Genomic DNA, 55844 nt, shown 5'->3' on the forward strand with positions numbered 1-55844 from the left:
AGGCGCCGCGTGACGATCGCGCCCATGATGCTCGCCAGCGTGAGCACGCCGATCGCACCCACCTGCATGCCAAGGAACACCATGAAGTGTCCGAAGCCGGACCAGTGCGTCGCCATGTCGACCACGGAGAGGCCCGTGACGCAGATCGTCGAGACTGCCGTGAAGAGCGCCTCATGGAACGGAGTGACCGTTCCGTCTGCGGACGAGATCGGCAGCATGTAGATCGTCGTCCACAGCAGGATGATGCTCGTGAAGATGATCACCGCGAACCGTGACGGCGTGTGGTGGGCGAAGTCGTCGATCTTCCGGCCGACCGCGGAGACGATGCGCCGCAGCAGCCCATCCGTGTCCACGGGAGCGGGGATGCTCGAGGCCCGCGGTGTGCGCATCACATCCCCACTTCACAGCACAGTCGACCGACGCCTCACGTGCGCGAGGCGTCGGTCATGCTACTCCTCGCGCGTGGAATCGCGAATACGTGGCACGGGAGGATTCGCTCTGCACCTTGTTTCTGCAGTGCTCTGGGCCATAAGGTATTCAACTGACACTCACTTCACTTCCGTAACGCGCGGATCATCCGTCACCTTGGAGCTGCAACACATGGCAAACGACCTGTCTGATGTGCGGTTCCTGACCGTTGCCGAGGTGGCAGAGCTCATGCGGGTCTCGAAGATGACGGTGTACCGACTTGTGCACTCCGGTGAACTTCCCGCGGTGCGGTTCGGCCGCTCGTTCCGGGTGCCGGAGTCGGCAGTCTCCGAGGCCATCAAGCAGTCCGGCCGCGGAGACGAGTTCGGTCAGCACACCGCCTGAGTCTTCCTGGACCCTGAGTTTTTGTCGGACACAGGGTTACCGGCAGGTGGCGTGTAAGCTGGCGCCAGCGATGCCGCAGCCCACCGCTGCGCGCACCTCGTACTTGTAGATAAAGGATGTTCCTATGGGTTCAGTAGTCAAGAAGCGCCGCAAGCGCATGGCGAAGAAGAAGCACCGCAAGCTGCTTCGCAAGACTCGCCACCAGCGTCGCAACAAGAAGTAGTCGCGACGACGCAGAGCGCCGGGCCCTCGGGTCAGGCGTTTTCTGCGTTAAGGCGCGGGTTCGCTCTGGCCGGGAGCGCGCTTGTGGTCGCTCCCCGCGCGTCTTGATGACCACAACACCGCTCTCGTCCGCGTGGTCTCTGCGAGACTCGAGGGCATGACGGATGCGCGCGTTCCGACGATCACCTTCCTGGGCAAGCCGGGCTGCCACCTCTGCGAGGACGCGGAGCCGGTGGTGCGGGAGGTCGCCGCCCGCCACAGCGCTGAGCTGTCGGTGCTGAGCATCCTCGACGACGCAGCGTTGCAGCAGCGCTACGGCGAGCTCGTTCCGGTCGTGCTCATCGATGGCGAGCAGCACTCGCAGTGGTTCGTCGAGGCCGAGCGGTTGGATGCGGCGGTGGCTGCCGCCGCTGCTCGGCGGTGAGCATGGGCTGGAGCTGTCCGCGCCTGAACAGCGGCTTCAGCCTGTGAGGGCGGGCTCGGTGCTGACTCGGCAGACGACGTCGCCGAGGCGGAGGCGGGCTCCGCTCGGCACGCGGTAGACGACGCCCGGCGAGAATGCCGAGTGGCCGGCGCCGCTGAGGTGCACTCCGTGCGTCGAGTGGTAGTCGGTGACGAGGATGCGGCCGGCCCGGTCGAGGTCCACGAGCGCGTGGGTGCGCGACACGGTGTTGTCTCGACTGTCGACGCGGACGGGGATGCGTCCGTCGACGGGCGACGGGTTGCGGCCGACGGCGGCGCTGCCGGCCAGCACTGCGCGGGAGCTGTCGTCGAACTCGATGACGAGGGCCCTGGGCGCGGCAGACGAACGTGCCGCCGTTCGGCGCGATGACCGCCGCGGCCGGTGTTCGGTTCCAGGCCGGGGCATTGGCGTCGGCTCGGTGGTCGGCTCGGTCTGCGTCTCGGTCTGCGTCTCCGGTCTGGTATTCGTCTCGGTTCCGATGGCTTGCGCGAGCTCCGGTGCTCGTGCCGTCCCGGGATCCGGCCTCCTGCTCGGTGCTGTGCTCGCCGCCTGCGAGGATGCCCGACGCAGCGCCCGGCGCCCGGCGCGTGGCTCGCTGATGACCGGCTGGTCGGGCTCAGTGTCGGCGCGCCTCCGAAGGGCGATGCCGTGGCGGAGCAGCGGCTCTGGCGTGCCGCAGCTCGGGCAGCGAGTCTCGGCTGCCGTCGCGATTGCGGCGCAGGCAACGCACGTGCCCACGATGACCGTGAGCTCGGGTTCGCTTCCCACATCGTTCTCCGGCAGTCCGTCGGTCCGGATCGCCCGCATGACCCCCGATGGGTGCACGGCGAACTCCTGCATCCGGTTCTCCTCGTGCAGCTCGAGTCGGATCGCGCGGGCGATGGTCTGCGCGAGGCGAGTGCACCGGGCGACGACGGATGCATGCGCGGCGTCGCGATCGTCGGCGGAGATCTCAGCTGGGGTCGAGTTCCAGGACAGCATGCCGCCGCCACGCGCGTCGATGCGCGCGGTGACACGCGGCCAGGTGGGCACGGCTTCGCCCGGCTCCGGTTCGCGACGTGTGCGTCTTCCCGCCATCAGAAGCTCACCCCGCGCGCGTCGAGGAAGGGAAGCGGATCGACGCGTTCCCCGTCGACGAGCACTTCGAAGTGGAGGTGGCAGCCGGTGGACTGGCCGCTTGTGCCCGTGACGCCGATCTGCTGACCGGCGTTGACGACCGCCCCCACTGCGACGAGGTAGCCGTCAGCTTCCATGTGGAGGTACTTCGTGACGAGCCCACCGCCGTGGTCGACTCTGATGGTGCCGTTCCCGGAGCTGTCCGGTTCGGCTTCGACGACGGTCCCTGACTGCGCGGCCCAGATCTGCCCGCCGCAGCCGCCCGCCGCGAGATCGATGCCGTTGTGCATGCGCCATTCGAATTCGGTTGGGTGGAACCGGTTCCCGAACGTGTCGGTGAGCGCGCCGGCACCGGGTGCGGCCCAGCCCGAGGGGCTCAGGATCGCGGCGCTGCCGCTGCCGCTGCCACCGGCGCCGCCGGCAGCCGCGCTTGCCGCCCCACAGCCGCCGTCCGCGTCCGCACTGGCTCCGGCGGCCGGGAGAGTTCCCGTGCCAAACCCCGTGCTGCTTCCGCTGATGGTCTCGCTCACGGCGACGGCCGCCTGCCAGTACTTCGCATAGTGCTGCGGGTCGGCGTTTCCCTGGACGCGATGTGCGGCCTCCGACGGTGCGAGCGCGTCGCGCTCGGCGACTGCGAGCAGCGCGGTGAAGAAGCTGCTGGCGCTTGCGTGCGGATCCATTCGGTCGGCGTAGCTCCCCCACGCGCCGTTGTCGCGTTGCTGAAAGAGCCCCCGTGAGTCGGGACCGGCCGCGTCGCCGTGGTCGAGCACCTGCAGGGTCGACTCGCCGATGGCGGTCATGACCCCGATGACCTGGTCGCGGACCCCGAGACCGGCCTCGCGGCCCGCGGTCAGGATGTGTGCGGCATTCGAGAGCTGCGTGCCAGCGAACTCGGCCGGCTCGCCATCGATCGTGGTGCTGACGGTGAGGCCCGACGCCGAGGCCGGGTCGGCATCGATGGCACCGGCGGCGCCCCCAGGCCCGCCTGTGCTGGTTCCCGTAGCGGTGCCGAGCGGAACGATGGGCACCGAGAACCCGGAGGTGGCGCAGGCCGCCACGCTCGCGAGCGATGTGCTCGCGATGGTCGTGAGCACCAAGGTCCCGAGCAGCAGTGCCGGCGCGAGCAGGATCGCGATCGCGCCGACCGACCACGCACCGGCTCGCGAGCTCACGAGGCTCCGTCCGGTGGTGTGATCTGGCTGACGAGCCAGGGCCCGGATCCGTCGCGCACGAGCAGGAGCCGGTACGAACCGCCGCCTGTCGGGACAACGACGCGGGCGAGGTAGCCGCTGGCGTCGCGTTCCACCGCGATCTGCCCGTCGGCTGTCACCGCAGGGATGGACGCCGGGTCGACAGAGCTCAGCGCCGCGACCGCCGCCGCGGTGAGGTGGGGTTGGAGCGCCTCGAGCCAGTCCCGCTGGGAGTCGTCGCGACGCAGGTAGGCCCTCATGGCGGCGGACGCGACGCCGATCGCCGCGGCATCCGACCCGTCATCGTGTGTCGGCGAGGGCTCCGGGGCCTCCGCCTCGATGTGCTCGTCCTGCGACCCGTCGGCGGGCTCAGGCGGTCGATCCGCCGGCGCGAGTCGGCTCGGCGATGTCGTCGGCGGCCCGTCGGCTGGCGAGCATCCGCTCACTCCCAGGGCCAGCGCTGCCAGCGCGGCAATTGCGATCTTCTGGCGCATCGAGCACCCCTTCCCAGCCACAGCTCGGCCGCGGCGAGCACCAATCTAGGTCGCTCGGAGCGGCCCGGCCTCGGCCTGTGGATAACTCTCGGTGGCCACCTGGGCCGTGCGTAGAGTCCATTCCTGTACCGAGCCGGCACCAACACCGACGAGCCATCTGAGGGCGTCGACGGTTCGGCTCCGACACCGGGGCGAGACACGGCGCCGAGCCTCGAGCGCGTGTGGTCCGACCCCGGTGCTGCCTGACCCCGCCTGCGTGGGGCCGCTCTTCGGCGCGCGTTCTCGCGCCTTCATCTCGACAGGAGACCTCTGATCATGACGACCGTCGCACTCGCGATCTTGCTCGACACCACCACGCACCTGGTGACGCTGCCCGACCCCGACCCCGTGCAGCCTCCGGGGACGGAGGGCCTCACGACGCTGCTCGGCTGGGTGAAGTGGATCGGGCTCGCGGTGTGCGTGCTCGGCCTCATCGCCGCCGGCACGATGATGGCGATCCAGTCACGCAGAGGCGAGGGCGGCGAGCACGCGGGCAAGATCGGCATGGCGCTCGGCGGGGTCATCATCATCTCGGCGGCGACGAGCCTCGTCGGCTTCTTCGTCTGACGTGCGGCGGGTGAGCATCATGCCGAACAGCAGACCGAGACCGCGCCGATCGGCCCGCCTCAGCTCCGGAACGCCCTTGGGGCGCCCCGGGTTCGTCGTGGCCGCGCTCGGCGTCGCGCTCCTGGTGGTGGCCGGTGTCGTCGTCTCGGTCCTGGCGGCGTTCGGGGGTGAGGCTCCCGGTGGGGGTGAGGGCGCGCCGGCCGAGCTGGCGAGGTCCACTCCAACGCTCGACGCACGCGCCGATCCCCGGCCTGCCGGTGCCGGCGACACGCTGTCACCCAGCCGCTGCGGGCTGTCCGAACCCGGTGCGCCTGACCCTGCCGAGTCGGAGGAGTGGCGGCTCGCGATCGCGCCCGAGACCAGCTGGCGGGATGTCGACGTGAACCTCGCCCCGAGCGCACCGGCCGCGGGTCCGGGGGAGACCCACGAGCCAGGGTTCGCCTCCTGCTTCCAGCGTTCGCCGGAGGGGGCGCTGTTCGCCGCCGCGAACTTCCTCGTCCAGTCGAACACGGCGGGTCTCCGGGTCCCGCTCCTCGACTATGCCCTGGCATCTGGCCCCCATCGAGATGCGCTCCTCGCAGCGTCGAAGTCGGGGGCAGAGTCGGGCTCCTCGGGTGAGCTCATCCGACTCCAGATCGTGGGCTACCGGATGCTCGCCTTCGACGGCCAGACCGCGCGCGTCGACGTCGCCCAGCGCGTCACGGTCGATGGCGCGAGCAGCTTCATCGCCGCCGTCGTCGACCTCGAGTGGGTCGACGGCGACTGGCGGATCCCGACCGACGAGCCGCACCCCGTGCGCATGCAGGCGCTCGGCGACGTCGGCGGCTACGTACGGTGGGGTGCCTGATGGCTGACTGCGGACTCGGCGACTTCGAGTGCTATTCGAAGGAGATCGCCTCGACGGTGTGGAGCCGAACGCGTGAGGCGCTTCAGAACGACGTCAACGAATGGGTGGCCGAGCAGATCTCGACGCTCGGCACCATGTGGGTCGACGTGCCGACACCAGACCTCGGGACGACGGGAGCCGCGGCAGGTTCGGCTGCCGCCGCGCCGACCGGCGACGTCGAAGCGCACCTCGGCACGGTGCTCGGGTACGTCAGCTGGATCTCGGGCACGGTCGCCGTCCTCGGGCTCGTGCTCCTGGCCGTCATGGTGGGGCTCCGCATCCGCTCGGGCGATGGGGTCCCGTTCCACGGCAGACTGTTCGCGGTGCTCGCGGGCGGGGTCCTCATCGCGGGCGCCTCCTCGCTGGTGTCCGCGCTCGTCCCCACCGCCCCGGCGGCGTCGACCAACACCGCGACGTTCCTGCAATCTTCGACGTGGTGGATCGCGGGCGTCTGCGCCATCGCCTCCGTCATGATCGGCGGCGCGCGCATGGCGTGGGAGCAGCGGGCCAGGCCGGGGCAGGAGCTTCTGAAGAGCCTGCTCACGCTGGTGGTCGTCGCGAGTGCGGGCCTCACGATCGTGTGGCTGCTCGTCCGCGCGGGGGACTCCTTCTCGACCTGGATCATCGACGAGTCGCTCGAGTGCGACCTCGACGGGGCCCCGAACTGCTTCAAGGACAACGTGGGCGTCATGCTCGGGGGCTCCGTCGCGGGCCTCGCCGGCGGTGCTGCCGGCAGCTCCGGCGGAGCGGTCGTGAGCGGCATCAGCAACGGCCTCTTCATCGGCGTGATCGTCGGTCTCGTCTCGGTGGTGCAGGTGCTGCTCATGATCGTGCGAGGCGGGATGCTCGTCATCCTCTCGGGCATCCTGCCGCTCGCCGCGTCTGCGACGAACACGGAGCTCGGCAAGGGGTGGTTCCAACGCTGCGTCGCCTGGCTGACCGCGTTCATCCTCTACAAACCGGCCGCGGCGATCGTCTACGCCGCCGGTTTCCGCATGAGCGGGGCCGCCCCGTCCTCGGAGGGCAGCGCCGTCCTGACCACCTATACGGGACTCGTCATCCTCGCCCTCGCCATTGTCGCGCTCCCCGCACTCATGCGCTTCGTGACGCCCATGGTCGGGGCGCTCGCCTCGAGCGGCGGGGGCGCATCCATCGCCAACGCGGTCGCGGACCGCGTTCCGGAGGGCGCGCGCCCCCGACCGAGCACCGCGCCACAGGGCAGCAGCGCCTCGCGCGGGGTCACTGGGGCGCCACGAGGCGGGGCACCGACACCAGGGGCAAGGGCGACGCCGCCCAGATCCCCGTCAACGCCGGGCTCCCCAGCGCCGTCGCTCGGGCCGGCGAAAACCTCCGCCTCCCCGGGGGCAGCGTCCGGAGCAGGCGCGGCGGCGGGAGCAGGCAAGGTCGCGGGTGGTCCATACGCTGCGGCGGCGCTCACGGCCGTCCAGCCCGTGAAGAAGGCTATCCATTACGGCACGGATGCTGCGATCACGGTCGCGGAGCGGACAACAGGAGAGGAGCCGAGCGGTGGTCGATAGCTCGATGGCGCGACAGGTGCGCACGTACGGGAACTGGCGGAAGCCGACCTCTGCAGGTCTCCTCGGGCTCGGCTCCGTCGGCACGGCGCTGCTGCTGGGCGGGCTGGTGCTCGTGGTCGTCGCCGTCATGATCTCCGGCATCATCGCGGCGCTGATCGTGGCGACGGCGATCGGGGTCTCGCTGCTGCTGCTCGTCGTGCGAGACGCGCACGGCAAGAACGCGCTCTCCCGGATCGGGGCCCGTTCAGGGTGGGCGCTGTCCCGGGCGAAGGGGGAGGCGAGCTACCGTTCTGGCCCGATCGGCCGCGTGCCGTGGGCGACCTACCAGTTGCCCGGCATCGCGGCGCCGACGAGGCTGAGCGAGCACAGCGACTCGCACGGACGCCCCTTCGCCCTGCTCCTCACGCCAGCCGTCGGCAGCTACACGGTGGTGTTCGGCACTGAACCGGATGGCGCGGCCCTTGTCGACCAGGAGCAGATCGATTCGTGGGTTGCCGAATGGGGCCACTGGCTCTCGAGTCTTGGTGACGAGCAGGGGATCGAGGCGGCCTCGGTGACCATCGAGACGGCTCCAGACTCCGGCACGCGCCTGCGCCGCGAGGTCGCCATGAACATCGACCCGAACGCGCCAGCCTTCGCTCGCGCCGTGCTCGAGGAGACCGTCGCCGACTACCCGGAAGGCTCATCCACCGTGACGGCCTTCGTTGCGCTCACCTTCCAAAGCTCGCTCCGAGCCGGCGCGCGGCGGCGAGCCCCCGACGAGATGGCGCGAGAGCTCGCGGCCCGCCTCCCCGGCCTCACCGCGGGACTGCAGGCGACCGGCGCCGGCGCCGCGCAACCGCTCACGGCGCAGGAGGTCTGCGAGATCGTTCGGGTTGCCTACGATCCCGCCGTCGCCGTGCTCATCGACGAAGCGCACGCCGCCGGTGAGACCCCGGAACTCAGCTGGAGCGACATCGGTCCGGCGGCAGCCAGAGCCAGCTGGGGCGGCTACCGCCACGATTCCGCCTACTCGACGACATGGGCGATGACCGTCGCGCCACGAGGCAGTGTGCAGTCGAGCGTGCTCGCCCGCCTGCTCGCGCCGCACCGGGACATCGCCCGCAAACGGGTGACGCTGCTCTACCGGCCCATCGACGCGGCCCGCGCTGCCGCCCTCGTCGAGGCCGACCTCAGCGCCGCCCAGTTCAGGCAGACGTCGAGCTCGAAGCCGGCCGCGCGCGACACGCTCGCCGTGCGAGCGGCCGCGGCGACCGCCAGCGAGGAGGCATCCGGTGCGGGCCTCGTGAACTTCGGGGCACTCGTCACGGCGACGGTGCTCGACGCGGAACACGAGCTCGACGCGCGGGCGGCCGTCGACAACCTCGCCGCGACCGCACGCCTCCGCCTGCGGCCCGTCTACGGATCCCAGGACTCGGCCTTCGCCGCGGCGCTGCCGCTCGGCCTCGTCCTCAGCAAGCACCTCAGAGTGCCAAGCGAACTGCGAGAGAAACTGTGAACCGACCACGCCAGAGAACCACGAAGCAGCCCGCGCAAGCGCGCCCGCGACCCCAGGAGCGACCGGGCGCGCGAGGCTGGAGCGGCACCGGCAGGGGCGCATCCACGTACGTCCAGGCCCACGACGAGTGGCGCGGCACGACCGTCCAGGTGTGCGGGCTCTGGCCGTTCGCGGTCGGGACCGGCACTCCGATGATCGGGGTACCCCTCGGCCGGCACACGCAGACCGGGGCGACGCTGTGCTGCGACCCCATCTCGTGGTTCCAGCGAGCCAAGCTCATCAGCAACCCGTCCGCGTTCATCCTCGGCAAGCCCGGACTCGGCAAGTCCTCGCTGGTGCGACGGATGGCGACGGGGCTCGCCGGCTACGGCGTGATGCCGCTCGTGCTCGGCGACCTGAAGCCCGACCACGTCGACATGATCACGGCCCTCGGGGGCCAGGTCATCTCGCTGGGACGCGGCCGCGGCTACCTCAACGTGCTCGACCCCGGCGAGGCGACGGCAGCTGCGAAGCGACTCAGAGCCCACGGCTTCGAGGCCGAGGCCAGCCAGGTGCTCGCCGACGCCCACGGTCGCCGGCACACGATGGTCGCCGCCCTCCTCACGATCATGCGCCTCCAGCCGCCCAGTGACCGCGAGGAGACGATCATCGACCGCGCCCTCAAATGGCTCGACGAGCACCACGACGGGGTGCCCGTGCTCGGCGACCTCCTCGAGGTCGTGCAGGCAGGGCCACCGGAGGTGCGTGCGGTTGCGCTCGACCGAGGCGACGACAGCCGGTACAAGGCGATCACGGAAGACCTGGAGGCGTCGCTCATCGGGCTCGTCGGGGGCGGCAGGCTCGGCGAGACCTTCTCGCGGCAGACCACCAACCCCATGCGGCGTGACGCGCCCGTCGTCTACGACGTCTCCTCAATCGACGACTCCGACGTCGACCTGCAGGCGGCCGCGCTCCTCGCCTGCTGGTCCGCGGGGTTCGGCACCGTCAACGTCGCCAATGTGCTCGCGGATGCGGGACTCGAACCCCGACGGCACTACTTCGTCATCCTCGACGAACTGTGGCGAGCGCTTCGGGCAGGCAAGGGCATGGTCGACCGCGTCGACGCCCTCACCCGCCTCAACCGGCAGCGAGGGGTCGGCATGGCCATGATCTCGCACACCATGAGCGACCTCCTCGCCCTGCCCACCGAGTCGGAGCGGATGAAGGCGAGAGGCTTCGTGGAACGCGCCGGCATGGTCATCTGCGGCGGGCTGCCCGGGGCCGAGATGCCGCGCCTCACCTCAGCGGTGCCGCTGTCGCTCGCCGAGCAGGAGCTGCTCATCGGCTGGCAGGACCCACCCGCCTGGGACCCGACCAGCGGCCGGGAGGCCGAACCTCCGGGGCGAGGCAAGTTCCTCGTCAAGGTCGGCGGCCGGCCCGGGATTCCGGTCGACGTGCAGCTCACCGCCGCGGAAGCGAGCATCAACGACACCAACAAGCTCTGGCATGAGGCGAGCAGGGTGACCGGTGACGCTCCGGAAACGGGCCGCGGGCGCGAACCGGACCGGGGGAAGTCATGAGCGCGCCGAGGAAGCGTGGGCCGGGCGGACTTGCCGCCGAGGCCGCCCTGCTCTGGGTCGCGCTCGGCACGGTCGTCGTCGCCGTCGGCGGCACGAACCTCTGCGTGCGCGTCGCGAACACGGTCGATGGCACGGGGGCAGAACTGCCGGCCAACCTGTTCGCCCTGTTCTTCGACGTGCTGCGAGGCCGCGTCCAGTGGACGGAGACCGCGACGTGGCTCGCCGTCGTGATGGGCCTCGGGGTCCTGCTCGCGTGCTCCGCAGTGATGCTGATCATCCGCGGCCGCCGAGCCGGCGCTCACCGACTCGATCACGCCGCGGTCCTGCTCGGCCGGGGGAGGGAGATCGCAGCCATCAGCGCTCGCGGGGCCACGGCCAGCAGCCGGCGTCTCGGCGTCGACGGGCCGATCGGCGTGCGACTCGGCACGAGCCTCCCGGGTGCTGCACCGGTGTACGCAGGGTGGGAGGACATGCAGGTCAACATCAGTGGCCCGCGCACCGGGAAGTCGACGGCCTTCGCCATCCCAGCCATCGTCGAGGCGCCCGGTGCGGTCATCGTCACCTCGAACAAGCGCGACGTCGTCGACGCGACCCGCGGGGTGCGAGCTGCAACGGGCCGCGTCTGGGTCTTCGACCCGCAGTCCGTGGCCGGTGAAGCCGCCCAGTGGTGGTGGGACCCGCTGAGCTACGTCACCGACGAGGTGCAGGCAGGCAAGCTCGCAGACCACTTCGCCAGCGGGTCGAGGGAGCCCGGTTCCAGGGCCGACGCGTTCTTCGACCCCGCCGCGAAAGACCTCCTCACGGCGCTCCTGCTCGCCGGGGCGCTCGCGGGCAAACGCATCACCGAGGTGTATCGGTGGGTGACTCGACCAGGCGACGACGAAGCCGTCGGCATCCTGCAGGACAACGGGTTTCGGCTCATCGCCGACCAGCTCGAAGGGGTCATCAGCGCACCCGACAGGCAGCGCGGCGGTATCTACGGCACCGCCCAGCAGATGGCCTCGTGCCTGACCAGCAGGGCCCTCGCCTCCTGGATCACGCCGGGGGCCGAACCCGACGGCCGACCGCGGTTCAACCCCCACCAGTTCGTGCGTGGCACCGACACCCTCTACTCGCTCTCCCGCGAGGGGCAGGGGAGCACAGGTCCCCTCGTCACCGCCCTCACCGTCGCCGTGGCGGAGGCGGCAGAAGAACTCGCGGCGGCATCACCGTCCGGTCGACTCGCCCGGCCCCTCCTTGGCGTGCTCGACGAAGCCGCGAACGTCTGCCGGTGGCGCACCCTCCCCGACCTCTACAGCCACTACGGCTCGCGCGGCATCGTGCTCATCACCATCCTCCAGTCCTGGTCGCAGGGCGTTGAAGTCTGGGGCGAGGGAGGCATGCGAAAGCTCTGGTCCGCCGCGAACGTCAAGGTCTACGGCGGTGGGGTCAGCGAGGCGGCCTTCCTCGAGGAGCTCTCCAAACTCGTCGGAGACCACGACAGGGAACTCTCCTCGCTGAGCTACGGCCGAGGCCACCGCACCGTCTCGAGGCAGCTCCACCGTGAACGCATCCTCGACGTCTCCGAGCTCGCCGCGCTCCCACGCGGGCGTGCCCTCGTCCTTGCGTCCGGCGCGCGCCCGACCCTCATCAAGACCCGGTCGTGGATGCAGGGCCCGCACGCGTCCCGCATCCGCGCCTCGATCACGCGCCACAGCCCCGGCGAGGGCCCTGCCCCCAGCTTGGACGCACCTGCGCGCGCGGGGGAGCAGCGATGAGCGACGCGGAGACGCACCCAGGCGGCGGGGGCACGCCCTCCCGCCAGTTCGCGTGTCTCGACGACTTCGTGCGCCAGTTCGTGAGCCGATCGTGCGCCCGGCGGGTGGATGGGCGCACACGAGTCTGGTCGGCCCGCTGGTGGGACTCACCCGAAGCGGTGCTCCGCCTCCGCGGGCTCTGGCAGGCGTGGGAGGAGCTGAAGGACTCGCCAGGCGGGGCCTGCCTCTGGTTCCGGGACCACGCCGACTACCACCTCGGCGTGCTCTTCAGCCCCGACGGCCCCTTCGAGTCGAGCCCCGACGTGCGCGACAGCACCAACCGCCGCGGCGACGACCTGCCCTGCGCACCACCCCCGCCCGGACACGAGGCGACGCTGCGCGGCTGACCCATGACGCAGCAGAGCCGCCCGCGAGAGATCGCGGACGGCTCTGACGTCGCTGCCGGCCGGCGGCAGCGCGATGAAACCTACGGCTGCAGGCGGTTCGGACCACGGAACAGGTACGTGACCTCGCGCAGCGTCGTCTGGTGCAGCATCAGCATCAGAATGCGCGCGAAGCCCATGCCGAACCCGCCGTGGGACGGTGCTCCGTAGCGGAAGAAGTCGAGGTAGAAGCCGAGCTCGTCGACCTCCATGCCCTTCTGCTTCGCCTGCTCCTCGAGCACGTCCACACGGTGCTCGCGCTGGGCGCCCGTCGAGATCTCGACGCCGTTCCAGATGAGGTCGTAGCTCTTCGTGAGCGACTCGTCGCCCTCGTGGCGCATGTGGTAGAACGGGCGGATCGACGCGGGGTAGTCCGTGAGGAACACGAACTCGTGGCCGAACGTCTCCTGCACGTGCGCCGCGATCTGACGCTCGCCCTCGGGGTCGAGGTCGAGGTCGTTGCGCTCCAGCTTGTGGCCACGCGCCTCGACGATCTCGCGAGCCTCGAGCAGCGGGATGCGCGGGAACGGAAGCGACGGAACGACGATGTCGACGTCGAAGAGCGCCTTGATCTCCTCGCCGTGCGCATCCTTGACCGCCTGCAGGCCAGCGACCATGAGCTGCTCCTGCATCTGCATGACGTCCTCGTGCGACTCGACCCAGCTCACCTCGGCGTCGATGCCGGTGAACTCGGTCGCATGGCGCGACGTGAACGAAGGGTCAGCGCGGAACACGGGCCCGATCTCGAAGATCTTGCCGAGGCCCGAGCTCATCGCCATCTGCTTGAAGAACTGCGGGCTCTGAGCGAGGTACGCGCTCGTCTCGAAGTAGTCGACCTTGAAGAGCTCCGCTTTCGACTCGGACGCCGACGCCATGAGCTTCGGCGTGAAGAGCTCGACGAAGCCGTTCTCCACCCAGTACGTGCGGAACGCGTGCGCGAACGTCGTCTGGATGCGGAAGATGAGGGCGTTGCGGGGGATGCGCAGGTCGAGGAAGCGCCAGTCGAGACGCTTGTCGATCGACGTGTCCTCGGCGATGGGCGTCTCGGGGAGCGCTGCGGTCTCCACGACGATCTCGTCGACCTTGACCTCGAGCCCGCCGAGCTTCACACGCTCGTCGGCCTTCTTCTGGCCGCGCACAGAGATGAAGCTGCCCTGCGCGAGTGCGGAGATCGTGTCGGAGATCGCCTCACGGCCCTCGGCGCGCGGGTTCACGAGCTGCACGGCGCCGCTCTCGTCACGGAGGACGACGAACTGCACCTTCTTCTGGTCTCGAACCGTATCGACCCACCCCTGCACAAGCACGGGGCCGTCTTCGAGCGTGGAAAGGGAGGAGATGAGGGCGCGATCAGTCACCTGGCAAGGGTACCCGAGGCCAACGCGCGTGCGAGCGGGAGGAGAACAAGGCACGGCTTGGGTCGAGGATGCGCATCCTGTGCCTGAGTGTCGGTGGCGGTTCGTAGACTGGCACGCATGGCGGCACAGCGAATCCACCTCGTCCGCCACGGCGAGGTCGAAAATCCAAACGGGCTCCTCTACGGGCGGCTCCCCGGCTTCGGGCTCTCCGAGCTCGGCGCCCGCATGGCACGCGTGACCGCGGAAGACCTGCACTCCCGTGCCGTCCCGGCAACCCGACTCGTCGTCTCTCCGCTGCAGAGGACCCGGGAGTCAGCGGCACCGATCGCCGAGCTGTTCGGGCTCGAGCCGGTCATCGACGAGCGCGTCATCGAGCCGACAAACGCGTTCGAGGGCAGGCGCATGACTGGCAAGTACGGCGCGCTGCGTCGCCCAGGATCGTGGCCGAAGCTCGTCAACCCGCTGCGCCCCAGCTGGGGTGAGGCGTACAAGTCCATCGTCGCCCGCATGCGCGAGGCGGTGCTCGACGGCGCAGAGCTCGCCGACGGCGGCGATGTTATCGTGGTCTCCCACCAGCTGCCGATCTGGATGGTGCACCGAGCGCTCTCGAAGGAGCCGCTCCCGCACAACCCGAAGCACCGGCGGTGCTCGCTCTCGAGCATCACGACGCTGGAATACCACCCCGCAACCGGCTTCGTGGAAGCCGACTACCGCGAACCGGCGGCGCAGGAACTCAGCGCCGCCACCGATGAGGGAGCCGTGTGACCATCCGCTCAGAGAGCGTGAAGACGTCGCGCTCTGCCCGACCCCTCCGCGTCGCGTTCGCGTCACTCGGCGTTGCGACGATGCTCCTGCTGGCCGCGTGCGCCCCGAGCGAGGACCTCGCCGATCAGGCACGCGATGCTGGAGCCGGCACCGTGGCGAGCGACGGCAGCTACGAGATCTTCCCTGAGGGCGAGCGCAAGGCTCCCATCGAGTTCGGCGGCGTCACCGAGTTCGGCGACGAGCTCTCGAGCGACGACCTCGTCGGCTCGGTCACCGTCGTGAACTTCTGGTACGCCTCCTGCCCGCCGTGCCGCCTCGAGGCGCCCGACCTCCAGGCGCTCTGGGAAGAGCGTCAAGACGACGGCGTGGAGTTCGTCGGCGTCAACATCTACGACCAGGCCGCCACCGCGAAGACCTTCGCCGAGACGCAAGGCATCACCTACCCGTCGATCCTCGACGTCGACGACGCGAGCGTTCGCCTCGCCTTCGCCGACAACGTGCCGCCTCAGGCCATTCCGTCGACGCTCGTGCTCGACGCCGAGGGCCGCGTGGCATCGGTGATCCGCGGCCCCATCGACCCGTCGATCCTCGGCTCGATGATCACCGACACCCTCGCCGAGAGCAACAAGTGACCACTGCCCTCTTCGCTGCATCCGCACTGACCGCCGTCGCACCCGGCAACGCGGTCGGCGAGACCATCGTGAGCGGGCAGCTGCTCCTCGCGATCCCCCTCGCCCTCCTCGCGGGCCTCATCTCCTTCGCGTCGCCCTGCGTGCTCCCGGTCGTCCCCGGGTACCTCGGGCTCGTCGGGGCTGTCGCTCAGGATGCGCCAGCCAAGAGCACCTCGCGCACCCCGATCGGAGCAGTGGCTACAGGGGGCACCGGAGGACGCGCGGCAGCTGCTGTAGCAGCCGTGGGTGGTGGCTCGAGCACAGGCTCCTCCGCAGCGTGGACCGCGCCCGCGAAGCCCTCCCTCTTCACCCGTCTCACCACCGGCCGAAGCCGGGTTGCATTCGGGGCCGCACTGTTCGTTCTCGGGTTCACGGTCGTGTACGTGCTCTCCGGCGCAGCGTCAGGGCTCCTGGGATTCTGGCTTCTCCAGTACCAGGGCATCATCATGCGAGTGCTCGGGGTCGTCGTCATCCTGATGGGGATCGTGTTCATCGGCCAGGTGTCGTTCCTGCAACGCACTGCTCGAATGCGGTTCGCACCGTCGGGACTCCTCGGGGCGCCGCTCCTCGGCGTCGTCTTCGGCGTCGGCTGGGTTCCCTGCCTCGGGCCGACTCTGATTGCGATCAACTCGCTCAGCTACCAGTTCGCCTCGCCCGGCCGCGGTGCCCTGCTCGCATTCTTCTACTGCGTCGGCCTCGGATTGCCGTTCATCCTCGTCGCGCTCGGCATCGGACGCGTGACGACGGGCATCAACTGGGTTCGCAAGCACATCCGCACCATCAACCTCATCGGCGGCGGCATCCTCATCCTCATCGGAACGCTGATGCTCGTAGGCGTCTGGCAACACTTCATGTCCGCGTTCGCGGCCACGATCGGCGGTTATGTCCCGGCCCTCTGATCACTTCGACGCGGGCAAGGACGGCTTCGAAGCCCGCGATCGCGATCCCAAGAAGACAGCACGCACCCGAGCGTCCACGACGGGCGCGCCAGGCGGCGTCAAGAAGCCCGGCCGTGCGGCCGCGCTCGTCGCCTGGCTGCGCACCGCCTGGCGTCAGCTCACGAGCATGCGCACGGCGCTGCTCCTGCTCCTGCTCCTCGCGATCGCGGCCGTGCCTGGCTCCCTCGTGCCGCAGCGCTCGAGCGACCCCAACGGCGTCATCGTCTACCAGGACACGTACCCCGACATCGCGCCGTTCCTCGACGACATCGGCATGTTCGACGTCTACAGCTCGCCGTGGTTCACCGCCATCTACCTGCTGCTCTTCGTCTCGCTCATCGGCTGCATCATCCCGCGCATCAAGCACCACTGGGACGCGCTGCGCTCGAAGCCCCCGAAGACGCCTGCGCGCCTCTCCCGCCTCGACGCCTACTCGACGCAGGTGCTCGACGCCTCCCTCGACCCGAAGCGCGGTGCCGTCATCGACGAAGCCGCCAAGGTGCTGCGCGAGAAGAGGTACCGCACGGTCATCTTCGACGACGGCCGACGCGGGGTCTCGGTCTCCGCAGAGCGCGGATACATGCGCGAGACCGGAAACCTGGTCTTCCACTCCGCCATGGTCGGCATCATCGTCGCAGTCGGCATCGGCGGCGGCTACACCTGGTCGGGACAGCGGGTGCTCGTCGAAGGCCAGACCTTCGTGAACGGGCTCGTCAGCTACTCGTCGTTCAACCCGGGCCGCTTCTTCACCCCGGACGCGCTCGCGCCGTTCTCCATGCGCCTCGACTCCTTCGACATCACGTACGAGGAAGAGAACCAGAACGCCATCGGGCAGGCCACCGACTACGCGGCGAACGTCACCGTCAACACGCCGGGCGGCGAAGCCAGAAGCGAGACCGTCCGCGTCAACGACCCTCTTCGCTTCGCGGGCACCGACAGCTACCTCCTCGGCAACGGGTACGCCCCGGAGATCACCGTGCGAGACCCAGACGGCAACGCCGTGTTCTCCGACTTCGTGCCGTTCCTCCCGCAGGACTCCTTCCTCACCTCAATGGGCGTCGTGAAGGTTCCGGATGGACTCGACGAGCAGATCGGCATGCTCGGCTTCTTCTACCCGTCGGCGGTGGAGCTCGAGTCGGGTGCCCTCACCTCCAACCACCCGGACCTTCGCGACCCGATGCTGACCCTCAACGTCTACTCGGGCGACCTCGGCCTCGACGAAGGGGTGCCGAGGTCCGTCTACACGCTCGACACCGACACGCTCACACCGATCGCCGCACGCGATCTCGACTTCAAGCCCATCGAGCTGCGCCCCGGCGAGACCGCCGAGCTCCCGAACGGTCTCGGCACCATCGAACTCGGCGAGGTTCCCCGCTACGCCTCGTTCGACGTCCACGACGACCCGACGCAGATCCCGGTCCTCATCTTCGCCGTGCTCATCATCGGCGGCCTCTTCACGTCACTGCTCGTGCCACGGCGACGCCTGTGGGTGAAAGCCACCACGCGAGCCGACGGCACCGTGCTCGTCGAGTACGCGGGCCTCGCCCGCGGAGACGATCCGCAGCTGGCGGCGGCCGTCAACGATCTCCTCGACCTGCACACCAGAAAAATCGTAGGCTTAGCCGAACCCGCGTCGCCGGCCCGCGACTCCGGGGGCTCTCAACGAACCGAGCCCACCCGAAGCTCAGAACCCGGCGCCGGCAACCAAGGCGCGGCGCTCGCCTCTTCTCCCACTCAGGAAGCTCCATGATCGAAACGCTGTCCAGCTGGTCGAACCTGCTCCTCTACATCGCCATGGCGGTGTACTCGATCGCGTTCATCGCGTTCTCCATGGATCTGGCGGGACGCAGCGCGCGGGCCGCCGAACGCACCGAGCGGCAGTCCGCCGTCGGCGCCACCGCCGCACGTCGCAACGCGCTTGTAGGCGCGGCCGCCGGTCCGGCGGGGGCAAGCACGTACGACGCGGCCGCGCGCGAGCGAGAGATGGCCGAACCGGCCAGCTACACGACGGACGATCCCGCGAGCTCCGTCTCGCTCGCCTCCACTCGCACCGAATCGGGTGACGCCTGGCGCGACACGCGGGCGACGCCGTCGCTGCGCATCGCCATGTGGCTCACCGTCGCAGCCTTCCTCGTGCACCTCGCGGCCACGGTCCTTCGCGGCATCGCCGCCGACCGTGTGCCCTGGTCGAACATGTTCGAGTACTCGATGACCTCGACGCTGCTCATCGTGCTCGTCTTCCTGCTCGCCCGCTTCTGGGCGGACGTGCGCTTCCTCGGCACCTTCATCACGGGCTTCACCGTCATCACCCTCGGCATCGCCACGCTCGGCTTCTACGTCGACGTCGTGCCGCTCGCGCCGGCGCTCCAGTCGGTGTGGCTCGTCATCCACGTCTTCGTCGCCTCCCTCGCGACCGGATGCCTCGCCATAGGCGCGGGCCTGAGCGTCGCGCAGCTCCTGCAGACGCGTCGCGTCGCCCGCGTGCGCGCCGGCCTCCCGTCGCGCCTCAAGCTCCTCTCCGCGCTGCCGGACGCGGTGCGCCTCGAGAACCTCGCGTACCGCATCAACATCGTCGGCTTCATCCTCTGGACCTTCACCCTCATGGCTGGTGCGATCTGGGCAGAACGCGCTTGGGGCCGCTACTGGGGCTGGGACACCAAGGAGGTGTGGACCTTCATCATCTGGGTGGTCTACGCCGGGTACATCCACGCCCGCGCGACGCGCGGCTGGCGCGGGTCACCCTCCGCGTGGCTCGCCATCGCCGGGTTCGCGACGGTCATGTTCAACTTCGGTGTGGTCAACGTCTTCTTCAAGGGCCTGCACGCCTACTCGGGCCTGTAGGCCGACAAGCCGTGCTCGGGTTCGGCGGCGGTCGTCGACTGTTGCCGGGCTGCTCCGGTCGCCGTCGGCCGCCCGTCGGCGCCCCTTCGGCGACGCGTGCCCGGTCAGGCGCCTTGGCCGGTCAACCGAATGCTGCCAGCAGGGCGTGGCAGCGGCGGATGCGGTCATGCCACCACTCCTGCCGAGCTGCGGGCGAGGCTAGGCGCTCGAGGGCTCCCTCGTCGACCGTGACTGGAGTGAGCGGGATGCGCCCAGCGCGAGGCCGGAGCGGCTCAGCAACGACGTCGTCCGCGAGGAGCGACGCGGTGCCCAGGCCGGCATCATGACGAGGCGCGGGGAGGGCCGCGACCAGCTGCGCGCCCATGGCGATGCCGACGGACGAGTCGAGGGCGCTCGAGACCGTGGCCGGGAGCCCAGCGGCCCGCACGATGTCGGTCGCGCGCCGGATGCCTCCGAGTGGCTGCATCTTCACGACGACGACGTCTGCCGCACCGAGGCGGGCGACCTCGAGCGGATCCTCCGCCTTGCGGATCGACTCGTCCGCGGCGATCGCCACTTCGATGCCCTCGGTGGAGAGGCGACCCCGAAGCTGCACGAGCTCCGCGGTGGTGCAGCAAGGCTGCTCTGCGTATTCGAGGTCGGAGCGCGAGAGGGCGCGGAGCGCGTCGACGGCCTGGTCAACTGTCCAGCCGCCATTCGCGTCGATCCGGAGGCGCGCGTCCGCGCCTAGCCGCTCCCTGACGCCCTCGACTCTGGCGACGTCGTCGGCCAGCGACTGTCCGCGCTCTGCGACCTTGATCTTGACGGTCCGACAGCCGTCGAAGCGCGCGAGGACGCTGTCGAGCGCTGATGGGGCGACGGCAGGGACGGTCGCGTTGACCCAGATGTCTCCATCCGAGCGTCTGCGGAGGGTGGAGTCGAAGCCGAACTCGATCGCTGCTCGCAGCCAGCTGGCTGCCTCGGTGTCCCCGTATTCGAGGAACGGCGAGAACTCGCTCCAGGCGTGGGTGCCGCGGATGATCGCCGCTTCCCGCGCATCCACGCCCCGGAAGCGCGTCACCAGGGGGAGCGTCACGATGTGCGTGCGGGCGAGGAGGTCGTCTATCTCGGGCAGCTGCATTCGCCCATTGTCTCGCTCGGGGGCTGGGGTCCTGTCCGGTGCGCGCTTGTTCGACCACGTCTGGGATGGGTTCCGCACCTCGGGGTGGGTTGCATCCCATCCCGAGGTGCGCATCCCATCCCGAGACCCCGGCTGGTTGGCTGGGTGCGATCCGTCCGGATCGCGCTAGGCTGAGGCATCGATCCGTCACACCGGACGCGAAACCCTTATGTCTACGAATCTCTCCAGCCCCGCACCTCGCTTCAGCCCGCCGCCGGCTGACGAGGACTTCGACGACGGCCTCCTGGGCCCGGTACCGGAGGCGCGGCAGCCCGCGCGCTCTGCGTCTGTCGTCCGCAAGCCGGGATACGACAAGCCCCAGCATCGGCACGGCACGGTCGTGCAGCGCACCTGGTACGAGATCGCGTTCAACCCGCGACGTTGGTCGGCAGGGCACTGGGCGTTGCTCGGCGTGCTCATCACGGTGCTGGCGGACGTGTTCGTGTTCTTCTACGCGTCGAACCTGTTCGGCATCGACCGCAAGTTCGAGATCGAGATGTGGCTGCTCACGGCGGGAATCGCCGGATTCCTGACGATCGCTCTTGCGCTCTGGGGCATCATCTTCAACAGCGCGAGGGGAGCTGCGATCTTCGCGCTCATCCTCGGCCTGCCGTTCGGTGCGCCGCCGGCGTGGCTGGTCGGCAACACGCTGGTCCAGCTCATCGCGAACGGCGGCACGCTGCCTGTTGCGCCGCCTCTCTGGTAGTTCCTGGCGGAACGGGGCGTTCCCCGTGGGTACCTCGGCTGGTCGCGGCCGCGAGTCGGCTAGCGTTGGGGCATGACTGCCTTCGTCTCCGAACTCTTCGACGCCGAGCGCTGGCGCACCGTCCCGGGCTTCGAGGAGCTCACCGACCTCACGTATCACCTGGATGTGACGGGCCGCATCGCCCGTGTTGCCTTCAACCGTCCTGAGGTCCGCAACGCGTTCCGGCCGCAGACGGTCGACGAGCTGGCGCGGGCGCTCGATGACGCGCGCATGAACCCGCGCGTCGGGGTGGTGCTGCTGACCGGCAACGGGCCGAGCCCGAAGGACGGTGGCTGGGCGTTCTGCTCGGGCGGCGACCAGCGCATCCGCGGTCGCGACGGGTACAGGTACGCCGACGGCGAGACGCGTGACACTATCGACGCGGCCCGCAACGGGCGCCTGCATATCCTCGAGGTGCAGCGTCTCATCCGCTTCATGCCGAAGGTCGTCATCGCGGTCGTCCCCGGCTGGGCGGCGGGCGGCGGCCACTCGCTGCACGTGGTCTGTGATCTGTCGATCGCGTCGCGCGAGCATGCGAAGTTCAAGCAGACGGATGCGGACGTCGGGTCGTTCGATGCCGGATACGGCTCCGCGTACTTCGCGAAGCAGGTCGGGCAGAAGTTCGCGCGCGAGGTGTTCTTCCTCGCGGAGGAGTACTCGGCGGATCGAGCCATGGAGATGGGCACTGTGAACCGGGTTGTGCCGCACGCGGATCTCGAGGTCGACGCGGTGCGCATGGCGGAGACGATCCTGACGAAGTCGCCGACGGCCATTCGCATGCTGAAGTTCGCGTTCAACGCCGTCGACGACGGCCTCGTGGGCCAGCAGGTGTTCGCCGGCGAGGCGACCCGTCTCGCCTATGGAACCGATGAGGCCGTCGAGGGGCGTGATTCGTTCCTCGAGAAGCGTGAACCTGACTGGTCGCCGTTCCCGTGGCAGTTCTAGCGTCCGCCGGCCGGCGCGGTTCGGTGGCTGGGTCCTCGCGGTGACGGCCGGATCATCCGGCGCCGCAGGCCTGCGGCGGCTCGTTCGCGTGGATGCGAGCGACCCGGCCGTAGTCACGGCGGCGCTCGAGCGGGCCCTGGATGGCGGGGGTCCGGCCGTTCTCCCGACGGCCGGCCCGGGGGCGACCGCGGATGCCTCGGCGGCCGCGTCCACCTCGGATTCTGGCGGTTCCGTCGGCGGCGTCCTCCAGCGCGTGCCGGGCGACGTGGTGCTCGTCATCGAGACGAGCGGCTCGACGGCCGAGCCGAAGCGGGTCATGCTCACGGAAGGCGCACTGCGCGCGTCCGCGGCGGCCACGTACGCCAGGTTCGATGAGCTCTTCGGGGCCCCCGGCCAGCCAGCCGAGGTCGCTCGGCAGTGGCTGCTGACCCTGCCCGCCTCCTACGTGGCGGGAGCTCAGGTGCTCATGCGGTCGATTCTCGCTGGAACCGAGCCTGTTGTGCTCGGCGGCGAGCACTTCACCGCTGAGGGCTTCGCGCGCGCGGCGGGTGCGCTGACCGCCGAGCGGCGCTACGTGTCGCTCGTCCCGGCGCAGCTCTCGCGACTGCTCGACGCCGCGGAGACCGAGGCGGGGGCTGGTCCGGTCGCTCTCGCCGTCGCGCGCTTCGATGCGATCCTGGTCGGTGGGCAGGCGCTGCCGCCCTCGCTTCGGTCGCGGGCAGGGGAGCTCGGCTGGAACCTCGTGACGAGCTACGGCTCGAGCGAGACGAGCGGCGGCAGCCTCTACAACGGGGAGCCGCTCGACGGGGTCAGGGTGCGGATCCGCGACGGCGAGGTGCAGCTGGCGGGCCCCGTGCTGTGCGCTGGCTACCTCGGGGATCCGCGCAGGACCGCGGAAGCGTTCGTCGAGGACGACGGCGAGCGCTGGTACCGCACGAGCGACGGAGGGCGGCTCGAGATCGACGAGGCGACGGGCCGCGAACGGCTCGTGGTGACAGGCCGCCTCGACAACGTCATCGTCTCCGGTGGGGAGAAGGTGCTCCTCGGCCGGGTCGAGGGCATCGTGCGCCGGCTGCCCGGCCTCGAGGGGGCCGTCGTCGTCGCTGCGCCGTCTGAGCAGTGGGGGCAGGTGCCAGCGCTGGTGGTCGAGGCGTCGGCCTGGGCGCCTGAGACGCCCCTGCCCGGTGTCGGGGTGGCGTTGCTGGATGCACGTGCGCTCGCGGACGACGAGCGTTGGCGCTCCGTCCGCGGGGCGACGGCGGCCGCCGGCCGTGCGGCCCGTCCGGCGCTTCTCGTGATCGCGCGGAGCATCCCGCTCCTGCCCAGTGGGAAGCCGGACCGTCGATCGCTGGAGGACCTGGTCGCGCGGCTCTCCCACGGAGGTGCCGACGAGGCCTGAGCCTGGAGATCGACCAGCCCGGGTTGCGGCGAACGATCGCGTCGCGCTCGGCGGAGTCAGGCCTCCGGGGCGTGCTTCGACGTGCGGTTGGCGGCGGCCGAGCGTCGGCGGACGAAGATCGTCGTGCCGATGCCGGCTCCGAGCAGGACCAGCACGCAGACGATGACCAGTGGCGCGGTCGGCGCGGCCGGTGCCGGGGCCGTCGGCTGGGCGGTGGCGGTATGGCTCGCCGTGGCAGTCGGCGCGGTCGACTCGGGCGTGCCCGGCTCGAAGCTTGCCTGCAACGCGGCCCCGACGGTCTCCGCGAGGTAGGCGACACCGGCCTCGTTGGGATGGAGGGCGCCGACCTTGAGGGATGCGCCGGGTGTGGTCGGCGTCCCCTCGCCGGGTTCCAGCGTGATGCCGTTCATGTACGAGTCCGTGGTCGTGCAGGCGGAGTGGGCGGCCGTCGCCTCGAGGGTGGAGATGAAGGTGGCGCCGCTGGCCTCGGCCGCCGTCTGTATGGCCGCGTCGAGGTGCGCTTCCGTCTCGTGCAGGTATGCGGTGTCGACGTCGGTGAACGGGAAGGAGTTCTCGGGGTAGCCCGCCGAGGTGAAGGCTGGGGAGAAGCATCCACCGACCGGCGTGTTCGTGGGGTCCGGGGTGATGGCGGGGTACCCGACGACGATGATCTCGGCGTTGGGTGCCTTCTCGGTGATGAGGGCGAACGTCGACGCCAGCGCAGGGGCGACCAGCGAGTCGATGCGGTCCTTCAGGGTGTCGACTTCGACGCCTCCTCCGCTGACGACGTACTTCGAACGGCAGTTGGGTGTGGTCTGATCGGCGACGAGGGGCCCGAGGGAGCTCGCTGCGATGCACGAGGCGGCGATGTCCGAGAACTGCAGGTCGTTGCCGCCGATTGACAGGGTGACGATCTCGGTCGTGGCGGATAGGCTCGCCGACTGCACTGGAGCGCTCGCGCCAGCCCCGGTGACCTGCTCGACATCGCGGATGTCGGCGGTGACGGCGCCGCTGCACGTGCGGTCGTCGAGGGTCAGGCCGAGCGAGTCGGCGATGCGGTGCGGGTAGTTCGCGAGTGCCTGGAAGCAGCCGGCGGCGGGCTCCTCGCTGAACGGCTCGAGCCCGAAGCCGGCGGAGTACGAGTCGCCCAAGGCGATGTACTCACGCCCCTGCGTGCCTCCGTTCACCGTCGGATCGCCGAGGGGCGCCGCGAGGGCCCCGGGAGCCACGAGGAGGGCGATGCCTGCGGCCGCGAGACCGACGGCCGCCGCGCGAACGCGTGATCGGGAAGTCATGGATCTCCTGTGGAGCGGGCGTCGTGCGGGGGATGGGAGGTGTTGGTCTTATAGTGCCACCGTGATGCTGGCCGAGAACGGGATGGCGAGCTCGCTTCTCGGGGTCGCCGACCGTCGTCGCAGGGATGCGGGCCGCGCGCCGCCCTCTAGAATCGCTCCGTGGCGCAGAAACAGAAGCAGAGACAGCGGAAGCAGCAAGCGAACCCGACGCAGCGGCCCCGGCCGAAGGCCGGAGAGGTGCGCAAGCTGGATGCGCGCGCCTGGATCTCCGGTGCCCGGCTGCGCACGCTCCCGCTCGCCATCGCTCCGGTGCTGCTGGGCACGGCCGGCGCCATCGTCGATGGGCCGCTGGGCGAATACCACTGGGTGCGCGCGCTCGCCTGCCTCGCAGTCGCCCTCTGCCTGCAGATCGGCGTGAACTACGCGAACGACTACTCCGACGGCATCCGCGGCACGGATGCCTACCGCGTCGGCCCAGCACGTCTGACCGGTTCGGGCCTCGTCGACCCGAAGCGCGTGCGACTCGTCGCCTTCATCTTCTTCGGCCTCGGCGCCCTCGCCGGTCTCTTCCTGGTCTGGCGATCCGAGCAGTGGTGGCTGCTGGCGGTCGGCGCGGTCGCGATCCTCGCGGCCTGGTTCTACACGGGGGGCAAGCGTCCGTACGGTTACGCGGGGCTCGGCGAGGTGTTCGTCTTCGTGTTCTTCGGCCTCGTCGCGACCGCCGGCACGACGTTCGTGCAGATCGGCAGCGTCTCCACGAACGTGTGGATCATGGCAACCGCGATCGGCCTCTTCTCCTGCGCTGTGCTCATGGTCAACAACATCCGCGACATCGAGCAGGATCGCCTCGCCGGCAAGCGCACGCTCGCCGTGCTCGTCGGCCCGGTCGTCTCGCGCTGGCTCTTCGGCGTCTTCACGCTGGCGCCGTTCGTGCTTGCCATCCTCTTCGCCATCGCGTACCGCAACGCGATCTTCACGTTCTTCGCCCTGCTGCTCGCCGCTCCCGCGGTCCTCATCGCATCGACGGCCCGCAAGCCGAGAGAGCTCATCCTCGCGCTCATGCTCACGAGCTTCGCGACGCTCGCCTACGCGCTGCTGCTCGGCTTCGGCATCGTGTTCAGCGGATACGTGCGCTAGCTGTTCTGCGGGCGCTGCGGCGAAGAGTCGGGCGTCTGCTCTCCACCGGAGTCAACCTCGGCTGCCTCGGTCTCGGAGGCCTCGTCAGTCTCGGCGGTGGCCTTGCCAGGCTCGGCCGCGGCGGTTTCAGCGGTGGAGTCCAAGGCCTCGTCCTCGTCCTTGTCGTCGGCGGTGCGCGCGTCCTTGCGCTCGGTGAGGCGCTGGAGGTCGTCGCCCATCTGCTGGCGTGTGCCGCGCAGGAAGATGACGGAGATGCACGCGCTGATGACGGCGCCGACGAGGGCGCCGGCCAGCCAGTTCCACTGCCAGGCGGGCAGAGCCAGCATGACCACGGCGAATGGCACCGCGAACGCGAGCAGTCTGATGACGGAGTAGACAAGCCAGGCGCGCTTCGAGTTCATCCGGCAATTCTACGAGCGGCCGGGTGAGCCCAGGTTCGCCCAGAGCACAGGCGCCACCAGGTCGGGTGGAGGCAAGTCGCGTATCCTCGGGGAACCATGTCTCGCCTCCTCATTACTGCCGCAGTCATCGTCGTCGCGGTGACCATCTTCGCCGTGGTCGATTGCGCGATGACGGACGCAAAGCGCACTCGTGCACTCCCGAAACCCGTCTGGGTTGTCGTGGTCTTGCTGGTTCCCGTGGTCGGCCCGCTCCTGTGGCTGTTCTTCGGCAAGGTCCGTGGCAACGCGGCCGCCGTCAAGCCCGTGCAGACGACGCCGGATGACGACGAGACGTTCCTCAAGTCCATCGGCATCGAGTCCGACAGCGAGGAGCGCATCCGCAAGCTGGAGGAAGAGCTGAAGGCGCTCGACGACGTGGAGTTCCCGGCCGCCGCGCCGAAGGGCCCCGTCACCGAAGGCGGCGCTGCGACGGCGCTGGAGGATGCTGCAGACGAGCCCGTGAAGGGCGAGCGGACCTCGAAGGCTGACAAGACCGAGAAGCCCGCCAAGCCAGAGCTCGGCGGCAAGAAGCCGCGCAAGGGCGAAGCAGGCGACGACGGGCGTGACGGCGAGCCCATCGAGCACAAGGACGACTGGACTCAGGGCGACGGGTCGTCCCGTGCCTGATCGGCACGCCGACCCCGAACCTCCCCACTCGCAGCGCCCCGCAGGGGGCGATGCGTCGGCTGTCTCAACGCCGGTGCCCGCCTCGCTGCCCCGCACCGGAAACCCGGCTACCGACTTCAGCCTCGACTTCCTCGCCCAGCTGGTCCAGCGCGGTGTCACTGATCTCGTCGTCTGTCCAGGGTCTCGCTCGCAGGCGCTGTCGCTCGTCGCGGCCGAACTGGAACGTGTCGGCGCGGTTCGGCTGCACGTCCGCATCGATGAGCGCTCCGCTGGCTTCTTCGCGCTCGGCCTCGCGGCCGAGACCGGGCGAGCGGTCCCCGTCATCACGACGTCAGGGACAGCGGTCGCCAACCTGCTCCCGGCCATGCTCGAGGCGTTCCATGCCACCGTGCCGCTGGTCGCCGTCACCGCGGACCGCCCCGAGGAGCTCCTCGGAATCGGTGCCAACCAGGCGACGACGCAGCCGGGCATCTTCGGCCCCAACGTTCCGCACGAGGCCGTGCAGGCGCCGGTCGGGGCCCCGGATGAGGCGCCGCTCGCAGAGCGCCTTGCGATCCGTGCAGCTGACACGCGCGGGCCGCTGCACCTGAACCTCGCGTTCCGCGACCCGCTGAGCGTTGCCGTTCCGGAACTGGACGAGTGGGCCGCCGCCGCCGCTCCCGATGACCGAGCCGCAGCGGACCATGACCGAGCCGCAACAGGCCAGGGGGACGCACCCACGGACGCGGCCGACACCTTCGACATCGAGGCGGCGGACTGGCCCCGCACGCTTGTCATCGCAGGCGCCGCTGCCGGCCCAGAGGCGGAGAAGGTCGCGCACGAAGGTGGCTGGCCGCTCATCGCGGAGGCCACGAGCGGTTCGCGCTACGGGCGCAACCTCGTGCTCGCCTACCGTCAGCTGCTCGGCGCGACCTCCCCGCGCCCAGACCTCCGCGACGCGATCGAGCGGGTGCTGGTCTTCGGCCACCCGACGCTCAGCCGCGAGATTCCCCAGCTCATCGCACGCGACGACGTCCACGCCGTGGTCGTCGGCCCGACCGGTGGCGAGCCGTACAACCCGGCGCACGCGGTCGCGGCGCACGTCGACGCCGTGCGCGTGCATCCGGTGCCGCCCGCTGATGCGGATGCCAGAACCGAATCCCGCGCCTGGCTCCGCGAGTGGGTGCTCGCGAGTCGAGCGCTGGTGGAGGCGGACGCCGAGCAGACCCCGGCGCCCGACATCGAGGCGTCCCGTTCCAGCGACACCGCGGTGCGGGGCCGCTTCGCGAAGCAGGAACTGGCGGTCGCTCGCACCAAGGTCGACCGGCGGATGCTCGCGGAGGCGGTGTGGAGCGCGACCTGGCCGCACGACCGGCTGGTCCTCGGAGCGTCCACGCTCATCCGCTCGCTCGACGCCCACGTGGCTGGGAAGCCCATCCGGGTCCACGCCAACCGCGGTCTCGCGGGCATCGACGGCACGATCGCGACGACGCTTGGAGTCGCCGTCGGCAGCCAGCTCGGCGGTCCGGTGTCAGCCCAGGGCGGCGTGACGCGTGCCCTCATCGGCGACCTCACATTGCTGCACGACGCGTCATCGCTGCTTGTCGGGCAGGGGGGCGAGTGGGCTCCCCGCGTGCAGCTCATCGTCGGCAACGACGGCGGGGGCACCATCTTCGACGACCTCGAGGTGGCTCGAACCGCCGCCGTCGAGGCGCACACGCGGGTGCTCTACACGCCCACCAGAGTCGACCTCGAGGCGCTGGCAACCGCGTACGGCTGGAGCTATTGCCGAGCGGAGACGCGCGCGGACCTCCAGGGCGCGCTCGTCTCACGCGAGCACGAGCGCATCCTCATCGACGTGCCGCTGCCTCGCGGCTGACGGCCAGAGCAGGCACGCGGCGCACCGTGTCGCCGCGGTCTAGGCGGGTGGAAGATCGCCGTCCATGACGACGGACTGCGTTCCCGCATCCCACGCGAAGGTGGCGACCGCCTCGCCCGTCGGGGCGGCGTTGGGCTCGCCGGGCAGCGGGTAGCGGTAGGTGACGGTGATCAGGGTGTCGGAGAGCTGCCCGATCTCAGGGAAGAAGCCGTACGCGTCCGCCGTCGCCGTGCCGACGTACTCACCGCCGTGGAAGAGCAGGATGTGGTGCGGGGTGGATGCGGTCCCGCCCTCGAGCGTGACGACGACGTAGGAGAGTGGCGCGCACGCATCCCAGGTCTCGCGGTCGGGTTCGGCCGCAACCCACGACAGGTCAGGGAAGTCCGGATAAGCCTCGACTTGGGGGAGTGCGGTTTCGAGGGCCTCGGCCTGTGTCGAGTCCGCGCAGGAGGTCTCCGGCGCGGGCACTTCGCTCGGCTCGTTCTCGGGGGCGGGTGTCGTCGTGGCGGTCACGGTGACCGTGGCGGCCGGCGTCGTCTCAGCGGTCGGTGGCGTCGCGGTCGCCGCGCACCCGCTGATGCCGAGGGATGCGGCGGCGAGGAACGCGATGCTGGCGGGGATGCGTGCTGATCGTGGGATTCGCATGGTGGAGCCCTCCTCAGTCGACATTCCCGAAGGCTAATGATCGAGGCTTGACGGATCCAGGGAGTGCATATGTCAGGACATATGCTGGTCTAGCATGTCCAGCGACGATTCCGGAGGAACGATGGCCCCCTCATCCGCCAACCCAGAGGCACCCGCGGCTGCCGACGGTGCCATGAACTTCCACACGAGGAAGTGGGTGCGCCCCGAAGACCTCAACGCGAACGGCACGCTCTTCGGCGGCAGCCTGCTGCGCTGGATCGACGAAGAGGCCGCGATCTACGCGATCATCCAGCTCGGCAACTACCGGTGCGTGACGAAGTACATCTCGGAGATCAACTTCGAGGCGTCGGCCGAGCAGGGCGACCTCATCGAGATGGGCCTCGTCGCGACCCACTTCGGGCGCACCTCCATGACGATGCGAGCCGTCGTGCGCAACATGATCACGCGCCGCACGATCCTCTCCATCGAGAAGATCGTCTTCGTGAGCCTCGGCGACGAGGGCATCCCCGAGCCGCACGGCTACTCGACCATCACCTACGCCCGCGACCGGATGCCGACGACGCACCCGAAGACCGGCACCATCGCGGTCCCGACGGAGGGCGAGGAGCGACGCTGATCACGCACAGGAGGGCACCCGGTCTCCCGAGTGCCCTCCTCGTGCAGCTGAACCGCTGCGCTACTGGTTGCCGACCTGCTTGTCGGCCGCGTCCCGGGCGCCCTTGATCTGGTCGGTGAACTTGTCACCGGTGGCCTTCTGGGCCGCATCCGCGACGCCGTCGAGGATCTTGTCGCTCACGTCCTCCGCCTGCTCGCTCTTCAGCGCTTCGGTGACGCGCGGGTCCTTCAGGAACTCCTGCGCCTTGCCGGTGATGTCTTCGATGCCCATGTGGTTCTCCCTCGCTCGAGCGCCGCTCCCGCTCCGTCGTGGAAGCCGTCGCGGTGCCAAAGCCTAGTGCCAGGCGGTGGCGTTAGCCTGGTCTCATGCCTCACTTCACCACCGAAGACGCCGCAGTGCTGCGCGTTGCCCCCGACTTCGATCTTGGCTCGATCGACCCCGACTCGACCCCAGGTTTCACTGGCAAGAAGGCAGACGCTGCCGCCCTGTTCACGGAGCACGACGAGGAGATCGCCGAGCTGCAGGAGCGCATGTTCGCGAACGCGCGCGTCGGCCGGGCGGCGCCCTCGGTGCTGCTCCTGCTGCAGGGCATGGACACGTCCGGCAAGGGTGGAATCGTGCGTCACGTCATCGGAGGCGTCGACCCGCAGGGCGTGCAGATCGCCTCGTTCAAGGCGCCGACGCAGGAAGAACGCGAGCAGGACTTCCTCGTCCGCATCCGCAAGCAGCTGCCCGCTGCAGGCAAGATCGGCGTCTTCGACCGATCACAGTACGAGGACGTCCTCATCCAGCGCGTTCGCTCGTTCGCGCCGCCGGAGGAGATCGAGCGGCGTTACGGTGCGATCGTCGACTTCGAGGACGAGCTCGCCGCATCCGGGACGAAGCTCATCAAGGTGATGCTGCACATCTCGAAGGACGAGCAGGGGGCTCGCCTCGCGGAGCGACTCGAGCGTCCGGACAAGCACTGGAAGTACAACCCCGGTGACGTCGATGAGCGCCTCCTCTGGGACCAGTACCAGGATGCCTACGAGATCGCGCTGCGACGCACGTCGACGGAGACGTCCCCGTGGTACTGCGTTCCGGCGAACAGGAAGTGGTTCTCGCGGCTTGTCGTGAAGGGGCTGCTGCTGGATGCGCTGCGCGGCTTCGACCTGCAGTGGCCGGCTGCGGACTTCGACGTCGAGGTCGAGAAGCGGCGTCTGGCGGAGAGCGCCTAGCTCTCGCGCCGCTCCGCGGCCGAGGGATGCGCCAGGGGTGCCAGGGGTGGGCTGGGACGCGCAGTCAGTCGGCGAACTCGGGCGGCCAGACGAGGCTGAAGCGTTCGAGGACGATCTCGTGCTCCGGGGTGAACGCTCGACCGGCGGCGGCGCGCGTGCGCTCCCAGTAGCGGCGGTGCTCGCGACGCCAGCTCTCAAGGCTCCGGTCGTCTTCACCCTCGTCGTAGGCGAAGGAAGCGTCGACGCTGTCGAACGTGCCGATGCGCAGCTCGGTGCTGCGGATCACGACGACTGGCGCGCCGCTGCCATCGCAGGCGATCCAGTGCGAGCCGATGCGGGGGAGCGGCTCGTTCTCCTCGGTGAACTCCTCGACGAGTCCTGCGGTCGCGCGCTTCGGGCCGTGGGTCACGAGCGCGAGCAGCTCGTCGGCGAGTTCGACGCTGTCCCCGAAGTACTCGACCGTGTAGTCGGACGTCGACGCGGCGGCGCTCTGGTTGGCGGCGCGGTAGTCGTCCCACATCGCGGCGGCAGCCGCGCGGTCGACGCTCGGGAGCTCGGTGCGTCCGAGCGCTTCGTTGCTGTTGCTGGCGTCCGTCACCGCGTCGTCTTCCCGCCGCGACGTCGTGACTCGTCCTCCGCGTCGCCGCGCAGCGCCTCAACGATGGGGCGGAACTTCAGCTGCGTCTCGCGGTACTCATCCGCTGCGTCTGAGGACGCGACGATGCCGCCGCCCGCGTATGCCGTGATCGACCCGCTCGCGTCGATCTCGGCACCGCGGAGTGCGACGGCCCATTCGCCGTCGCCGCCAGCGCCGACCCAGCCGACGGGGCCGGCGTAGCGCTGCCGGTCGAAGGGCTCGAGGGCCAGGATCGCGTCGAGGGCAGCCGGGGTGGGGGTGCCGCCGACGGCGGCCGTCGGGTGCAGCGCGTCCACCAGATCGAGCACCGTCACGCCGGTGGGGAGGGTGCCGCGGATGTCGCTCGCCAGGTGCCAGAGGTTCGGCAGCTTGAGCGTGAAGGGGACGCGGCTGCTCGTGAGCCCCGTGCCGGGGTCGTCGTGCGTGTCGAGCGTCTCGAGGGACGCGAGCGCGCTCTCGACGGCGTAGCGGTGCTCGGCGAGGTTTTTCTCGCTGTGGCGGAGTCTCGCCTCGGCGCGTGCATCCGCCTCCTCGTCGGCACCGCGCGGCGCCGTGCCCGCGAGTACCCGAGCCGAGACCTGGCGCTCGAGGACCCGGACGAGCGTCTCGGGGCTGGTTCCCGTGAGGCCATCGACGGCGTACGTCCAGCATTCGGGATACGCGGACGCGAGGCGCGCGAGCAGGCGACGGCGGTCTGCGCCAGCTGGGAGCCCGCCGCGCTGTTCGCGCGCCAGGACGACCTTCGAGAGGTGGCCCGTGTGGATGAGGTCGAGCGCTCTGTCGATCGCGCGTCGGTGCTCATCGGACGACATGAGGCCGTCCTCGAGGATCGCCGTTGCGTCCGTCTCGGCGAACGGCTGAGCCTCGGGCAGGCGCGGCTCGGGTTCGGAACCGTCCGCGGTGATGGCGGTCACGAACGAGACCGAGCCGCGGCGACCGACGATGAGTTCCGGCACCTCGAGTACGCTGCGCGCCCCGGACTCAGCCGCGAACGCGAACGCCCCGAACGCGACGAGACCGGAGCCGGTGGCCTTGACGGTGTCGTCGATGTCGGCCGCCTCGACGACCTGCCTCCAGGCGTCGGCGGAGTCTGGGATGCGCGTCTCGCCGGTGAACTCGCCCCGCCAGGCGCTTCCCGTAGCGACGATGCCGTCGCCCTGCCGAAGCCACACGAGCGGCGAGGTCGGGGATGCGAAGCGGAGGAGATCGCCGGAATGCGGCACCTCGATGGTCCGCGCGCGCAAGCGAGGGGCGTTGACAGCTGGCACGACCGCAAGCCTAGACCCGGCGTGGGAGGGTGGCCCGGGAGTCCGCCTGAATGCGGCCAGGGCGAAGCCTGCGCCGCAACGTAGGATGATCCGGTGACCAAAGCCGACCTGAACAAGCGACCCGAGCAAGTGTCGTCGATGTTCGACCGTGTTTCCAAGAAATACGACGAGACGAACGACATCCTGAGCATGGGCAACGCGCCGCGTTGGCGTGTGCAGACCCGCCACGCCATCGCCCCGCAGCCGGGTGAGAAGATCCTCGATGTCGCCGCAGGCACCGGCACGGTCAGCAAGGTCCTCGCCGACGCTGGCGCCAAGGTCACCGCCCTCGACTTCTCCGCCGGCATGATCGAGGAGGGCAAGCGCATCCACGGTGCGAACCCCGACATCGAGTTCGTCCAGGGTGACGCGACCAAGCTCCCGTTCGACGACAACACGTTCGACGCGTCGACCGTGAGCTTCGGCCTGCGCAACGTGCAGGAGCCGAAGGTCGCACTGCGGGAGATGCTGCGAGTCACGAAACCGGGCGGACGCCTCGTCATCGCGGAGTTCTCGACGCCGCCGCACGCGATCCTCCGCACGGGCTACCGCGCCTACATGCAGCTCGCGATGCCGAGCATCGTGAAGCTCGTGAGCAGCGACCCCGAGGCGTACACGTACCTGAACGAGTCGATCATCGCGTGGCCTGCGCAGCGCGAGCTGGCATCCTGGTTGCGGGAAGCGGGCTTCGAGCGGGTCAAGTACCGCAATCTCACTGCCGGGATCGTCGCGTTGCACAAGGGATTCGTCCCGCTCTCCGAAGCAGGCAGCGCCCCCAGCTAGGGGAGACGGAAGCCAGCAGGCAACGGCCCAGCGCCACCTGCACCCCCAACCCAGTTCGTGCGGAGATCTCCTTCGGACGGAACACCTGAACCACCAGGAGACATGAGCGTGGAGCTCCCCAAGACCGAACAGCGCCGCAAGGCGCGAAGCACCGTGGTGCCGGGCGGAACCGACGACCTCTTCGACGGTCCGAAGTCCGACGTGCTGCGCGAGCGGCTCGACGCTGGATTGGCCGCGGTCGAGGCTCGCCTCGGTGCCGAGGTGCAGTACGCCGACGAGATCGCCGACGTCACCGCCCGCTACCTCCTCAACGCAGGCGGCAAGCGCCTGCGCCCCATGCTCACGGTGCTCTCCTCGCAGTTCGGCGAGACGCCGGGGTCCGACGACGTCATCACGGCAGCTGCCGCGGTCGAGCTCACGCACCTCGCGTCGCTCTACCACGATGACGTCATGGACGAGGCGGAGCTGCGTCGCGGCGTCGCCGCCGCGCACCTCCAGTGGGGCAACTCCATCGCGATCCTCGCCGGTGACCTGCTCTTCGCCCGCTCGAGCCTGCTGTTCTCGGAGTTGGGCCTTCGCGCCGTCCGGCTGCAGGCTTCGATCTTCGAGCGGCTCGTGCTCGGGCAGATGCGTGAGACGACGGGACCGTCGGCCGGTGCCGACCGCATCGATCACTACGTGGGCGTCCTCGCCGACAAGACGGGCTCCCTCATCTCCGCTGCCGCCCAGTTCGGCGCGATCGTGTCGAACGCACCCGAGCCGGTCGTCGCGGCGCTTGCCGAGTACGGCGAGCGGGTCGGTGTCGCCTTCCAGCTCGCTGATGACGTCATCGACCTGCAGCAGAACCCGGACACGACGGGCAAGCTCGCGGGCACCGACCTGCGTGCGGGTGTCGAGACGCTTCCTGTACTGCTGCTGGAACGCCAGGCGGCGACCGACGAAGCGAGCCGCGACCTGCTGGAGCGCATCCGCACGCGCGTCGCCGGCGTCAACGAGCAGCCGGAGGAGACTCGCGCTGGCGAGGAGGAGATCTCGAGCATCATCACGGAACTCCGCGAGCACCGCGTGACGCAGCTCACGATCGACGAGGCCCAGAACTGGGTGACCCTCGCGGTCGAGGCCCTGCGGCCGCTGAAAGCCGGCCCGGCGAAGAACGCACTCGAGCGCTTCGCCGCGGAGGTCGTCAGCCGCGATCGCTGACCGAGACGTTCTGAGACGCCTCACCCCGACCCGTCCGGAGGACGACACTTCGCGAGCCTCCACCTCGACCCGTCCTGGAGGACATGTGACCACGCTCCGCCTTGCCATCGTCGGCGCAGGACCAGCCGGCATCTACGCGGCCGATATCCTGCAGAAGATGGAGCGCCAGTTCGACCTCTCCATCGACCTGTTCGACAAGCTGCCTGCCCCGTACGGGCTGGTGCGGTACGGGGTCGCCCCTGACCACCCGCGCATCAAGGGCATCATCAACGCCCTCCGCGAGGTGCTCGAATCCGGGGTCATGCGGGTCTTCGGCGGCGTGGAGTTCGGCAAGGACATCACGCTCGACGACCTCAAGCAGCACTACCATGCGGTGATCTTCTCGACGGGAGCCATCCGCGACGCCTCCCTCGACATCCCGGGCATCGAGGCGCAGGGCAGCTACGGAGCCGCGGACTTCGTGAACTGGTACGACGGGCACCCCGACGTGCCGCGGACGTGGCCGCTCGACGCTCGCGAGGTCGCCGTCATCGGCAACGGCAACGTGGCGCTCGATGTCGCGCGCATGCTCGCGAAGCACCCGAAGGATCTCATGTCCACCGAGGTGCCGCAGAACGTGGTCGAGGGCCTCGAGTCGAGCCCTGTCACCGACGTGCACGTGTTCGGCCGGCGTGGGCCTGCGCAGGTGAAGTTCACGCCCCTCGAGCTGCGTGAGCTCGGCGAGGTGCCAGACGTGGACGTCATCGTGTACGAGGACGACTTCGACCGCGACCCGGCGGCCGCCGAGCTCGCGAAGACGAACAAGCAGCTCATGGTGATCGGGCGCATCATGGGCAAGTGGCGCGGGGAGCGGGAGCTGACCGCCTCGCGTCGCCTCCACCTGCATTTCTACTCGAAGCCGGATGCGGTGCTCACGGAGGACGGGCCAGACGGCGAACGCGTGCGTGCGCTCCGGATCGAGCGCACGGAGCCGGACGCCGAGGGCGGTGTGCGCGGGACCGGCGAGTTCGTCGAGTACCCGGTGCAGGCCGTCTACCGGGCCGTCGGCTACTTCGGCTCGCCCCTGCCCGGCGTGCCGTTCGACGAGCATCACGGCGTCATCCCGAACCGCGAGGGTCAGGTCTGGGACGACGACAACCAGCAGGTGAACGGAATGTACGCGACGGGGTGGATCAGGCGCGGACCCATCGGCCTGATCGGGCACACGAAGTCGGATGCACTCGAGACGGTGACGCACCTCGTCGCGGATCAGGGCAACTGGTGGACTCCCGCCGATGCGAGCGAGGCCTCCGTCGTGGAGCTGCTCGAATCGCGTGGGGTGCGGTTCACCGACCTCGCGGGGTGGCGTCGTCTCGACGCGCACGAGCTCGCACTCGGCGAGGCGAATGGCCGTGAGCGGATCAAGGTTGTGGATCGGGACGAGATGACGCGGATTTCCCGGGGCGAATAGGGGTTTTGGTCGCCGTTCAAGAAATGGGGAGTTCTGCCCATCGCGGAACGACCGTTCACCTCGTACGCTCGGAGTACGCACAGAGAGCGGAAAAGATTTCGGGCCTGAACCGGTCCGAGTCAACACTTCAGCCGGCGGCTGAGCCGCGTCGCAATGGTCGTTCTGACCGCGGCGCGATACTGGGGGAGCTCGCCGTCGGCTGAAGATTCTTTGCCGAGACGATTCATGGAATCGATCAGCGGGATCAGCGCGGTCGGCGGTTGGCACTCCGGGTTGTCGCTACCGGGTTGTCGCTACTGGATGACGCTGGTGAGGCGGGCGACGTTGTCGAGTGCGCGGGTCAGGATGGGCCGCTGCCGCCACTCGTCGAGGGTCAGCTCGAAGCTGCGCTGCCGGTACCCGTTCTCGACTTCGCGCATCCTGTTCACGAACTCTTCGCCGTGCACCATGAGCATGAGCTCCGCGTTGAGGGTGAAGGAGCGCATGTCCATGTTGCTGGAGCCGATGAGGGTGACGGAGTCGTCGAAGGTGATGTGCTTCGAGTGCAGGATGTAGGGGCGCCGGTACAGCATGATCCTGACGCCGGCGCGGAGGAGCGTCTCGTAGTAGGAGCGCTGGGCGTGGAAGACGAAGAACTGGTCGGCGATCTCCCCGACGAAGAGTTCGACGCTGACGCCGCGCTGCACGGCTGTCGTGATGGCGTACATGAGGGAGTCGTCTGGGACGAAGTAGGGGCTGACGATGACGATGCGCTCTCGTGCCGCGTAGAGCAGCTGGTTGAAGAGGCGCAGGTTGTTCTCGTTCTCGTAGCCGGGGCCGCTTGGGACGAGCTGGCAGGGGAACACGTCGTGCTGGTCGCCGGATTCGATGTCGGCTTCCGCCTCGTCGGGTTCTGGGGTGACCGGGTCGTTCTCGAAGACGTCGGTGAGCAGTTCTTCCGTCTCGGCGTACCAGTCGGAGATGAAGACGGCGTTGACGCCGGTGACCATGGGCCCCTCCATGCGGAGCATGAGGTCTTTCCACTTGAGGTCGTCGCCGCCCGGCTTGGGGCCGCGGTGGTAGTCGCGGGAGATGAGGTTCTGCGATCCGAGGTAGGCCGTGCGGCCGTCGACGACGAGCAGCTTGCGATGGTTGCGCAGGTCGACGCGCTGCATGCCGCCCTGCCAGGGGTAGAGCGAGAGCATCCGGTGCCAGTCGGCGCCGATCTGGGTGAGCCGATGCTTCATCTTCTTGTAGCCGCGGTAGCGCATCGAGCCGACGTGGTCGAACAGGACTCGGACGGTCACGCCGCGCTGCACGGCGCGTTCGAGTGCGTCGAAGAACGGGGCGGTGGCCTCGTCGTGGCTCATGGCGTAGAAGAGCACGTTGACGTAGCTCTCGGCTTCGTCGATCTCGTCGGCCATCCGGCGGATGGCTCGGTTGTAGGTGCCGTGCAGCTCGAGGCGGTTGCCGTCGGCGAGGGGGATCGCGGTGAGGTGCTCACCGAGCTTCGTGACCTGGGCGAACCACGATGGGCTCGTGATGACCTGCTCGGCCGGGGCGATCTGGTCGGTGGCGTCGCGGATGATGCCGTCGACCTGGGCCTGCATGCGTCGGCGTCGGGTTGGCAGCTGGTTCGTGCCGAACAGGAAGAAGAGGACGACGCCGAGGTAGGGGATGAGGATGATCGTGATGATCCAGGCGAGCGCCGTCGTGGGTCGCCGGTTTCGGGGGATCACGACGACCGACGTGACGATGATGAGCACGTAGATCGTGGCGACCGCAACGAGCCAGAACCCGGTCAGGCCGAGCTCCGGATACCAGGGCATGAGCGCGCCGATGGCCGAGCTCGGGGTGAACTCGGCCACGGCGGCCCCCGAGGGCACTAGCGGCGGTTGACGAACTGGAGGTCGACGTCGACGTCGGCGCTCTTGAGCAGCGCCATCGTCGCCTGAAGGTCGTCACGGCTCTTCGAGGAGACACGCAGTTCGTCGCCCTGGATCTGCGCCTTCACGCTCTTCGGGCCTTCGTCGCGGATGAGCTTCGTGAGCTTCTTCGCGCTCGGCTGGTCGATGCCCTCCTTCAGGGAGGCCTCGATGCGGTACTCCTTGCCGGAGGCATAGGGGTCACCGACGTCGAGCGTCTTCAGTGAGAAGCCGCGCTTGATGAACTTGGTCTGCAGGACATCGAGCACCGCCTTCACGCGCTCTTCGCTGGAGGCCTTGAGGAGGAGCTTCTCGCCAGACCAATCGACCGAGGCGCCGACGCCCTTGAAGTCATAGCGCGTCTCGAGCTCCTTCTGCGCCTGGTTGACGGCGTTGTCCGCCTCCATCTTGTCGACCTTGTTAACGACATCAAACGAGGAATCTGCCATGCCCACCATGGTAGCGAGGAGCGCCGACAATCTCGTGAGCAGGAGCGACGTCTGCGTCGTTTCGACAAACCGGGTGGAAGTCGGTAGTCTCTAGCCTGCACGTTTGCGCTCTGCGCTGTGCACTGGCGAGTTACCCAAGCGGCCAAAGGGATCTGACTGTAAATCAGACTGCTCAGCATTCGGGGGTTCGAATCCCTCACTCGCCACCAACACCTGACGCGAGGCATCTCCAAGATGCCTCGCGTCATCTGCGTTCACGAGGTGGCATGGGCGAGTCGGCACCGGACGTCGGCGCCTATGGCTGGACGGGAGCGCGTCGACGTCTGGTCTTCGTCGCGGGCGCTTCTCGCGGCAGCTGCGCCTCCAGCAGCGGCATGGACTCGATGCGGCCCCGTTCGACATGTGCTGCGGTCAGCAGCTCTGCCACGTCGACCTGACCCGCGACGATCGCGTCGACGATCTCGCGGTGCTCGACCCACATCGCTGCGGTGTCTCGCTGCGGGGTGAGTCGGAAGAGCCAGCGCACCCTGCCGCTCATGAGCTTCGTCACTCGGCGAAGGAGCGCGTGGTCTGCGAGTGCGATGATCTCTTCGTGCAGGTCGGAGTTGCGCGTCGACGCCGGCGGGGTCGACTGGGTGTCAGGGGTGGACTCTCCGTGCGCCGAACGCAGTGCGGCGAGCATGGGGGTGACATCGGCGCCGGCGCGTGCTCGCCTGGCGGCGAAGGCGGAGGCCATCGGCTCGAGCTGCCGACGCAGATCGAACACCTCGGTTGCGTCGGTCACGGTCAGGACGTGCACGACCGCGCCGCGCCGCGGTTGCGTGGTGATGAACCCCTCGGACTCGAGGATCGGGAGGGCCTCCCTCACTGGGATGCGCGACACCTCCAGTCGCTCTGCGATCTCGCGCTCGTTGAGTTTCGATCCCATCGCCAGCTCGCCCGTGATGATCTGCTCGCGGAGGGTGTGCGCGATGCGCGCGGGGGTCGGCTCAGGGCTCATGGGGACCATTCTGGCACGCACCGAAGTGCCCGTTTGGAATGCCAAAGAGGCAGTACGGCCCCCTCCATACAGATAAAGGCGACGTTTGGTATGCAGAAATGACGTCAGCGTAAGAACTGTGTGACGAGCGTGTTACTTCGCCCCGAAGCGTGGAGGCGGTCGCATAGCGTCACCACCGTGCTCCTGTTTATCGCCCGCCGACTGGCCCTCGCCGTCGCCACCGTGCTCGCCGTGGTGACCATCGCCTTCGCGCTCGGCCGCGCCACCGGTGAACCCGGTGCGCTGCTGCTGCCCGACAACGCGACGCAGGCCGAGGTCGATGCGCTCAACACCGCGCTCGGCTTCGACCGCCCCCTCATCGTGCAGTACCTCGACACTCTCGCAGGGCTCTTCACGGGCGACTTCGGCAACTCGTACAGACTGCACGAATCGGCGCTCGGGCTCGTCCTCGAACGTGTCCCCGCGACTCTCGAACTGGCCTTCTGGGCCTTCGTCATCGGGCTGGTGCTGGCGGTCGCCGCGGCGCTGGCGATCCAGCTCACCGGCAGTCGCACACTGCGCGCCGTCGTGGGCTGGGCCGGCGCCCTCCGACAGTCGGTGCCCGACTTCTTCTTCGCGCTGCTCCTCGTGCTCGTCTTCTCCGTGCTGCTCGGCGCCCTGCCCTCACTCGGTCGCAACAGCTACGCGAGCCTCGTGCTGCCCGTGCTCACGCTCGCCACGGGGCAGTTCGTCATGTACCTGCGCTTGCTGGACGCGTCGCTCAGCGAGCAGGCGGGGCAGGATTACGTGCGCACCGCCATCGCCCAGGGGCAGCGCCGCTCGACGGTGCTCTTCACCCGCATGCTGCCGAACGCGGCCCTGCCGGTGCTCGGCATGGCCGGCCTGAACCTGGGCGGGCTGCTCGGCGGCACCGTGGTGGTCGAGGTCGTGTTCGCGTGGCCGGGACTCGGCCAGCTCCTGACCGCTGCCGTGAGCCAGCGCGACTTCCCGATCGTCCAAGCGGGCCTCGTCTTCGTCGCGCTCGCCTTTGTCATCGTCAACACCGCGGTGGACGTGCTCGTCCGCCGAATCGACACGAGGACGGCCGCCGCATGACCGCTCAGGTAACCCCGATCGCCCAACTCCCAACCCTCACCCCTGTGCCCCGTCGCCCGCGACCGCGACCCGGCGCCGTGGTCGGGGCGATCATGATCGGCTCGGTGCTGCTCCTCACGGCCGCCGTGCCCCTGCTGCCCGGCTTCGACCCGATGGGGCAGGACCTGCGGGCAGCGATGCTGCCTCCCTTCACCGATTCCGCGCACCCCCTCGGCACGGACGCCCTCGGCCGAGACCTCCTCGACCGCATCGCGCTCGCTTCGGCGGTGACGCTCGGCATGACCGCGCTCATCGTGGTGATGAACGCGCTCATCGGCAGCACCATCGGCATCCTCGCCGGCTACTTCGGTGGGCGCCTCGAGGCGCTCGTGACCCTGCTCAGCAACGTGACGCTGGCCATGCCGGTCGTGCTGCTGCTCATCGCCATCTGCGCGGTCCTGCGTCCGAGCGCCGGGCTCACGATACTGGTGCTCGGCTGCACCTGGTGGGTCGGGTACGCACGGGTCACGCGCAACGTCGCCGCGTCGCTGCGTCGACAGGACTTCGTCGTCTCGCCGCTCACCCAGGGCGGTGACACCCTCTGGGTGCTGACCCGGCACATCGTGCCGAACATCTGGCCGCACACGCTCATCATCGCGGCCACCGACCTCGCGACGATCGTGCTCATCACCTCTTCCCTCGAGTACCTCGGGCTCGGCGTGCAGCCACCGGTGCCGAGCTGGGGCGGCATGATCTTCGACGGCCAGCGGCACCTCGGCAGCGACCCGTGGCTGTCGCTCCTGCCTGGCATCGTCATGCTGCTCGCCGTCGGCGGCGTGCAGTTCCTCAGCCAGCAGTTCACAGCGGAGACCCGCGGCTCGCTGCTGCGGAAGGGAGGCATGCGATGAAGTCGGTCCTGCGCATCGAGGATCTGCGGATCGAGACCACGGACGAGGCGCCACGCGCGCTGGTCGACGGCGTCTCGCTCCAGGTCGACCGGGGCGAGTCGCTCGGGGTGGTGGGGGAGTCTGGCTCTGGCAAGAGCCTGACAGTGCTCGCCGCACTCGGGCTCCTCCCCGCCGGCACCCGAATCGCGGCCGGCCGCATCCTGCTCGACGACAAGGTCCTCGTCGACACGCAGGCCGACGTCTGGATGGGCGAGCGAGAGCTCCGAGGACTGCGCGGACGGACCGCCGCCATGGTGTTCCAAGACCCGATGTCGTCCCTCGACCCGCTGCGCGCGGTCGGCGCACAGGTTGCCGCCGCCGTGCGGGTCCACCAGCCCATGAGCCGCCGCGCGGCCCGCGAGCGCGCCGTCGAGCTGCTGACCGCCGTCGGCGTCCGGGATGCGGCGGAGCGAGCGGCCGCCAGGCCCCACCAGTGGTCTGGCGGCATGCGACAGCGGGCCATGATCGCGATGGCGATCGCCCACGATCCGCTCCTCCTGATCGCCGACGAGCCCACCACGGCCCTCGACGTGACCGTGCAGGCGCAGGTCATGGACCTGCTCGCCGAAGTGCGTGAGCGCACGGGTTCCGCGCTCGTGCTGATCACCCACGACCTTGGCCTGGTCGCCGAGAACAGCGACCGGCTCGCGGTCATGCACCACGGCCGCGTCGTCGAGACCGGGGCCACGCGGTCGGTGCTCGACCACCCCACCGAGGACTACACCAAGCGCCTCATGTCGGCCATCCCCGCCGAGAGCGAGCGCGCTGAGAGCGCCGTTCGTCCCGGTGAGCCGGATGCGCTTGTCGCCGACCGAGTCGTCGTCGAGTACCGCGTGCACGGCCGTCGGCAGCCCGTCCGAGCCGTCGACGGGGTCTCCCTGCGCATCGCCGCGGGCGAGACCGTCGCCGTCGTCGGGGAATCGGGATGCGGGAAGTCGTCGCTGGCCAAGGCCGTGCTCGGCGTGCAACCCGCCTCGGAAGGCACCATCGAGCTCGGCGGCGTCGCCGTCCACAACGAGCTCGCCGCGCGCAGCGCGGCGGAGCGCGAACGCGCGCAGATCGTCTTCCAGGACCCGTACTCAGCCCTCGACCCTCGGCTCACCGTGCACGACCTGGTGGCCGAGCCCCTGCGCATCCGGCACGCCTACGACCGCAGCACAGTGAGCCGTCTGCTCGCCGACGTCGGCCTCGACGAACAGCACGCCGGACGCCTCCCCGCCCAGCTCTCCGGCGGCCAGCGCCAGCGCGTCGGCATAGCGCGCGCTCTGGCCCTGCGCCCACGGCTGCTGGTGCTCGACGAACCGGTCTCGGCGCTCGACGTGTCGATCCAGGCGCAGGTGCTCGAGCTGCTCGACGGACTGCAGCGCGAGCACGGACTTGGCTACCTCTTCATCTCGCACGACCTCGGCGTCGTGCGCAGCATCGCAGACCGTGTGGTCGTCATGCAGGAGGGGCGTGTGGTCGAAGAGGCCTCGACGGCCGAGATCTTCACCTCCCCGAAGCATCCGTTCACTCGCCAGCTCCTCGACGCTGTGCCTCGCCTCGACGGTGCGCGCCGCGGCGCGCACCCGCTCCCCGTCTCCTGACCTCTCCGCCTGACCCTCCGCACCGCACCCCTTCCCCCCGAATCAGAGGAACCCCATGCCCAAGCACGCCCGCCGACGTCGCCTGCTCGCGACCGGTGCACTCGCCGCCACCGGCACCCTCCTGCTCACCAGCTGCGCCGGCGGCTTCGACGAAGCCAGCGCAGAAGGCGAGACGCCCACCAGGATCGTCGCCGCCATCCCCACCGACCCGACCTCGATGGACCCGATCCGCTCCGGCGCACTCGTCGTGCTCTCCGTGTTCTTCCACACCTTCGACCAGCTCGTGGCGATCACCGCCGACGGCGAGCTGGCACCAAAGCTCGCCACCGAGTGGACACCCAACGACGACCTCACGCAGTGGGACTTCACCCTGCGCGAAGGGGTCACGGCAAGCAACGGCGAGGCGATCACCGCCGAGGACGTGGCCTTCTCGTACCAGACGATCCTCGACGACCCGACCGGTGAGAACTTCGCGTACCTCAGCTCCGTCTCGTCGGTCGAGGCCGTCGACGAGCTCACCGTGCGCTTCACCCTCAACTCCCCGTTCTCGGCGTTCCCGCGAAACACGTCGCTGATCTCGGTCGTACCCGCCGACACGTACCAGGAAGTCGGTGCCGACGCCTTCGCCCAGGATCCCATCGGATCAGGCCCATACGTGTTCGAGAGCATCCAGACCGGGGTCACCTACGACCTGGCGCGCAACGACGACTACTGGGGAGAGGCACCCGCCATCGAGCAGATCTCACTGCAGCCCGTCTCCTCGGACGAGTCCCGCGTCAACGGCGTGCTCTCCGGCAGCCTCGATGTCGCGCCCATCGGACCCACCCAGGTCTCCTCGGTCGATGGGCAGGGGGCGGCGCAGGTGTTCTCTGCCCTGTCGAACGGCGTCGTCTTCCTCGGCGTCAACTCCACGAGCGGCATGCTCACCGACGTGCGCATCCGGGAGGCCATCGCCCTGGCCATCGACAAGGACGCCATCACCGGGGGCCTCCTCGGGGGCCTCGCTGAGCCAGCAAGCGCCATGCTCGCGCCCGCCGTCGAGGGCTACAGTGACGACGTGACCGACCCGGGCTTCAACCAGGAGCGGGCCCGCGAGCTGCTCGCGGAGGCCGGCTACGCCGGCGAGTCGATCCCCTTCGACTACGCGACCGACGGCCGCATCCCCCTCTCCTCCGAGGTCGCGCAGACCATTCAGGCGTCACTCGCCGAGGTCGGCATCACCGTCGAGCTGCGCGGCGCCGACCAGCAGGCCCACACGCTCAAGATCCGCAGCAAGGAGATGCAGGGCATCTACCTCAACACCTGGGCGCCCTCGACGGTCGACGGCGACCTGCCGCTGACCGACTTCTACGAGACCGCGGGCAACAACAACTACGCGCAGGACCCGCGCACGGCCGAGCTCGCGGCCGAACAGCGCGCGGTCACCGGTGATGAGCGCCTGGACGTCTTCGCCGAACTGCTCAACTACAGCAACGAACAGGGATACTTCGTGCCGCTCTACGTGCCCATGAACAACTACGCCGCCGACCCCGACCTCGAGTGGACGCCCCGCGCCGACGGCCTCTTCGACTTCACGCAGACGAGCTTCCGTTGAGCGCCGCGCTGCTCCGAGACGTCCGCCCCTGGGGTGGGGAACCGGCCGACGTCCGGCTGAAGGAAGGGAAGATCGCCGCCATCCTGCCGACCGGCACGACGCCGGAGGCGGGCGAGACGGTGATCGACGGTCGCGGTCGCATCCTGCTCCCCTCCTTCGCTGACGTGCACGTGCACCTCGACTCCACCCGAATCGGCCTCCCGTTCCGGCCGCACACGGGCCGCCCCGGGGTGTGGGGCATGATGCTCAACGACCGAGTCAACTGGCGCGAGGCCGAAGCGTCCATGGAGGAGCGCACAAGTGGCACCCTGGCGCGCATGATCGCCCACGGCACCACAAGCGCACGGAGCTACGCGCAGGTGGACGTGGATGCGCGGCTCGAGCGGCTCGAGGCGGTGCTCGCCGCCAAGGAGCGGCACCGGGAACGCGCCACCGTCGAGGTGATCGCCTTCCCTCAGGCCGGTCTGCTTCGCGAGGAGGGCTCGTTCGAGCTCCTCGAGGAAGCCATGCGCTCCGGTGCCGACGTGGTCGGCGGCATCGATCCGTGCCAGCTCGACCGCGACCCGGCCAGGCACCTCGACCTGGTCTTCGGGCTCGCCGAGCGCTACGAAGCGCCCATCGACATCCACCTGCACGAGCCCGACCAGCTGGCCCGGTTCTCGGCCGAGCTCATCGTGGAACGCACCCGCACGCTCGGCATGACCGGACGGGTGACCATCTCGCACGGATACGGGCTCGCCGAGCTGCCCCGCGAGCAGCTTCTTCCCCTGGTCGAGCAGTTCGCTGAGCTCGACATCGCCTGGGCGACGATCGCGCCTGCCAAGCCGCTGCCGACGCTGCTGCTGGCCGAGCACGGCATCCGGGTCGGCCTCGGCGAGGACGGCCAGCGCGACTACTGGTCGCCGTACGGCAACGCCGACATGCTGGATCGCACCTGGCAGCTGGCCTTCACGAACGGCTTCCGGCGTGACGAGGACATCGAGCACTGCATGGCCATCGCCACGGTCGGCGGCCGCTCCGTGCTGGGAACCTCCCCGGCGCTGCAGGGGTCCCTCGACCGCCCCGGCGTTTCGGTCGGCGACCGTGCAGACCTCCAGCTTATCGCGGGCGAGACCGTGACCAGTGCGGTCATGGACCGACTCCCCGACCGCACCGTCGTCTTCGGTGGGGTCGTCGTCGCCGAGGCCCTCGAGCTCGTGGGTCCCGCGTGATCGTGCTGACCGCCTCGCAACTCGAGGAGCTGGTCGACAGATCGGCAACTGAGCTCGCGGTGGCGCGGATCTTCGCGGAGATCGCCCGCGGGGCCGCAGACCAGCCGCCACCCACGTCCATGAAGACGGATGCTGGAACCGGCCGTTACGTGCTCATGTCCGCGCTCTCGGAGGCCACCGGTACTGCCGCGGTGAAGCTGCTCGCCGATGTGCCCGACAACTTGGCGAGGGGGCTGCCCACGCAGCGTTCGATGATCACCGTGCTCGACCGGGAGATCGGCGCCCCGGTCGCGCTGCTGCACGGAGGGGTCCCCACTCGTGTGCGGACGGCCGCCGCGAGTGCTGTGGCGACTCGCGCGCTGGCCCGCGACGACAGCCGCGTCCTCGGCCTCGTGGGCGCGGGCGGGCTCGCTCGGGAGCACGTCGAGGCGCTCCGCGGCGTACGCGACTGGGATCGCCTCGTCATCTGGTCGCGGACCAGCGAGCGGGCCGTCGCGCTCGCGGAGACGCTCGACTGGCCGGGTGCCATCGAGGTCGTCGACGCGTGCGACAGGGTCTTCGAACAGGCGGACACGGTGTGCACGCTCACGCCATCGGTCGGCCCGATCGTGCGGGGCGAGTGGCTGCGCCCCGGGCAGCACCTCAACGTGGTCGGTGCCAGGCCACGACCCGACGAGCGCGAGGTGGATGCGCTGACCATGTCACGCGCGTCCGTGTGGGTCGATGACCTGGCGACCGCACGCACGAAGTCGGGAGACCTCATGCTCGCGGTGGCCGAGGGTGCGCTCACCCTCGACGACGTCATAGGGACGCTCGGCGAGGTGCTGGCTGGGCTGCGACCGGGTCGGACGAGCACCGAGCAGATCACGCTGTTCGACTCCGTCGGAATCGGCGCTCAGGACCTGGCCATCGCGGACCTCCTGGTGCGCGAGGCGCGCTCGCGGGGCGTGGGGATCGAGCTCGATCTCAACGCCTGAAGGCTGAGGCGGCTGGCTGTCAGCCGGTCGCCATCACGCCGGCGTGCCAGGCGTCCAGGAGGCGCGCGACCGTGCGCGTCTGCTCCCACGGCATGGCGCGCGACTCGAGGCGACCCTCGCTGAGGGCGCGCGAGACCGCATCCGCCTCGGCCGCGAAGGGGTGGATCTGCGCCACCTCGATGCGGTGGCTCTGCCCCTCGTGGATGTGGGTGAGGGTCGCCGGTGAGAGGTCGCGGTCGCCGAATGCGTCCTCGAGCGTGATCCAGCCGCCCTGCCCGACGATGTCGGCGCTCTTCGGGAGCTGTGTGTCGATGGCGCACTCGACGAAGGCGGTGAAGCCGGGTGCCTCGACGCTGGCGGACGAGAAGACATCGACGCCGCCCTCGACGCGTCCGTGCGGGTTCGCGAGGTGCAGCTCCGACAGCTCGATGCCCGCCTCGGCCGCCGCGCTGACCGCGAACGACACGGGGTAGCCGCCGACGTCGAAGATCGCCCCGCCCGCGAGGTCGGGGTCGAAGAGGCGGCCGTCCCTGCTGCCTGCGGCGAAGCCGAAGTGCGCTTGCACGTGCAGCGGCGTCGTGACCTGGCCTCGCCCCAGCCGATCGTCGATGGCGCGAGCGAGCGGACTGAAGCGGTGCTTGTAGGCCTCCACGACGGGCAGGCCGGCGCGTTCGGCGGCGGCGAGGACCCGCTCCGTCTCGTCGGCGCTCGGAGCCAGTGGCTTCTCGCACAGCACAGCCTTGCCGGCTTCGAGGGCTGCGATCGCGAGCTCGGCATGGGTCGTGTGCACGGTGGCGACGTACACGGCGTCCACGTCGTCGCGGGCGAGCACCTCGGCATACGTGCCGGAGGCCTCCGCGCCGTAGCGGGCAGCGAACACGGCCGCGCGCTCGGGGTCCCGGCTCGCAACCGCCCGCAGCTCGCCGTGTTCAGAGCCTGGCAGCCACTTCGCGAACGACTCCGCGATCGCGCCCGGTCCGAGGATGGCCCACCTGGTCTTCTGCATGACGCGAACCTACCCGAGCGGCGCGTCGAGGTGCGGTTCTGGATGGACCTGCCCGAGCGCGGGCGGCATCGATCCCGCACACGATGCCGCCGTTCTGGTGCAGGCGGGCCCGCACCTGCGCGTCACCCGCGCGGAAGCTGATCGTTTCACCCACGGCGCTCGACGGCGCCCACGGCCGGGCCAGAATTGGCACACAGCGTTCGACGAGGACCGGAGAGCACCGTGACCCCACCGAAGCAGGACAGAGACCCCGTCAGCAGCTACCGCCCCAGGCTCGTGCCCTGGGCAATAGGCATCGCCATCGGCGTCGCAATCGGGATCGTGGTCTCCGTCATCCTGGCGATGAGCCCGACCTTCACCGTTGCGTTCATGATGACGGGCATCGCACTGGGCGTCGGCTTCGCGATCGCCCTGCAGGCCGCGTTCGACGAGACGGCAAGGAAGAAGTAGCGCTCGAACCGGTGTCACCAGCACGTCCACACGGCAGAAGCATCTTCCTTGCGCCACGAACCGGCAGTTCTCGTGTGGATGGGGCGGTCGTTCAGGGAGGAGGACCGGCCTGTCACGCACGCGCTCACAACGTCGCGGCGAGGGCCAGCGTCGCGAGGGGCACGACGATCGCGACCCCGACCAGCCCGAGGGCCACGAAGCGTAGCCAGGAGATCGTCACGCCGAGCGACACGAGACGCTCGTGCCAGAGCAGCGTCGCGAGCGAGGCCCACGGTGTGACGAGGGGGCCGAGGTTGACGCCGATGAGCAGCGCGACCAGCCGGGCAGGACTCTCGGCGACTGGTTCGAGGGCGAGGTAGGCGGGCAGGTTGTTGATGCCGTTGGCGCTCGCGGCGCCGATCGCGGCCAGCTGCAGGAGGCTGAGCGGGTCGTCGCCACGTCCCGAGACGGCGGCGAGCAGCTCGCTCAGCCCGTGCGCGTGGGCGGCCTCGACGAGCACGAACAGCGACCCGGCGATGCCGAGCGCCTGCCACGGCACGAGGCCGAAGCGCAGCGCATCCCGCCGACGCGTCGCGAACGCGGCGATGAGCAGCAGGGCGGCCGCGCCCGCGGGAATCGCCACCTCGACACCGGAGACGAGCAGCGGCAGCAGCAGGGCCGTGATGATCGACGAGAAGATGAGCAGCGGCCGGTCCGGGATGCTCGCGGGCGTCGGCATGCGGTACCGACGGTCGAGCTGGCGGCGGAAGACGAACGAGAGGATGGCGGCGCTCGCGACCACGCCGACGAGTGCCGGAGCCCATGTCAGCGCGAGGAACTGGAGCGGCCCGCCGTCGAAGGACCGAGCGGCGAGCAGGCTCGTGAGGTTCGAGACGGGCAGGAAGAGGGATGCGGTGTTCGCGAGCCACACGGTCGCGAGCGCGAATGGGATGGGCGAGACTCCGACGTGCACGGCGAGCAGCACGACCACCGGAGTGACGAGCACCGCGGTCGTGTCGAGGGAGAGGAAGGCGGTGCTCACGACGGCGAGCAGGAGAACGAGCATCCACAGCAGCCACAGACGACCACGTCCGAGCTTCGCGAGCCGGTCGGCGAGCGCCGAGAAGACTCCGGCCTCGCTCGCCAGCTCCGCCACGATCGTGATGGCGACGACGAACGCGAGCACGGGCACCACCCGCTCGCCGAGCTCCAGCAGCTCTGGCGCCGGCAGCAGGCCGGTGGCCGCGACGACCACCGCCGCGATGACGAGCACGGCGGTGGCGATGAGAGGGGCGACGCGGGACGCGGGGGACTCGGCCATGGCTGAGCAAGTTTAGGCCCGCGGCGCGGCGCGAATGTCGTCGCTCGCTCGTCGCGGACACCACCCGCCGAGGCTCGTCCGCGAGACGGGCGTTCACGGTCGGCGCGCTGATCCTGGGCTCGCTCAGCCTTTGCCGCCGAACCGGGTAGCCGCTACTTGGCGGCGACGCTGTCCAGGTGCTCGCGGAGCGCGATGATGATGTCGTCGCGTGTCGTGTCGCGGGCGTGGGCGAGCTCCTCGATGAGCCAGTCGAGGGTCATGTAGTTGGCGTGCAGCAGGTTCGACAGCTCGATGTTGACCTTCACCTGGTTGGGGCCGCCGTCAGCGGGAAGCTCGGCATCCGGGTCGCCGTCGGAGTCCAGCCCCTGCCCCTGCTCGACCTGCACGACAAAAGCGCCGACTTCGACGAGTCGCTCGTAGGCGAGCGCCGCTGCGTCCGGCGACACCTCCGTGACGGAGACGGCGTCGAGCAGCACGTGCGCTGCCTCTCGGCTGGTAGCTGGAGTGGACATGCAACGAGGATAAGCGTGCACTTCGAACAGACAGTCAGGGTCCATCCATGCAAGGCACAATCGGGGACATGAGCAGCAAACCCACAGCGAAGGCCCGCCCCACCTCAGACGCGCCAGTTGTGGTCATCGGCGACGCCATCGTCACGGAACTGCAGGAGACGGAGGCGCGCGGGGGCCTCACGCGCCGCAGCTACGTGAGCGGTTCGGCGCTCAACGTCACCATGGCGCTCGCGCGCCTGCGCGTGCCAGTCGCCCTCATCGCGAGCATCGGCGACGACCCGGACGGGCTCCGCATCCGCGACCACCTGCGGAAGCGGGGCATCCAGTTCGCGCCGTCCGTGTCGCTCGCGGGCACGGGGCGAGCGATCGGCGAACCGGCTGACGGGGAGCCCCTCTACACCTTCGACGACGCGGCCCGGGCCCGACGCATCCGCTTCGACGACGAGCAGGTTGCGCTCATCCGCGCGGCGCCGTTCGTCGCGATCTCCGGCTTCGCGTTCGACGACAAGAAGCAGCACAGGCGCCTCCTCGAGGCCGTGATCCGCCCACAGGAGCGCCTGCTCCTCGACCCGAACCCGCGCCTCGGGCTCGTCGAGGACCCAGCCGCGTTCCTCGACAACTTCGAGCGGCACGTGTCCAGCGCCCTCTTCGCGCACCTCTCCGACAACGACGCCGACCTGCTCTTCGAAGCCCCCCTCGACGAGGCGACCAGCGACATGCTCGACCTCGGAGCCACCCACGTGCTCGCCACCGAGGGCACGCGCGGCGGGAGATGGGTCAACCGGGCCGGCATCGACGTGGCCGAGCCGATCGTCGAGCTGCCCGGTGAGATCGTCGACACGATGGGGGCCGGTGACGCGGTCTTCGCGACCGCGGTCGCCTCCATCGCCCAGGGCGGGGTGCCGCACGAGGCGGCGGATGCGCGCCGAGTGCTGCAGCGGGCGATGACCGTCGCGGCCGCCACGGTGCGCGTCACGGGCAGCTTCCTCGCCGCGGACGACGACCTGCCGCCCGCCGTCGACGCGTAGCTGGGCCTCCCGGCGGTCTCGGGATGGCGAAGTCACTTCGTGCTGGGGAACTTCCCGCGACGAAGCGACTTCTCCATCCCGAGTCGCAAGAACCATGTGGCGGGCCGTGCCGGCCAATCCGGGCCGACCGCGTCGACTCGGGATGGGTTTCTCGCTTCGGGATGCTTTGCAACCCATCCCGAAGCGAGGAACCCATCCGGAAACCGGGGAGGAGAGAAAACTACTTCGTCGAGGGTGTCGAAGTCGGCTCGGACGCGGGAGTCGCCTCCGCCGCGCGCTCGCGCTTCTGCTTGCGCTGCACGACCACACCCGCGACGATCGAGATCCCCGCGATGATGAAGCTCGTCGTGACCTCGATGAGGCGCGTCTCGCCCGCGAAGAACATGTAGATGAGCAGCGCTGACAGGGCGACGATGACCACCCAGGTGAGCCACGGGAAGCCCCACATGCGGATGGCGCCCTTCGTGTTCGCGTTCGGGTCCTCGCCGGCGGCGACGGCGTCTTCCGCGAGGATGCGGCGCGAGCGCAGCTGGGAGACGGCGATGACGATCCACACGAAGATCGCGACGGCGCCGGTCGAGTTGACGAGGAACGAGAACACGTACTCGGGGGTCGTGTAGTTGAGCACGACCGAGAGGAGGCCGACGACGGCGGATGCGAGGATCGCGACGTACGGGGTGCCGCGCTTCGAGACCTTCCGGAACGCCTTCGGCGCCTCACCGCGGCGCGACAGGGAGAAGGCCATGCGGGACGCGGTGTAGAGCGACGCGTTGAGGGTGGAGAGCAGCGCGGAGAGCACGATGATGTCCATCGCGAGGGCTGCCCAGCCGATGCCGGCGGCGTTCAGCATCGTGACGAACGGGCTCACGCCTGCCGTGATCTGGTCCCAGGGCAGCACGATGAGGACCACGAGGATCGAGCCGATGTAGAAGAGCAGGATGCGCCACACGACCGAGTTCACGGCCTTGCGCACCGCCTGGGCGGGCTGCTCGGACTCGCCGGCCGCGATGGTCGCGACCTCGGCGCCGAACATCGAGAAGATGACGGGGAGGAGCGCGGCGAGGATGCCGGCGACGCCGAACGGGGCGAAGCCGCCGTCCGCAGGCGCGAGGTTGCCGAACGTGGCCGTGTTGTTGGGGATGACGTGCGCGATGAGGAGGGCGCCGACGATGATGAAGATGATGATCGAGACGATCTTGATCGACGCGAACCAGAACTCGAACTCGCCGAACGACTTCACGCTGATGAGGTTCGCGATGAGGAACACGAGCGTGATGATGAGCGCCGGGATCCATTGGGGAACCTCGGGCAGCCAGCCGCTGATGATGACGGCGGCGGCGGTGGCTTCGATGCCGACGACGACCACCCAGAACCACCAGTACAGCCAGCCGATGGAGAGGCCGGCCCATGGCCCGATGAAGCGCGTGGCGTAGGCGGAGAACGAGCCGGTCTCGGGCGAGATGGAGGCCATCTCGCCGAGCATCCGCATGACGAGCACGACGACGACCCCGGCGAGGGCGTAGGCGAGGATGACGGCGGGGCCTGCCGCGAGGATCGCGGTGCTCGAGGCGACGAGCAGGCCAGCGCCGATGACGCCGCCGAGGGCGATCATCGACAGGTGGCGTGGCTTCAGCGTGTTGGCGAGGGCCTCGCCCTGCTCGACGGCCGGGCCGCGGCGCGACTGGTGGCCGCGCTCGCTCAGGTCGCGGCCCTTCTCGGTGAAGACGGCCTCGGTGTGGGGTGCGGCGGCACCCTCTGGAATCTGGCCGTCAGCGCTTGGGGACGTCATGGATCACGTTTCTCCTGGTGAAGGGAACCCCGGGCGTCGCGCGTTCGCTGAAGAGTCAGCACGTGAGGGAGGAACGCGCTGGGCGCCTCGAGGTCGGTACCGAGCAAGGGTAGGGGGCGCCGCGGGTCCCGTTCACCTTGTGTTCATAAGTGACACGGGACTGATGCGCTCAGCTTGCGGGGGAATCTCCTGGGACGGTGTCCGGGTCGCTCGGTTCGACGCTGCCGCGCGCATCCCGCTCGGCTGTCGTCTCGGTTACGGCCGCGCTGCCGATGTCGACCGTGAACCAGCGGATCGTGACGCCGCAGATCGGGCCGATGAGCAGCGCGAACGCGACAGTGCCGATGCCGACGTCGCCGCCCAGCATCCAGCCGATCGCCAGCACCACCACTTCGAGGCTCGTGCGCACGATCCAGATGCGCCAGCCCGTGACGCGGTGCAGGCCCGTCATGAGGCCGTCGCGCGGGCCCGGCCCGAAGAGCGCGCCGATGTAGAGGCCCGTCGCGAGGCCCAGCGTCAGGATGCCCCCGGCCAGCAGGAGGATGCGCCACCAGAGATCGAGGCCCTCTGGGATGAGCCAGAGCCCCAGGTCGGCGCAGGGCCCGACGAAGAGCGCGTTGAAGAGCGTGCCGAACCCCGGCCGCTGACGGAGGGGGATCCAGATGAGGAGCACGACGACGCTGATGAGCACCGTGATGAGCCCGAACGGCAGCCCCGACTGCACCTGGATGCCGAGCGTCAGCACGTCCCAGGGGGAGACGCCGAGCTCGCCCCGCACGATCATGGCGATGGCGAGGCCGTAGAGGACGATGCCGATGACGAGCTGCGTGGCGCGACGGGGCAGGCGGACGATGGAGCGCATCCGCTCATCTAAGCCCCTCGCGCGCGGGGGCATCGCGGTCCACTCGGGAACAGTGGATGGGTGCGGCCGCCCCCGCGTTACTCGCGGCTGGCGAAGCGGTTCTAGCTGACGGAGCGCACCGTCGAGCGGATCTCCTCGGCGGACGCGAGGAACTTCTCGAGCTCGCTCGGTGACATCGGGGTGTCGAGGATGCGCTCGACGCCGTTGGCGCCCACGATCACGGGCGTCGAGATGGCGACGTCGTCGATGCCCCACTGCCCCTGCAGGAGCGTGGAGACGGGCATGATGGCGTGCTCGTCGTTGACGATGGCCTCAGCGATGCGGGCCCCGGAGAGGCCGATCGCGTAGTTCGTGGCGCCCTTGCCCTCGATGACCTTGTAGGCGGCCGTGCGCACGTCGTTGGTGATGCTCTCGAGGGTCTCCTCGGTGAAGGGGCGCTCGCCGTCGCGCTCCCAGTCGAGGATGGGGATTGGGCCGATCGTGGCCTGCGACCACAGCGCGAACTCGCTGTCGCCGTGCTCGCCGACGATGGTGGCGTGCACGCTCGTCGGCGCGAGACCGCCCGCGAGCTTCGCGATGATCCAGCGCAGGCGGGAGGTGTCGAGCACCGTTCCGGAGGAGATGACGCGGCCGGGCGGCAGGCCGGAGATGCGCTGGGCGACGACCGTGAGCACGTCGCACGGGTTGGTGACGAGCACGAACACGGCGTTGGGGGCCAGCTCCACGAGCTGCGGCATGAGCGACTCGAGGATGCCGACGTTCACGCCGACCAGGTCGAGGCGGGTCTGCCCTGGCTTCTGCTTGGCGCCCGCCGTGATGATGACGACGTCGGCGCCCGCGACGGTCGTGATGTCGCTGGAGCCGGTCATGACGCTCGAACCCGTGAACTGGGTGCCGTGCGCGAGGTCGAGCACCTCCGCTTCGACCTTCTTCGTGTCGATGTCGTAGAGAGTGATCTCTCGGGCGACGCCACGGATGAGGCACGCGTACGCCAGCGAGGTGCCGACGCTGCCAGCCCCCACGATCGCGACTTTCGACTGCTTCTGCACGGGCATGGTGCTTCCTTTCGGGAAGATCAGCAACCCTCTGATCGTATGGGCGCTGGCCTGATCGCTGCGGCGTGTCGCGGCGCGGCTCGGGTTGCGCTGAAGGTGCGCTGGTTACGCTCGTTCGCATGCGCATCCCGTCGGAATCAAGTGAAGAATCACAGCACGACGGCGCGACTCCTCCAGCGAGCGGATCGGCCGGCGGCGCCGGCTCGACGGCTGGGGGCGCCGCTGGTGGCCGCGGTGGCACCGATCGGCGCGCGCGCGGACTCGAGGAGGTCGACGCGAGGCGAGTGCAGCGCGCTGACTTCGTGAAGCAGGTGCTCGCGAAGCGCGACGGCGGTGCGGATGTCGGCGATGCGACGGTCGACGGCTCTGGCGACGACTCGGCTGCTGACGACGCTGTTGCCGACGAAGCCGCTGCTGACGACGCTGTTCTCGACGGCTCTGCAGGCGACAGCGATGGCTCGATCGATGACGCTTCCGTCACTGATGCTGCAAACACTGGCGCTTCG

The 55844-nt window shown here is 69.5% G+C and carries 56 protein-coding genes and 1 tRNA gene (2 of these 57 only partly in view); 36 read left to right on the forward strand and 21 right to left on the reverse strand.

Annotated features, from left to right (window positions below):
* On the reverse strand, positions 1–389 hold the 5' portion of the coding sequence (locus tag C5C17_RS16840) for a TrkH family potassium uptake protein (protein ID WP_104254520.1). It extends 1069 nt beyond the left edge of the window; the window shows 389 of its 1458 coding nt (coding positions 1–389); its start codon is at positions 387–389; the stop codon falls past the left edge of the window.
* 211 nt (positions 390–600) lie between these two features.
* Between C5C17_RS16840 and C5C17_RS16845 the strand changes: the two genes are divergently transcribed.
* From C5C17_RS16845 to C5C17_RS16855, 3 genes are all read left to right on the forward strand, one after another.
* A complete protein-coding gene (locus C5C17_RS16845; RefSeq protein ID WP_104254521.1) occupies positions 601–813 on the forward strand; it encodes a helix-turn-helix domain-containing protein in 213 nt (70 codons plus the stop codon).
* Positions 814–937: 124 nt separating this feature from the next.
* The gene (locus C5C17_RS16850; protein ID WP_082775156.1) at positions 938–1036 is read left to right on the forward strand and encodes a 30S ribosomal protein bS22; all 99 of its coding nucleotides are present in this window, start codon (positions 938–940) and stop codon (positions 1034–1036) included.
* Positions 1037–1192: 156 nt separating this feature from the next.
* On the forward strand, positions 1193–1459 hold the full coding sequence (locus tag C5C17_RS16855) for a glutaredoxin family protein (RefSeq protein ID WP_104254522.1): 267 nt from the start codon (positions 1193–1195) through the stop codon (positions 1457–1459).
* Positions 1460–1495: 36 nt separating this feature from the next.
* Here C5C17_RS16855 and C5C17_RS16860 read toward each other — a convergent pair whose 3' ends face one another.
* From C5C17_RS16860 to C5C17_RS16870, 3 genes are read right to left on the reverse strand one after another with little or no spacing between them, the layout of a single operon-like run.
* Positions 1496–2530, reverse strand: a complete 1035-nt coding sequence (locus C5C17_RS16860) for an FHA domain-containing protein (protein WP_181028653.1) — start codon at positions 2528–2530, stop codon at positions 1496–1498.
* A gap of 44 nt (positions 2531–2574) precedes the next feature.
* Positions 2575–3786 (reverse strand): M23 family metallopeptidase, encoded by a 1212-nt coding sequence (locus tag C5C17_RS16865; RefSeq protein WP_258066265.1) that lies wholly within the window; start codon positions 3784–3786, stop codon positions 2575–2577.
* Positions 3783–4298 carry a hypothetical protein gene (locus tag C5C17_RS16870; protein WP_104254524.1) on the reverse strand — a complete coding sequence of 172 codons (516 nt, stop codon included), beginning with the start codon at positions 4296–4298 and terminating at the stop codon, positions 3783–3785. Before C5C17_RS16870 ends, C5C17_RS16865 begins: the two co-directional genes overlap by 4 nt.
* Positions 4299–4613: 315 nt before the next feature.
* Between C5C17_RS16870 and C5C17_RS16875 the strand changes: the two genes are divergently transcribed.
* The 7 genes from C5C17_RS16875 to C5C17_RS16905 are packed head-to-tail and all read left to right on the forward strand — an operon-like array spanning position 4614 to position 12528.
* A complete protein-coding gene (locus C5C17_RS16875) occupies positions 4614–4904 on the forward strand; it encodes a hypothetical protein (protein ID WP_219820526.1) in 291 nt (96 codons plus the stop codon).
* A gap of 19 nt (positions 4905–4923) precedes the next feature.
* Complete coding sequence (locus tag C5C17_RS16880; protein WP_146079216.1) at positions 4924–5751, forward strand: hypothetical protein; 828 nt, start codon at positions 4924–4926, stop codon at positions 5749–5751.
* Entirely contained in the window at positions 5751–7328 is a 1578-nt protein-coding gene (locus C5C17_RS16885; RefSeq protein WP_104254526.1) for a hypothetical protein, read from the forward strand. Before C5C17_RS16880 ends, C5C17_RS16885 begins: the two co-directional genes overlap by 1 nt.
* A 4-nt stretch (positions 7329–7332) precedes the next feature.
* A complete protein-coding gene (locus C5C17_RS16890) occupies positions 7333–8826 on the forward strand; it encodes an SCO6880 family protein (RefSeq protein WP_104254527.1) in 1494 nt (497 codons plus the stop codon).
* Positions 8823–10385: an ATP/GTP-binding protein gene (locus C5C17_RS16895; RefSeq protein ID WP_104254528.1), complete on the forward strand. Its 1563-nt coding sequence runs from the start codon at positions 8823–8825 to the stop codon at positions 10383–10385. The genes C5C17_RS16890 and C5C17_RS16895 overlap by 4 nt, the downstream gene beginning before the upstream one ends.
* A complete protein-coding gene (locus tag C5C17_RS16900; protein ID WP_104254529.1) occupies positions 10382–12142 on the forward strand; it encodes a type IV secretory system conjugative DNA transfer family protein in 1761 nt (586 codons plus the stop codon). Before C5C17_RS16895 ends, C5C17_RS16900 begins: the two co-directional genes overlap by 4 nt.
* Entirely contained in the window at positions 12139–12528 is a 390-nt protein-coding gene (locus tag C5C17_RS16905; protein ID WP_104254530.1) for a DUF4913 domain-containing protein, read from the forward strand. Before C5C17_RS16900 ends, C5C17_RS16905 begins: the two co-directional genes overlap by 4 nt.
* Positions 12529–12608: 80 nt before the next feature.
* Here C5C17_RS16905 and aspS read toward each other — a convergent pair whose 3' ends face one another.
* Complete coding sequence (gene aspS, locus C5C17_RS16910) at positions 12609–13919, reverse strand: aspartate--tRNA(Asn) ligase (RefSeq protein ID WP_104254531.1); 1311 nt, start codon at positions 13917–13919, stop codon at positions 12609–12611.
* Between the two features lie 117 nt (positions 13920–14036).
* On the opposite strand from aspS, the gene C5C17_RS16915 reads away from it, so the two are divergent.
* The 5 genes from C5C17_RS16915 to ccsB are packed head-to-tail and all read left to right on the forward strand — an operon-like array spanning position 14037 to position 19134.
* A complete protein-coding gene (locus tag C5C17_RS16915; protein WP_104254532.1) occupies positions 14037–14684 on the forward strand; it encodes a histidine phosphatase family protein in 648 nt (215 codons plus the stop codon).
* Positions 14681–15316, forward strand: coding sequence for a TlpA disulfide reductase family protein (locus C5C17_RS16920; RefSeq protein WP_258066266.1), 636 nt, complete (start codon positions 14681–14683; stop codon positions 15314–15316). The genes C5C17_RS16915 and C5C17_RS16920 overlap by 4 nt, the downstream gene beginning before the upstream one ends.
* Positions 15313–16254, forward strand: a complete 942-nt coding sequence (locus C5C17_RS16925; RefSeq protein ID WP_258066267.1) for a cytochrome c biogenesis CcdA family protein — start codon at positions 15313–15315, stop codon at positions 16252–16254. Before C5C17_RS16920 ends, C5C17_RS16925 begins: the two co-directional genes overlap by 4 nt.
* Positions 16238–18043: a cytochrome c biogenesis protein ResB gene (locus C5C17_RS16930; RefSeq protein ID WP_104254533.1), complete on the forward strand. Its 1806-nt coding sequence runs from the start codon at positions 16238–16240 to the stop codon at positions 18041–18043. The genes C5C17_RS16925 and C5C17_RS16930 overlap by 17 nt, the downstream gene beginning before the upstream one ends.
* The gene (gene ccsB, locus C5C17_RS16935; RefSeq protein WP_104254534.1) at positions 18040–19134 is read left to right on the forward strand and encodes a c-type cytochrome biogenesis protein CcsB; all 1095 of its coding nucleotides are present in this window, start codon (positions 18040–18042) and stop codon (positions 19132–19134) included. The genes C5C17_RS16930 and ccsB overlap by 4 nt, the downstream gene beginning before the upstream one ends.
* A gap of 121 nt (positions 19135–19255) precedes the next feature.
* Here the strand turns inward: ccsB and C5C17_RS16940 are convergent, their stop codons facing one another.
* Positions 19256–20254: an o-succinylbenzoate synthase gene (locus C5C17_RS16940; protein ID WP_104254535.1), complete on the reverse strand. Its 999-nt coding sequence runs from the start codon at positions 20252–20254 to the stop codon at positions 19256–19258.
* Positions 20255–20462: 208 nt separating this feature from the next.
* Here C5C17_RS16940 and C5C17_RS16945 point away from each other — a divergent pair, with 208 nt between their 5' ends.
* The 3 genes from C5C17_RS16945 to C5C17_RS16955 all read left to right on the forward strand — a co-directional run bounded on the left by C5C17_RS16945 (position 20463) and on the right by C5C17_RS16955 (position 23382).
* A complete protein-coding gene (locus tag C5C17_RS16945) occupies positions 20463–20999 on the forward strand; it encodes a hypothetical protein (RefSeq protein WP_104254536.1) in 537 nt (178 codons plus the stop codon).
* Positions 21000–21071: 72 nt separating this feature from the next.
* Complete coding sequence (locus C5C17_RS16950; protein ID WP_104254537.1) at positions 21072–21983, forward strand: 1,4-dihydroxy-2-naphthoyl-CoA synthase; 912 nt, start codon at positions 21072–21074, stop codon at positions 21981–21983.
* A 40-nt stretch (positions 21984–22023) separates the two neighbouring features.
* Positions 22024–23382, forward strand: a complete 1359-nt coding sequence (locus C5C17_RS16955) for an AMP-binding protein (RefSeq protein WP_258066268.1) — start codon at positions 22024–22026, stop codon at positions 23380–23382.
* A 56-nt stretch (positions 23383–23438) separates the two neighbouring features.
* Here C5C17_RS16955 and C5C17_RS16960 read toward each other — a convergent pair whose 3' ends face one another.
* Positions 23439–24677, reverse strand: a complete 1239-nt coding sequence (locus tag C5C17_RS16960) for an SGNH/GDSL hydrolase family protein (RefSeq protein ID WP_104254539.1) — start codon at positions 24675–24677, stop codon at positions 23439–23441.
* Between the two features lie 159 nt (positions 24678–24836).
* On the opposite strand from C5C17_RS16960, the gene C5C17_RS16965 reads away from it, so the two are divergent.
* A complete protein-coding gene (locus C5C17_RS16965) occupies positions 24837–25814 on the forward strand; it encodes a 1,4-dihydroxy-2-naphthoate polyprenyltransferase (protein ID WP_104254540.1) in 978 nt (325 codons plus the stop codon).
* Here C5C17_RS16965 and C5C17_RS16970 read toward each other — a convergent pair.
* Positions 25811–26215, reverse strand: coding sequence for a DUF4229 domain-containing protein (locus tag C5C17_RS16970; RefSeq protein ID WP_104254541.1), 405 nt, complete (start codon positions 26213–26215; stop codon positions 25811–25813). The genes C5C17_RS16965 and C5C17_RS16970 overlap by 4 nt on opposite strands.
* 96 nt (positions 26216–26311) lie before the next feature.
* On the opposite strand from C5C17_RS16970, the gene C5C17_RS16975 reads away from it, so the two are divergent.
* Positions 26312–26881 (forward strand): PLDc N-terminal domain-containing protein, encoded by a 570-nt coding sequence (locus C5C17_RS16975; protein WP_104254542.1) that lies wholly within the window; start codon positions 26312–26314, stop codon positions 26879–26881.
* 73 nt (positions 26882–26954) lie between these two features.
* Positions 26955–28739 (forward strand): 2-succinyl-5-enolpyruvyl-6-hydroxy-3-cyclohexene-1-carboxylic-acid synthase, encoded by a 1785-nt coding sequence (menD, locus tag C5C17_RS16980; protein ID WP_181028659.1) that lies wholly within the window; start codon positions 26955–26957, stop codon positions 28737–28739.
* Between the two features lie 39 nt (positions 28740–28778).
* Here the strand turns inward: menD and C5C17_RS16985 are convergent, their stop codons facing one another.
* On the reverse strand, positions 28779–29384 hold the full coding sequence (locus tag C5C17_RS16985) for an LppP/LprE family lipoprotein (RefSeq protein WP_181028654.1): 606 nt from the start codon (positions 29382–29384) through the stop codon (positions 28779–28781).
* A 121-nt stretch (positions 29385–29505) separates the two neighbouring features.
* Here C5C17_RS16985 and C5C17_RS16990 point away from each other — a divergent pair, with 121 nt between their 5' ends.
* Positions 29506–30000: an acyl-CoA thioesterase gene (locus tag C5C17_RS16990; RefSeq protein WP_374953928.1), complete on the forward strand. Its 495-nt coding sequence runs from the start codon at positions 29506–29508 to the stop codon at positions 29998–30000.
* Between the two features lie 60 nt (positions 30001–30060).
* On the opposite strand, the gene C5C17_RS16995 is transcribed toward C5C17_RS16990, so the two are convergent.
* Positions 30061–30270 (reverse strand): Rv0909 family putative TA system antitoxin, encoded by a 210-nt coding sequence (locus tag C5C17_RS16995; protein WP_104254545.1) that lies wholly within the window; start codon positions 30268–30270, stop codon positions 30061–30063.
* Between the two features lie 95 nt (positions 30271–30365).
* Here C5C17_RS16995 and C5C17_RS17000 point away from each other — a divergent pair, with 95 nt between their 5' ends.
* Positions 30366–31217: a PPK2 family polyphosphate kinase gene (locus tag C5C17_RS17000; RefSeq protein WP_104254546.1), complete on the forward strand. Its 852-nt coding sequence runs from the start codon at positions 30366–30368 to the stop codon at positions 31215–31217.
* A gap of 64 nt (positions 31218–31281) precedes the next feature.
* Here C5C17_RS17000 and C5C17_RS17005 read toward each other — a convergent pair whose 3' ends face one another.
* Entirely contained in the window at positions 31282–31737 is a 456-nt protein-coding gene (locus C5C17_RS17005; protein ID WP_104254641.1) for an ASCH domain-containing protein, read from the reverse strand.
* A gap of 74 nt (positions 31738–31811) precedes the next feature.
* Positions 31812–33122: an isochorismate synthase MenF gene (locus tag C5C17_RS17010; RefSeq protein ID WP_104254547.1), complete on the reverse strand. Its 1311-nt coding sequence runs from the start codon at positions 33120–33122 to the stop codon at positions 31812–31814.
* A 93-nt stretch (positions 33123–33215) separates the two neighbouring features.
* Between C5C17_RS17010 and C5C17_RS17015 the strand changes: the two genes are divergently transcribed.
* The 3 genes from C5C17_RS17015 (at position 33216) to C5C17_RS17025 (ending at position 36594) form a co-directional block, all read left to right on the forward strand.
* A complete protein-coding gene (locus C5C17_RS17015) occupies positions 33216–33944 on the forward strand; it encodes a class I SAM-dependent methyltransferase (protein WP_104254548.1) in 729 nt (242 codons plus the stop codon).
* A gap of 102 nt (positions 33945–34046) precedes the next feature.
* Positions 34047–35144: a polyprenyl synthetase family protein gene (locus C5C17_RS17020; protein ID WP_104254549.1), complete on the forward strand. Its 1098-nt coding sequence runs from the start codon at positions 34047–34049 to the stop codon at positions 35142–35144.
* An 85-nt stretch (positions 35145–35229) separates the two neighbouring features.
* Positions 35230–36594, forward strand: a complete 1365-nt coding sequence (locus C5C17_RS17025) for an FAD-dependent oxidoreductase (RefSeq protein WP_104254550.1) — start codon at positions 35230–35232, stop codon at positions 36592–36594.
* Positions 36595–36887: 293 nt separating this feature from the next.
* Here C5C17_RS17025 and cls read toward each other — a convergent pair whose 3' ends face one another.
* Together cls and C5C17_RS17035 are read right to left on the reverse strand one after the other, a co-directional pair.
* The gene (cls, locus tag C5C17_RS17030; protein WP_104254642.1) at positions 36888–38402 is read right to left on the reverse strand and encodes a cardiolipin synthase; all 1515 of its coding nucleotides are present in this window, start codon (positions 38400–38402) and stop codon (positions 36888–36890) included.
* Positions 38403–38458: 56 nt separating this feature from the next.
* Positions 38459–38947 carry a YajQ family cyclic di-GMP-binding protein gene (locus C5C17_RS17035; protein ID WP_104254643.1) on the reverse strand — a complete coding sequence of 163 codons (489 nt, stop codon included), beginning with the start codon at positions 38945–38947 and terminating at the stop codon, positions 38459–38461.
* A 124-nt stretch (positions 38948–39071) separates the two neighbouring features.
* On the opposite strand from C5C17_RS17035, the gene C5C17_RS17040 reads away from it, so the two are divergent.
* Positions 39072–39156 (forward strand) — tRNA-Tyr (locus tag C5C17_RS17040).
* Between the two features lie 86 nt (positions 39157–39242).
* On the opposite strand, the gene C5C17_RS17045 is transcribed toward C5C17_RS17040, so the two are convergent.
* Positions 39243–39947 (reverse strand): GntR family transcriptional regulator, encoded by a 705-nt coding sequence (locus C5C17_RS17045; RefSeq protein ID WP_181028655.1) that lies wholly within the window; start codon positions 39945–39947, stop codon positions 39243–39245.
* Between the two features lie 177 nt (positions 39948–40124).
* Between C5C17_RS17045 and C5C17_RS17050 the strand changes: the two genes are divergently transcribed.
* From C5C17_RS17050 to C5C17_RS17075, 6 genes are read left to right on the forward strand one after another with little or no spacing between them, the layout of a single operon-like run.
* Positions 40125–41042 (forward strand): ABC transporter permease, encoded by a 918-nt coding sequence (locus tag C5C17_RS17050; protein WP_167516552.1) that lies wholly within the window; start codon positions 40125–40127, stop codon positions 41040–41042.
* Complete coding sequence (locus tag C5C17_RS17055; RefSeq protein WP_104254553.1) at positions 41039–41929, forward strand: ABC transporter permease; 891 nt, start codon at positions 41039–41041, stop codon at positions 41927–41929. Before C5C17_RS17050 ends, C5C17_RS17055 begins: the two co-directional genes overlap by 4 nt.
* Complete coding sequence (locus tag C5C17_RS17060) at positions 41926–43554, forward strand: ABC transporter ATP-binding protein (protein WP_104254554.1); 1629 nt, start codon at positions 41926–41928, stop codon at positions 43552–43554. The genes C5C17_RS17055 and C5C17_RS17060 overlap by 4 nt, the downstream gene beginning before the upstream one ends.
* Before the next feature lie 55 nt (positions 43555–43609).
* Positions 43610–45148 carry an ABC transporter substrate-binding protein gene (locus tag C5C17_RS17065; protein ID WP_104254555.1) on the forward strand — a complete coding sequence of 513 codons (1539 nt, stop codon included), beginning with the start codon at positions 43610–43612 and terminating at the stop codon, positions 45146–45148.
* The gene (locus tag C5C17_RS17070) at positions 45145–46359 is read left to right on the forward strand and encodes an amidohydrolase family protein (protein ID WP_258066269.1); all 1215 of its coding nucleotides are present in this window, start codon (positions 45145–45147) and stop codon (positions 46357–46359) included. Before C5C17_RS17065 ends, C5C17_RS17070 begins: the two co-directional genes overlap by 4 nt.
* The gene (locus C5C17_RS17075; RefSeq protein WP_104254556.1) at positions 46356–47336 is read left to right on the forward strand and encodes an ornithine cyclodeaminase family protein; all 981 of its coding nucleotides are present in this window, start codon (positions 46356–46358) and stop codon (positions 47334–47336) included. Before C5C17_RS17070 ends, C5C17_RS17075 begins: the two co-directional genes overlap by 4 nt.
* A gap of 19 nt (positions 47337–47355) precedes the next feature.
* Here the strand turns inward: C5C17_RS17075 and C5C17_RS17080 are convergent, their stop codons facing one another.
* Positions 47356–48342, reverse strand: a complete 987-nt coding sequence (locus tag C5C17_RS17080) for a Gfo/Idh/MocA family protein (protein WP_104254557.1) — start codon at positions 48340–48342, stop codon at positions 47356–47358.
* A 222-nt stretch (positions 48343–48564) separates the two neighbouring features.
* On the opposite strand from C5C17_RS17080, the gene C5C17_RS17085 reads away from it, so the two are divergent.
* On the forward strand, positions 48565–48792 hold the full coding sequence (locus C5C17_RS17085; protein WP_104254558.1) for a hypothetical protein: 228 nt from the start codon (positions 48565–48567) through the stop codon (positions 48790–48792).
* A gap of 124 nt (positions 48793–48916) precedes the next feature.
* On the opposite strand, the gene C5C17_RS17090 is transcribed toward C5C17_RS17085, so the two are convergent.
* The gene (locus C5C17_RS17090) at positions 48917–50092 is read right to left on the reverse strand and encodes an SLC13 family permease (protein WP_104254559.1); all 1176 of its coding nucleotides are present in this window, start codon (positions 50090–50092) and stop codon (positions 48917–48919) included.
* A 152-nt stretch (positions 50093–50244) separates the two neighbouring features.
* On the reverse strand, positions 50245–50604 hold the full coding sequence (locus C5C17_RS17095; RefSeq protein WP_146079217.1) for a hypothetical protein: 360 nt from the start codon (positions 50602–50604) through the stop codon (positions 50245–50247).
* Positions 50605–50672: 68 nt separating this feature from the next.
* Here C5C17_RS17095 and C5C17_RS17100 point away from each other — a divergent pair, with 68 nt between their 5' ends.
* On the forward strand, positions 50673–51632 hold the full coding sequence (locus tag C5C17_RS17100; RefSeq protein ID WP_167516553.1) for a carbohydrate kinase family protein: 960 nt from the start codon (positions 50673–50675) through the stop codon (positions 51630–51632).
* Between the two features lie 220 nt (positions 51633–51852).
* On the opposite strand, the gene C5C17_RS17105 is transcribed toward C5C17_RS17100, so the two are convergent.
* The 3 genes from C5C17_RS17105 to C5C17_RS17115 all read right to left on the reverse strand — a co-directional run bounded on the left by C5C17_RS17105 (position 51853) and on the right by C5C17_RS17115 (position 55338).
* Positions 51853–53421, reverse strand: coding sequence for an amino acid permease (locus C5C17_RS17105; RefSeq protein WP_104254562.1), 1569 nt, complete (start codon positions 53419–53421; stop codon positions 51853–51855).
* A 169-nt stretch (positions 53422–53590) separates the two neighbouring features.
* The gene (locus C5C17_RS17110; RefSeq protein ID WP_219820527.1) at positions 53591–54283 is read right to left on the reverse strand and encodes a YitT family protein; all 693 of its coding nucleotides are present in this window, start codon (positions 54281–54283) and stop codon (positions 53591–53593) included.
* A 101-nt stretch (positions 54284–54384) separates the two neighbouring features.
* Positions 54385–55338: an L-lactate dehydrogenase gene (locus tag C5C17_RS17115; RefSeq protein ID WP_104254563.1), complete on the reverse strand. Its 954-nt coding sequence runs from the start codon at positions 55336–55338 to the stop codon at positions 54385–54387.
* A gap of 119 nt (positions 55339–55457) precedes the next feature.
* Here C5C17_RS17115 and C5C17_RS17120 point away from each other — a divergent pair, with 119 nt between their 5' ends.
* Positions 55458–55844, forward strand: partial view of a proline dehydrogenase family protein gene (locus C5C17_RS17120; protein ID WP_104254564.1) — the 5' end (the start) only. 4203 nt of this gene lie beyond the right edge of the window; only the first 387 of its 4590 coding nucleotides appear in the window; it begins with the start codon at positions 55458–55460; its stop codon lies beyond the right edge, outside the window.

The organism is Pseudoclavibacter sp. RFBA6, assembly GCF_002931575.1.
GTDB lineage: Bacteria > Actinomycetota > Actinomycetes > Actinomycetales > Microbacteriaceae > Pseudoclavibacter > Pseudoclavibacter terrae.

Coding starts and splice junctions, on each gene's coding strand:
- C5C17_RS16905 (WP_104254530.1), top strand. CDS start 12,139: ATGAGCGACGCGGAGACGCACCCAGGCGGCGGGGGCACGCCCTCCCGC.
- C5C17_RS17080 (WP_104254557.1), bottom strand. CDS start 48,342: ATGCAGAAGACCAGGTGGGCCATCCTCGGACCGGGCGCGATCGCGGAG.
- C5C17_RS16890 (WP_104254527.1), top strand. CDS start 7,333: ATGGCGCGACAGGTGCGCACGTACGGGAACTGGCGGAAGCCGACCTCT.
- C5C17_RS16875 (WP_219820526.1), top strand. CDS start 4,614: ATGACGACCGTCGCACTCGCGATCTTGCTCGACACCACCACGCACCTG.
- C5C17_RS16930 (WP_104254533.1), top strand. CDS start 16,238: ATGTCCCGGCCCTCTGATCACTTCGACGCGGGCAAGGACGGCTTCGAA.
- C5C17_RS16880 (WP_146079216.1), top strand. CDS start 4,924: ATGCCGAACAGCAGACCGAGACCGCGCCGATCGGCCCGCCTCAGCTCC.
- C5C17_RS16990 (WP_374953928.1), top strand. CDS start 29,506: ATGGCCCCCTCATCCGCCAACCCAGAGGCACCCGCGGCTGCCGACGGT.
- C5C17_RS17100 (WP_167516553.1), top strand. CDS start 50,673: ATGAGCAGCAAACCCACAGCGAAGGCCCGCCCCACCTCAGACGCGCCA.
- C5C17_RS16900 (WP_104254529.1), top strand. CDS start 10,382: ATGAGCGCGCCGAGGAAGCGTGGGCCGGGCGGACTTGCCGCCGAGGCC.
- C5C17_RS16915 (WP_104254532.1), top strand. CDS start 14,037: ATGGCGGCACAGCGAATCCACCTCGTCCGCCACGGCGAGGTCGAAAAT.
- C5C17_RS16995 (WP_104254545.1), bottom strand. CDS start 30,270: ATGGGCATCGAAGACATCACCGGCAAGGCGCAGGAGTTCCTGAAGGAC.
- C5C17_RS17020 (WP_104254549.1), top strand. CDS start 34,047: ATGAGCGTGGAGCTCCCCAAGACCGAACAGCGCCGCAAGGCGCGAAGC.
- C5C17_RS17065 (WP_104254555.1), top strand. CDS start 43,610: ATGCCCAAGCACGCCCGCCGACGTCGCCTGCTCGCGACCGGTGCACTC.
- C5C17_RS16975 (WP_104254542.1), top strand. CDS start 26,312: ATGTCTCGCCTCCTCATTACTGCCGCAGTCATCGTCGTCGCGGTGACC.
- ccsB (WP_104254534.1), top strand. CDS start 18,040: ATGATCGAAACGCTGTCCAGCTGGTCGAACCTGCTCCTCTACATCGCC.
- C5C17_RS16970 (WP_104254541.1), bottom strand. CDS start 26,215: ATGAACTCGAAGCGCGCCTGGCTTGTCTACTCCGTCATCAGACTGCTC.
- C5C17_RS17115 (WP_104254563.1), bottom strand. CDS start 55,338: ATGCCCGTGCAGAAGCAGTCGAAAGTCGCGATCGTGGGGGCTGGCAGC.
- C5C17_RS16885 (WP_104254526.1), top strand. CDS start 5,751: ATGGCTGACTGCGGACTCGGCGACTTCGAGTGCTATTCGAAGGAGATC.
- C5C17_RS17035 (WP_104254643.1), bottom strand. CDS start 38,947: ATGGCAGATTCCTCGTTTGATGTCGTTAACAAGGTCGACAAGATGGAG.
- C5C17_RS17060 (WP_104254554.1), top strand. CDS start 41,926: ATGAAGTCGGTCCTGCGCATCGAGGATCTGCGGATCGAGACCACGGAC.
- C5C17_RS16960 (WP_104254539.1), bottom strand. CDS start 24,677: ATGACTTCCCGATCACGCGTTCGCGCGGCGGCCGTCGGTCTCGCGGCC.
- C5C17_RS17105 (WP_104254562.1), bottom strand. CDS start 53,421: ATGACGTCCCCAAGCGCTGACGGCCAGATTCCAGAGGGTGCCGCCGCA.
- cls (WP_104254642.1), bottom strand. CDS start 38,402: ATGCCCTGGTATCCGGAGCTCGGCCTGACCGGGTTCTGGCTCGTTGCG.
- C5C17_RS17055 (WP_104254553.1), top strand. CDS start 41,039: ATGACCGCTCAGGTAACCCCGATCGCCCAACTCCCAACCCTCACCCCT.
- C5C17_RS16870 (WP_104254524.1), bottom strand. CDS start 4,298: ATGCGCCAGAAGATCGCAATTGCCGCGCTGGCAGCGCTGGCCCTGGGA.
- C5C17_RS17045 (WP_181028655.1), bottom strand. CDS start 39,947: ATGAGCCCTGAGCCGACCCCCGCGCGCATCGCGCACACCCTCCGCGAG.
- C5C17_RS16850 (WP_082775156.1), top strand. CDS start 938: ATGGGTTCAGTAGTCAAGAAGCGCCGCAAGCGCATGGCGAAGAAGAAG.
- C5C17_RS16845 (WP_104254521.1), top strand. CDS start 601: ATGGCAAACGACCTGTCTGATGTGCGGTTCCTGACCGTTGCCGAGGTG.
- C5C17_RS16940 (WP_104254535.1), bottom strand. CDS start 20,254: ATGCAGCTGCCCGAGATAGACGACCTCCTCGCCCGCACGCACATCGTG.
- C5C17_RS16945 (WP_104254536.1), top strand. CDS start 20,463: ATGTCTACGAATCTCTCCAGCCCCGCACCTCGCTTCAGCCCGCCGCCG.
- C5C17_RS16950 (WP_104254537.1), top strand. CDS start 21,072: ATGACTGCCTTCGTCTCCGAACTCTTCGACGCCGAGCGCTGGCGCACC.
- C5C17_RS17095 (WP_146079217.1), bottom strand. CDS start 50,604: ATGTCCACTCCAGCTACCAGCCGAGAGGCAGCGCACGTGCTGCTCGAC.
- C5C17_RS17005 (WP_104254641.1), bottom strand. CDS start 31,737: ATGTGGGACGACTACCGCGCCGCCAACCAGAGCGCCGCCGCGTCGACG.
- C5C17_RS16855 (WP_104254522.1), top strand. CDS start 1,193: ATGACGGATGCGCGCGTTCCGACGATCACCTTCCTGGGCAAGCCGGGC.
- C5C17_RS16985 (WP_181028654.1), bottom strand. CDS start 29,384: ATGCGAATCCCACGATCAGCACGCATCCCCGCCAGCATCGCGTTCCTC.
- C5C17_RS17000 (WP_104254546.1), top strand. CDS start 30,366: ATGCCTCACTTCACCACCGAAGACGCCGCAGTGCTGCGCGTTGCCCCC.
- C5C17_RS17090 (WP_104254559.1), bottom strand. CDS start 50,092: ATGGCCGAGTCCCCCGCGTCCCGCGTCGCCCCTCTCATCGCCACCGCC.
- C5C17_RS17110 (WP_219820527.1), bottom strand. CDS start 54,283: ATGCGCTCCATCGTCCGCCTGCCCCGTCGCGCCACGCAGCTCGTCATC.